The organism is Nitrosomonas sp. JL21 (genome assembly GCF_009833095.1).
In the GTDB taxonomy this organism is placed as follows: domain Bacteria; phylum Pseudomonadota; class Gammaproteobacteria; order Burkholderiales; family Nitrosomonadaceae; genus Nitrosomonas.
This window is the reverse complement of record NZ_QRCB01000028.1, coordinates 56,985-99,239: the sequence shown is the minus strand read 5'-3', so window position 1 is coordinate 99,239 and position 42,255 is coordinate 56,985. Positions and strand designations below refer to the sequence as shown.

The window sequence follows — 42,255 nt, the reverse complement described above, 5'->3', positions numbered from 1 at the left end:
ACTGATGGGAACGGATATCATTTTGTAGCATAGAAATTCAAATAATAGAGAGCAAGGATACGTAAGTTAGTTACTCACTCACGTATCCTTAAGAAAATCTAGAAAATACTATGCTTGATCATGCGTAATTCTTCAACCAGCTTCACTCTGCTTGCACGTCGCTCGCAATCATTTTCGAAGCTTCTTTAACTCGAGAAATTTTCCTGCCTTCTTTCTATCTCTTCAACCATAACCTTAGTCTCTGGCTGTTTTGTGAAATAGGAATTCGACTAGATCAGCAGCTCAAATCCATGTCAGGTGTTCTTAGAGTAAGGCCCAGCGATATTTCAGCTAAATCTTTGGATAGCTTAACCGTATATGTTACTGATCGAAACACATGAGTAATTCATTTGTTATCGCTCGCAATTCTCGCAGTGTTAATTACTGATATATAAGACTTATATGCTAAATAAAGAATTACAAGCTGCTGTCTCAACTCAATCTATTCGCCTCGTATTGGTTGATTCGCATCCGATCGCATTGCTGGGATTGAATACTTTACTGACAAGTAATCACGAATTCGAAATAGTCGCCAGTTTGAACACAGAAAATCAGATCGTAGAGACAATAAAATTGACCCAACCCGATATTATATTGATGGATTTTCATTTACCCGGCATTGAGGGTGTTCAACTCGTCCAGGATGTTCAGATAGCGGGAGGAAATACTGCCAAAATCGTCATCTACACAGCTGCTTTAAGTAAAACAGAAACTTGCGATCTCATCAGAGCAGGTGTAAAAGGCATTTTACTCAAAGAAATGCCCATTTCACTCATTCGCCAGTGCTTGCGGCAAGTACATGCGGGCGGCGAATGGCTGGAACGCCGCGCCATGCGATCGGCGTTTGAACAAATTCTGCGGCGTGAATCTGAACTTCAAGCAATCTCTGCACAATTGTCTCCTCGCGAAATTAATCTCGCCACGTTAATCGCAACCGGACACAACAATAAGTCAGCAGCGCGTGAGCTGCGAATTTCAGAAGGCTCAGCACGAGTTTATCTTAATCGCATTTATAGTAAATTGCATATCTCCAATCGCCTGCAACTGGCACTTCTTTTCAAAGATAAAGGACTGGTTTAGCTGTTTTCAATTTCTCGTTGTTCAAAAAATAATTTTTGAATGAATTGATCGCTTGAGTTTCATTCCCCTCAGCAGAAATGATCCGTATGATTCGGGCACATCGATTGAGACAAACAAGTTTTTCGATACTGCGTTATCTAAGGAAAACATTTACAGCTAATGCGTTTGGTCATGCCGCGTTTGAAATCAGTCCGCATCCCTGATGAAGCTCGCGAACTGCATTTTTTGTTGAACCCGATCCACCTTGATCGGCTGATACTTACTCGCTTCTCAGCGCTTCTTTAGCTTCTTTATTTTCCTTGATCAAACAAATACACTCGATTTTGCGCGACCCAATTGCAATGCAATTAACTCAAAAACGAAGAGAATATTGAATGCCAATTCCTGTAAAAGGCTGATTTGTTCTACCCCCTTGAATATTGCTATAAAAACCTCCCACGCTCAGCATATCGGGGCCCAAGATTGGAATTCCTATCGATACCCGTCCGTTATAACCCAGAGCATCGGCAGGCCATACCCAGCCAGACCACGCATCCACCAAGAAGAAAGGACGCTTCAGTATTCCCTGTTCAGAGGGTCCATAACGAAACACCATTCCAGCGCCCATCGTGCCAAAGTTTTTTGGCACCAAAGTCAACACTTCTTCTCTCGAAGCTCCCAGCCGGCCCCTTAATTCAGAAGGAAGAGATGAAGCCAGATCGTTACTTTCCCATGCTCCTTGCAGCCTGACTTGCCAATTCAAGGTACCGGTATTGAGCAAAGATGCCCCCAGAATCGATTGTAACTTATAACCTTTCCCAAGATTACTTCCTTCTCGGGTGGAATAACGATGGCCATCAGCTTCCACAGTGAACGTCATTTGTTGCGTTAATTGCGTCGATAAGCCCAGCAGGATGGTGTCTTTCGCGCCTAAGGCTCGAAATGCGCCAGTCTCATGGCTCATCTCATTCATTCCAAAACGGAAATTAGCTTTGATTCTTTTGGTAACATCCTGATTGATCCTGAATGTACCATAAGGTAGAGATTCATCTTGCCTAAGATTTCCACCCATATTTGCCTGAAACGTTCCTTCCCGTAAGGGATGCCTGTACTCGGCCATGATGTCGACTTCATTCTGCACAGGTAGAATCAGATCAGATCGGGTGGAACCCAACACAGTATCCTTGAATTCTGCAGCAAGCGTACCGCCCAAGTATGGTGAGCTGATTCTTGCGCGGCTTTCGGCGAAAGTAACATCCCCCAAGCTTCTGTAATCAAAACCTGCGGATGCCTGTTTACTGGTTTTTACTACCAAATCATCCCTTGATTGAAAAAGATAGGCTTGCAATGCTGAGGGTTCTCGATGTAAATCAAGCAGCTTATAGGTTAGCGCCAAAGCTTCATCATTTCGATTAAGACGCTTCAATATTTCCATTTTATTCAGGTCGGTCAGCTTATCACTCTCGTTGCTGAGTATATGGTCGGCAGTAGCAAGATCATTTTCCGCCAATGCAAGGCTGAGTCTCTGCCAAGTCGGGGTATTTTGCCTTTCGAGATGATTTTCCAACAACCAATAACGTGCTGAAGAAATATTCTTCTGAGATAGATAAGCCGCGATGAGTAATTCTTGAACAGCAGGATCCTCATATCCCTTCGCCAGAAAATTTTTCAATGTGGAAATCTCATGCTTTGACCCTTCCAACTCTCGGATCAAGCTTAAATATTCCGGTCGTAATAAATCCTTCACGCCCCTATCTGATTTACTCTCGAGCTGATTGAAACGAGACCTCAACTGGAACAAGGCATATTTACGCTGCTGTAATGCTTTATCGACATACCCGGCCCGATTCAGAACATCGGCATACGTAAGTAACCAGAGGTAATCGTCGGGCTTGTTCCGCAACTTACGTTCAAACCAAACCAAGGCTTCTTTATTCTGACCGATTTGTGTCAACGCGATAGCATATACAGCCCATAATGAAGTATTCTGCAAGGCTTCCTGATGCCACATTTTGAGGTAGGATTCCAGTGCAGGCTTGTCATTTTGTCCAATCAGATTCCACAAAATCCCTTCCTTGGCGATTGCGGATTGGGGGTTGATTGATAATGCTTTCTGATAATGACTCGTGGCGACTCTCGGGTTCTTTTTGTGAATTTCAAGTTGGGCGCGCATCAACCAATACATTTCCACATTCTGAAATTGCTGTTCATTGATGGCCGCTTTATTCATTAGACGCTTCAGATCAGGTATCCTACCGGTTTGATTGGCAACATCCATTGCGAGCAATAACCAGCGCGCGTCACCTAGACGCTGATAAGCTTCTTCGCCAACCGCTATCGCTTCCTCGGCTTTGCCCGCCATATTTCTCGTCAGATGAATCAGACGCTCTGGTACCAATGCATTGGTGCTGTCTGATTTCCAAAGAATTCGATAGGCAGTAAGCGAATGCTCGGTCTGTTCCAATTCCCAAGCCAGATCTCCGAAAATTTCCCAGAAGCTCTGATCCTTGGCGGTTGCATTGCCTTGATGAGATTGCAATATTGATAACGCTTTCTCTGGCTGACCATTTTTTCGGAGTATCAGAGCTTGATTCCCTACGGCTTCGGTCATGCGATTAAAATGCTTTCCGATGTATTGCCACGTCGCGATGGCCTGCGGGATTTGCTGAGCATTCTCCTGAGTTCTCGCCAATGCTTCCCAGGCTTGAATATTTTCTGGATAACGTTTGACATAAGATTGCAGAAAATCAATCTGACGAGCTCTGATTTTTTCCTGGCCAAAGTTGTCAGGAACCTGGTCTATCGCATTTTCTGAAGCATGCAGAGTAGTCGAAATTCCAAGCCCTACCATGATCTGCAGGGTGGTAGCAAAGCGAGCAAAAGTTCGGAATTGAATAAGGTTCATCGTTTGGACGATAAATTATGCATATTATCATATGCATATAATAAATTATTCATTTCCTCTTTAGATAACTCTCGAATATTTGACAACCGCTCGAACATTTCTATTGTAATGTTATGAAGATTGAGTTGTGTCGAGAGTCGAAGAGTATTCAAAATAGCAGGTGTGTCTTTTCTCTTTCTAGCCAGCCATAACCATTCTTTTACCGCAAGCTTGGGCTGTTGAGACCATTCAGCAATTTGTGCCAGCCTCTCATGGCTGCTATCGTCATTCGGAACGATCTCAATCAAGCGTTGAGTTAGAGCCAAAGCCTGCTGGGTTTTCCCAATCGCTAGCGCACGGTCATACTGTTTTCTGAGCTGCTCCGGATTTTCCGGGTCAAGCGCCAAGCGTAACGAACCAAATTCATATGCTTGTTCAGGAGCGTTATTTCTCAAAGAAATATTAATTGCTTCTTCTAATAATTCTGCGTCTTCTGGAAATCTTTGCTGATATATTCGGAAATACTCCACAGCAAGCTTGCTATCACCCGCTGATTGCAGTGTCTGAAGGGTAAGCAGTGCAAATTGTCGTGCAAGAGCAGCGTCTTCTGTCAGCTCATAGCTTTCATGGTAGATTCCCGCTGCTTTGTCGGGCAAACCGGCAGCGATATACCACTGCGCAGCTTCTTTCAATTTCTCAAACTTACCGTTGATCTTTGGCTCAGAACCTGCCCATTGATAATAGAGATCCGCCGCGGTTGAAGGCTGATTAAGCTCCAGACTTAATTTTATAATTTTTGGAAATAGTGCAACTGGAATGGAAATCTTACTTATTTCTGTGATACCGGCCTGTAATTTTTCAAGCTCAATTTCTCGCCGAACATCATGATTAGATAGCAGAAAATAATCGCTTAAATCGATTTCTAATAACAACAACCGAGCGTCAATGGCGGTATGTCCATTTTGCAATATTAGAAAATTCAGTTCATCGCGGGCATTCTCATATTGCCCTAAATTGATGTATTGATTAGCAAGCTCAATCCGTAAATTTTCATCCTCAGGGCTAATATTCAACAGCAACCTCAGGTACAGTACTGAAATATGATCCGGTTTAGCTAATTGAAATAATTCTTTTAATTGCTCTTCCTTATGAAACATGAGAGCAAAAATAAGAATCAATCCACTACCAAATAAAATTAGCTTTCTATAGTTACTCAAATCAAAAACTCCTTTTATCTGGCTTGATCAAATAGAGTCTTTCGAATATCTATTTAAACTCTAAACCTTGCTCAAACGGTTCTTTCAATTTTCTTGTGAGCTACCTATTCAATACCATCATGCACAATACAAAAATGCGCTATTTGAGCATCGGCAAACAAAGCCTTGCAACGGCACGATTGATCTTTTATTTAGAGAAGCTCTAAAAAACTACTGTGCTCGGTATGCCACACTGAAATCAGGCTCGACATGTATCGTTAATCATTCATATACACTGTCTCACCCAATTTCATCCTGACATGATGGCTGCTCGCTTTTTTTAGTGCTTTCTCAGCGGTCAATGAGCGTCTTCGTTAAATGAAATATTTAGTCAGCTCTTTATTCCACTGTTACGGATTTAGCTAAATTCCTTGGCTTATCGACATCATTTCCTTTTCTCAGAGCCACATGGTAAGCCAGTAACTGGAGAGGAATCGAATGAAGCAACGGGCTGAAAACGCCTGCATGTTCTGCAAGCCGGATCACATGCATTCCCTCACTTTCTTGAATACTAGAATCAGCATCTGAAATCACATACAACTCCCCCCCCCTGGCACGGACTTCTTGCAGATTGGATTTGAGTTTCTCTAGCAACGTATCGTTGGGCGCAATGGCAATGATGGGCATTTCCTTGTCTACCAACGCGAGAGGACCGTGTTTCAGTTCACCGGCGGCATAGGCTTCGGCATGAATATATGAAATTTCCTTGAGTTTGAGAGCACCTTCCATCGCAATGGGATAATGTATGCCTCGGCCAAGAAACAATGCATGTTGCTTTTGAGCAAAATTGTCTGCCCATTTTTCTATTTGTGACTCAATCTGAAGTGTTAATTCTATTGCCGAAGGCAAGTGCCTGAAGCCAGTAAGCATTTTCTGCTCGAGCTCTTTTGAAAGCCTATTGCGCTGCTTCGCAAGAACAGCCGTCAATAAAGTCAATACTGCAAGTTGGGTAGTGAAGGCTTTGGTTGAGGCCACACCTATTTCTGGACCTGCACGAGTAAGAAAGCGCAAGTCAGCTTGTCTTATCAATGCGCTTTCTGGTACGTTGCAAATTGCCAGACTATGTCGATGCCCACGCGATTTAGCATACGCCATGGCTGCCAATGTATCAGCAGTTTCGCCTGATTGGGATATTGCCACTACCAAGGTATTAGGATCCGACACGGGTTCGCGATAGCGGTACTCACTGGCAATTTCGACGTTGCAAGGTAACCCTGATACTGATTCCAACCAATATTTTGCAACTAACCCAGCGTGATAACTCGTACCGCAAGACAAAATCAGAATACCTGTAGTGTCCCGAAAAATTGCTTCTGCTTCAGTGCCAAATAAGCGAGGGGAAATTGACTGGGCATTAAAAACCATTTCCAAGGTATCCGATACTGCAAACGGCTGTTCAAATATTTCTTTCTGCATGAAGTACTTGTAATTGCCCAGCTCAATGGTTTCGGAGGTTAAATTACTTTCCCGAATGGGTCGAGTTACAATCTTACCGAGAATGTCTTTAACGCAATTCAGGATACGGTAATTATCGCTTGATAGTTCTGCCACATCCCCTTCTTCTAAATAAATCATGCGCCGGGTCACTTGCAACAAGGCTGATGCGTCTGAAGCAGCATAATTGCCATTCTCACTAAGCCCGAGCAGTAATGGCGCCCCTTTACGTGCTGCAATGATACGATCGGGACGCTTTTCTTCAACCACTACAATCGCGTAAGCGCCTTGCAGTTTTGATACAGCCAAGCAGACGGCTTCTAATAAATCGTCAGTCTGTTCCAAATATTCTGAAATGAGATGAGCAATAACTTCTGTATCGGTATCGGATAAAAATTCAAATCCCTTTTTCTGTAACCGTTGCCGGATGACTTCATTGTTTTCGATAATACCGTTATGTACCACAGCAATTTTTCTCTCTTTTCCAGAAAAATGCGGGTGAGCGTTTCGCTCACAAGGAACTCCATGAGTCGCCCATCGTGTATGGGCAATCCCGACAGATCCCGCTGTGCCTTCGATATTGGCCAGCTTCATCAATTCTGAAACACGGTTGGTCGTGCGTAATCTTTGTAATCCATTCGCATCTGCCACTGCCATACCCGCAGAATCGTATCCTCGATACTCTAATTTCAATAATCCCTCTAGTAGAACAGGAACCACGTTATTTCTCGCTATTGCACCGACTATTCCACACATAGAAATATCCTTTATAATTCATCAGCCATCCATGCGTTATCACTTCTGGCTTATTATTAATGAGCACTTAAGCTATATCGTGAATAGCTTAACAACATCAATTGATAGCTCCGGTAGATGACTCGCTCCAATCTTCGATCAGCACATACCTCAGTCACTTCATTGGAGATTTCGTCTATGAGAGCTAACTGGATGAAATACTAAAGCTTTTCAATAATTAAATGAATTGGCTAATGGCTTATAAATGAATTGGCTAAATGCTTATTTTTATCTAAGAAACTACTTAGTAATTTGCTGGGATCTTTGATAGCCGATAGATCGAAGCTTCGGCGTGAGTTTTGGTAAGCATTGCAATCGATATCAGCCACAAATGATAGGACTATCATACTTTACCGGCTGAGGCAGAAACTCGGCAGCAAGAAATGAAATCAAGTGATTCTTATGAAGATAAGATAAATAATAAAATAAGTTCTAAACTACTTGGAGGTTAAAATTGTTCAGATTCTGAATTATTTCATCTCCCCAGCTATGGATCGATGAAAATCAGCCATATCCAAATTGGCCTTCAAAGCTTGTTCGTATGCCTCGATCAAGCTTCGGCATTGGGTTTGAAGCATTGAAACTTCATCTTCAGGGCGAGCAGTTAACGATTCATACGATTTGAGAATTTTTCGATGTTCCTTGACTTTCAACCGCATCTCTTTAGCTGCATCGTCATAATACTTAGCCAGAGCTTCATGATCACAGCGGGTTATGGCTCTTTTAATGGCTTCGGGCGCATCCGTAGGAATGCGGCCCGTCTGTGTACATGAAGCGAGCACACCCAATGAGCCCAACGTAATTAAGATCAAAGCAATCATTCTCACTTCTTGCTCCTCAGAGTATAAAATTTAGAGTTATTTTATTGAAAAATTTGAACCATTGTCGATTCCATTCACCCAATCCAACAGTGATTCATTATATTCGTTCTCATTCACAGAAAAAATGAAAGAAGAAATCAAGGAAAGGTTACAAAGAAATGAAACCTGGCAGCGCGGTCTGTACATGTTATTTTTCATAATTATCTACGGGGTGTCCAAATTCGTCATCATTGCCATCATCATTTTCCAATTCATCACTATTATTTTGTCTGGCAATACAAATGAGCAGTTGTTGAAATTTGGCCAGAATCTGAGCACCTATCTTTATCAGATTACTCAGTTCTTAACATTCAACAGCGAAGAGCATCCCTTTCCCTTTAATAAATGGCCGAATGGCGCTCCCGATCAGAAGAATCAGTATATTGAAAAATAAATCAGCAAAATGAGTAAATTAATCCTCAAGTCTTCACAAACGATACCGTAATAATTTTTGCACGATAAGTGCAAGCAAAACATGTTCTTCAAAAAGCCGGAAGGATTACTCTCCCCTTAATAATTCTTCCGGCTCCTCAAGCAAACATCATCCTCGCTCCTACTATCCCAGTTTTGCCTTATTACGTCCTCTTATCAACATTTTTCGAACCATATACTTTTTCCACGGAATACTTAGTGCTCATATCGTTGGAGAATTTTTTGCCTCACTACTGAAAATCAATTTGTATTACAAGATGAATCGAAGTTCTATAAAAATTTCCGCTCGTTTGCCGATAGATTCATTTCAGCGTATGAAGCATCGTCAACTATGAATATTATTGCAATTTTTATAAAAACATTAACCTCGTTCAGACTCCGCAGAAAAACCGCGCGATTCAAATATGAGTCTCTGGAAGAAATATTGTCGAGCACCGAACAATCTTTTTTTCTGGTACTCAAAGAATCGTTATCCAAAGAATATGAAATATTTGCAAAAGTACGCATCACAGACGTACTCACCCCTAATGAAATTTTCAATCTGCAGAGCTGCAACGCAGCAATCTATACCAGCCTACCCAAGCATTTTGACTACATACTCTGTGAAAAACAGACACTTTCAATCATTGCAGTCATTGAATTGGATGAAAGAGATCACATACAGCGAGAAGCACGCGCAAGAAGCAGGTTCGTGGAAAAAGCTTGCCGGACTGCCGGATTCAAGCTCTTACGCTTTCCCTCCCGATTAGAATATCGCAGTCAGGCAGTACGCGAAATAGTCATCAGTTCTATCACCCCGCCTGCCTGATCTTATTCGACATCATAATTTAGATGCCGCATATAATTGCGAGCTTTCTCTTCAATTTCTTAAGTCAGGCACTTCCGCCGAATTAGAAACGTTGGAAAATAGGGTTTCCCGATGTCATCCTAAATGTATAATAAAAAAACAGAGGCATTTCGAAGAGATTCTGAAAAACTACGACGCTTGATCTTGCAAAATTTGAGTCAGGATATTCATTGTCATTCAAAAACTGCGCTTATGATCCTAATTCCGCATGGCTTGAATGCCGCTCGCAACCGTTTTCAGAGCTTCCAAAACCTAAGATAGTTTTTGCATCATTTTTGCAGTGGAGTTCATTATGAAATTTAATACACCTCTCCGTTATTCAGGTGGAAGAGATAAATTGACGGGCTTCATGAAAATGATTTTTGAACAGAACGATCTGCTAGGAGGTGAGTACGTCGAACCCTACGCAGGGAGCGCAGCGATAGCACTCAACCTACTCACGCATGGATATGCATCGCGCATCCATTTAAATGAAGCGAATCCCCTGATTTACGCATTCTGGCACAGCGTTATCAATGAACCGGAAGGGTTATGCAAGTCAATTCACGATGCAAAAATAACCCTCGAAGAATGGCATCGGCAACAAGCCATTTTCAATTCACCGGGCGATTACAGCCCCTTGGAGCTCGGTTTCTCAGTCTTTTTCCTGAATCGAGTAAATCGCTCAGGCATTCGATGGGAATCTGCAAATGAGCACGGCCACGAAGGACCGTGGAAATGCGACGCGCGCTTCGACAAGGTTGATTTGGTCCGTCGAATCGAATGGATTTCATTGCATCGCTCACTGATCCGGCTTTATCAGCTTGATGTTGCTGATCTCATTCAAACCGTATTACCCACACTTCCAAGCAAGACGCTGGTGTATTTGGAAACTCCCTGGAATTCCCTTGAATCTTGGCTTCGGGAAAAACAAACTCAACCTTTGAATATGGCTCGTCAAGATATCGTTCATCTGATCAAGACCCAGATTGCACAGCTTTGGATTGCTTCATATGCAAATACTGCTGACATTCGCGGGTCGTATCAAGATTACTCGTCCTTGACATACCACAGTACACACGATCGCTGCGAACAGACCAGAATCATGTTTTTTTCCCGAAATCTTATCGTGCCCAACATGCACAATTCTTCGGATCTCAAAACAGCTTAAGACTGCTTTGAAAATAATGAACAACGGTTACTCAGTTGAAACTCGAGTTTTCCTATTCTGTTCAACCGGTACATGGAAGGATTACTTATGGCCTATATGCTCCTGATCTTAATTTTGCTTGTTTCGAGCAATTCCAGTTGGGCTGCAGGTTGGCCTGAACCCAATGTCATTCAAGTCATCAATGGCCTGGAGAATCCGGTGCACATTACCCATGCGAACGATGGTCGTGGTCGGCTTTTCATAACCGAACAACCTGGGCGTATACGTATACTCAGCAATGGCGTACTTCAACCGGCACCCTTTCTTGATATCAGTGACCGGATCAGTTGTTGCGGCGAGCGTGGCTTGCTCAGTATCGCCTTTCCTCCGAATTTCTCGACCAAAGGCTATTTTTACGTCAACTATACCAATGGCGTGGGAAATACGGTGGTATCGCGCTTTTCGGTAAGCAGTGCCGGCGATATTGCCGATCCTGCGAGTGAAAGCGTCATTTTGACCATGGATCAACCATTTGCTAACCATAATGGCGGTCAAATCGCTTTTGGAGCCGATGGCATGCTGTACATCGGTATGGGTGATGGTGGAGGTGGGGGCGATCCACTTGGATCCGGTCAGGATCTTTCGTCTTTGCTCGGGAAATTGCTGAGAATTGATGTTGAATCCGGTGTTTCACCCTACGCGATCCCTGCGAATAATCCCTTTGCCAGCGTCGATAACGTACGACCGGAAATTTGGGCCAGCGGTTTACGCAATCCTTGGCGTTTCTCGTTCGATCGCGATACCGGTGATCTCTATATTGCCGATGTCGGCCAGAACCAGTATGAAGAAATCAATTTTCAACCCGCCGCTAGCCCCGGGGGAGAAAATTATGGCTGGAATATTCTGGAAGGCAATCATTGCTATCAGCAAGCCTCCTGCAATACCAGCGGACTGATTCTACCGATTCTTGAGTATGACCATAGTTCGGGAGACCGTTCGATCACCGGTGGTCATGTGTATCGAGGTGGAGTCTTTCCACGCATGCGCGGTATTTATCTTTTTGCTGATTTTGCTTCGGGCCGATTAGCCGGACTCAGACCCTCAGCTACCGGATTTGACGCTGCTCTGTTGGCGGACACCGATTTTACCATCAGTAGTTTTGGCGAAGATGAGCACGGAGAAATGTATCTGGCAGATTATAACGGAGCGATATACCGCATTGAAGATGCCGTTCGCTCCAGTGAATTAAGTTTTAACGGTATCCTTGCCAGTTATCGACCTGGTAATCCTCTGCAGGTTACGGTAGTGGAAACCTCGTCAACCCGCACGGTCACGTATGATTTATGGGTGGGTATTGGCATGCCTGATGGCCAATTATTCTATCTAACCGGCTCAGCTAATGAGCCATTGAGCGCCGTACCGCAACCCTTCAAGCGAAGAATCAGTCCGAACGATAAAACCCACAACGTTTTGAACCTTACTCTTCCTGAAACCCTGCCTACAGGAAATTATCGTATATATGCGCTTTATCATGAGGCAGACTCAAGTGCGCTGGAGTTGACTTCATCACTGCGGTCAAATATCGCGGAATCAGTGATTATGGTTGGGAATTAAGGCAATGCAATCGAAACGAATACGCCGGCATGATCGGATACGCTCGGCTGGCTTGGATCGACAACAGTATTGAAAACAACCCGGCTTTCGCGGATGGTTTTGGGTTGATTCATAAAAATATAATCGACGCGCCGGGCCGATCCTCCTGCATCTAATGTGGAAACTTCCACTGTGCAATGGGCATCGGGTTGTTTTGGATGGGCACATAAACTGTCCAATGGTTTATTCTGCGCATAGGCATCGATGAAACCCGCATTGATGATCCTGTCGTAAAAAGGCCGCTCTGGAAAAGGATCGATGCGGAATCGGTCGATATTGAAATCTCCTCCCAAAACCGCAAGGTTGCCGGGAGGGAAAGAGGCTTCCACTTTACCGATGAAGGGCAGTAATTCCTCCACCTGAGCACCGAATTCATCCACGGTACATGCCGAACAAAGGTGAGTATTGTAAACGTTCAGTAACTTATAATTAGGAATGTTGATACGCGTCATCATAACATTGCGCGGTAATTTAATGTCATGCCCTCGAAAATTCAATTCGGTAGCGTGGGGCAATCGCTTGGTCACGCGATAATCGATTTCGCAACGGCTCAATATGGCATTCGCAACACCTAGCACCCCGGGCAATCCAATTTCAAAAGCCGTGTATAAATCATAATCGCGCTTGCGAGCACGCAGCTTTTTCTGCAGATCCTCTGCACTATTGTCAGTTTGAACCAGCGCACCACCAGCCACTTCCTGCAGCAAAATAATATCAACCGGAGTTTTTTCAGCAAATTCAGCGATCGCCTCGAGGCGCTGATCACGAGTATCTGTCTCTTTGAACAGCACATTGATCGACAGGACATTCAAATGACCGCGACTGGCCACATCATTACACTGAACCAATGGTTCGCTGCCGCCGCCACCTTTTTTGGCGCAACCGGATAATACCGATATGCTGAACAACGCTATCAGGAAAATTTTTCGCATATGAACCTCCTCATGATGCATGGGTTACGCCGAACTCTGATAAAGATCAATCTCAGAAAAGCCGGAAAAAATGCCCCTCTCGAATTTGCCAAGCCGTTCACAATTAGGTTCTACTGTTCATTGAACATTCTTGAACTACGCGTTTGAACCCAATTACGGCTTTCTGTTCGCTCGCTACTTTTCAGTAGCTACTTTACATCGAATACTTCAATTAGTTGCCAAAGCCGCAGAGGAAGCCCCTCTAATACGCACGGGCATATCTTTCGTTTCCAACAAAAATGCCAGACGCAAACTCACCCACTTACGCGCGGGCATTTCTAATGAACGATAGCTCCAGATCGAGATCGGAATGACCAAAATTGCTAAGCAGATGACAAAAATGATCGACCCAATCACACTACTTTGCACCGGCAGCCCAGTATAGGCTTCCCAATCCTCCTGAGCAATGAATTTGAGAAGGTAATGCCACATATAAATGGAATACGAATATATCCCGATCGTATGAAGATACCGATTAGCCAACCAACGGCATACCCAACCGCGGTCTTCCCAGGTCAACAGAACAATTAAAGCCATCAAAGCGATGGAGAGAACGTCCGCCATACCGTAATGCAATGATGATAGAAGCGCAGCTATGGCCGAGAACTGAAGGCATGTAAGCCATTTTCCAGACAAATCAGAAACTATGTGACGCCCCAGGAATAGCAGGATACCGATCGAAAAAGCGGATGCAGCCCGAACGACCGAAAGACGGAAATTGTCATCGATATCGATACCGGTAGCCAGAGAGAATCCATAATATAACAATACGATACACGCTAATGCGAGTAGCGCCAGCTTGCGGACTGGCCCCTCCATTGCCAATAGTGCTGCAAATATCAAATAACAAAAAAATTCGGTGCTCAACGACCATGACGGCAAGTTCCAAGTCACCCAATCAAACATCCCCCAGGCATGAATCAGAAAAAGATTAGCAATCAAGGACTCGACATCTCGGAACGACCCATCGAACAAGCAACAGAAGACGTCATTTTTATTCCAGCTCACCAATGAAATCATTGTAAAAAATAAGAATACCACTAGCAACGATATGAAGTGCAAAGGATAGATTCGCGCGAAGCGTGCAATGAGATAACGAGTAATATCGCTCACCGGCCGGCGCTCGGGATGTTCAATACCATAGATATAGGACAGTATGAAGCCGCTGAGAATAAAGAAAAAATCAACCCAGAGATAGCCTTTCAACAGAAAAAAAGTCACCTCATCAGGATCTATTGATGCATGAAAAAAAGATCGAAAATGGACAAGGACGACAATTAACGCTGCCACACCGCGAAGCGAGGTATGCGAGCGAATCTCGTTGATGTGTGATAGTGACGTCATAAATAAAACCTCTTCTGTGATAAAGGACCTTCGCTCTTCAAGCCAGGTCAATTGATCTGCTTTGAAAAAAATATCAGCTACAAATTGATTTGACAGCTATCGAAGTGAATCGAGTACTATCGGAGTGGGCCTAACTTCAATTTTGCTGTGAAATTAGAATGCTGATGAACATATTCAGGAATACCGGCAATAAAATCGCTTCCAGGATAACCGCTTAATGATTAGCAATGGTAATTACATACCATGCTCCCGACGTTAGAGAGTGGAGATATGGCAAAGAGTTCTCACAGCCATTTTGAATTGAATACGACTTTCCGACTTACCAAGACTTCCATCCAGAATGATGAATATCACCCTCGTGTTCAGCCTTACTGACTTACCACTTTACTACTACTCTCCTTAACCAGTTGAGATATTAACTCAACATTGCCGCCAATAACAACCCACCTCCTACTTTCTTCACCATATTTCCGTATTCATGGGCTGCCTGATAGCTAGCTGGTGAAATCTCCTACTGCCGGTAGGAGTAATGATTGGGGTAGAAATTTTAGCGTTGCATGAAACACAGCAGGTTACAAAATGAAATCACCGGCATCGAGCGTAATCAAGCCCGTCAACCGGATTGTCATATCGGCAACTTGATTGCCGTCGATATCAAACAATATATTGGTTGTATTGGCTGGAGCATTTTTCAACCATCGCACTTCGGCACCGGTACCGGTAAATGCCGAATTTCCTCGAAAACTGAAGGCGGCGTTACCTGCTGCGGCGCCATTCGCATCAATCGCAGCCACATCGATATCATCCACGCCATGGACGAAATCCTTGATCACGTCGAATTGGCTGTTGCTCTGATTTATCGCAGTATAGACAAAGTCATCCGCGCCACTGCCGCCGATCAGAGTATCTCCTCCCATTCCACCGATTATTCTGTCTGCGCCGCCCATTCCGTTGAGCACGTCATTGCCGCCATTCCCGGTGAGTACATTGGCTGTCCAATTCCCTATAATGGTATCAACACCGCTACCTCCGCTCGCATTCTCAATCAAGGCGCCATTGGCAATCGTAAATCCTCCGCTGATGCCCTCCGTCATCGACAGGAAGCCCCCGCCGCCCACCGCATGCTGGAGTGTCGCGGGGCGTAAGTCGATGATGGAAGATTTCACCGATGTGTTGCGGATCGTATCCACTCCTCCCGTATCCCACAGACACGAAAAAAATGTCCCGGCCGCGTTCCCTGAAGGAAGCGTATATACATCATTACCACTCCGATAGCCGGTATTGGCACCATACAAAAACTGTAATGCAGCAATATCGAAAGCCATCGGTGTACCTTCATACCCATACTTCCAGATAACCGTTGGATCAAGCGGACCGGTTGGCGCCGTCTGCCAGCCGTCGTTGTAGCTCATCATCGTATAAACGCCCTGATTGAGATTGAAATCCCCATAATCTCCAAACGGATCAATCACACCTTGAAAGTTAGGCCGACCGCCGCCTCCGGCATCATGCGGATGTTTTAGTCCTACGGCATGACCAAGCTCATGAATAAACGTAGTAAAATCATAACCACCCTGGCGAAGACTGGAATAATCACTTGAAGAATACACATCAAAATTGATGATCGCGGCTCCTTGCTGGTTTACCGCAGGCCCGACATCCTCGCCGGGAGGAATGGAATTGCCCAGCGCCCCGCCTACTGCAGCATTATTGGCTGCCCCAACGATGATGTCGGCATCGGCCTGATTCACTGCGGTCATGAATGTGATATTACAAACATTCGAGATCAATTGCATGGCCTGCTGGAATGCGGCAATTTCATTCGGAGCAGTATGCGCCGTAACAGCAGTGCCCCCGAAATCGAATATTTCATTACCACCCTTGCCGGCGATATATACCTTTAAACGCGTCCCGGCAGCAGGATCATTCCAATGATTACCCCAGAGCAGGCCATTGACATAAGAATTGCCAGAAAATGGACTGGCCACCGGATTGGAAAATGGCATACATCGAGTTCCTTTTATTGTTATTACTGATTGTTTATTGCTCAGCTATCAATTCATTGTAGCTCACAAGCTACGCAACAAGTGTTCACTAACCCACAGAACCTTCAAAAATCATGCTTTGATCATGAAACTGTCTCTTAACTGATTACTTTAAGCGTTTGCGAATGTTAACGAGAAATAACAAGATCACCGTAAGAAATTGCATCAATAAGTCCAGGGCTGATTTATTGCCTTACCATGACAAATATGCTATACGTGCTTGTGGCAAGAAATTAAACGGTAACAGTTATTGTTATGGTTAAACCGTACAAAGGAGACTTTTATGATTCAAGGAAAACAATTAACAGTAGCAATTGCGGTATGTGCAGCTTTTCTTTCAGGCAATGCGCTTGCATTTGATAAGGATTTTCATCCCAATCACAAAATTATCGATAGAGAAAGTATTGGACCGAATTTCAAATCTGATTTGATTATCGATAAAGAGAAGGCTGCCAAGGAAAAAACGGCTGAAGAAGGCATGAGATTGCCATCGGGAGTGAACCCTCAAAATCCTTCTGGATCAAATCCAAATAGCAGAATCGGATCTGATCGCAAATGAAATTGTAGAGATGTCGATGTGAATCGAACATAGCATTTTCGCAATCAAAGGCCAGATACTTTATCTGGCTTTTTTGTTTTGGATTTACCAGGAACAACTTCTAGTAAACTTATGAAAGATAATACCGCAACGAAACATTCGGAAGCGAATACGCAATCAGTCAACCCCAATGTGGGTTGGCATTTTGATCACAGTTACGAACGCTTACCCGATTACTTCTATGCACGCCTGACTCCGGTACCCGTTCAAGCACCTCAGGTGGTGGTACTCAATCATGCGCTGGCTGCATCGCTCGGATTGAACCTTCGTGTGCTGTCTGAGCAGGAAACCGCAGCGTTATTCTCAGGGAATGTCTTGCCTGATCCTGCGCATCCAATTGCCCAAGCCTATGCGGGGCATCAGTTCGGACATTTCACGATGCTCGGCGACGGGCGTGCGATATTGTTGGGCGAACACTTGACTCCAACTGGAAAGCGGTTTGATATTCAATTCAAGGGCTCTGGTCAAACACCCTTTTCCCGGCGTGGAGACGGTCGTGCTGCGCTTGCCCCAATGTTGCGCGAATATATCGTCAGTGAAGCCATGCACGCATTAAATATCCCCACCACCCGAAGCCTTGCGGTAGTCAAGACAGGGGAATGGGTGATGCGAGAAAAACCATTGCCCGGTGCCATTCTTACACGTGTAGCGGCAAGCCATATTCGTGTCGGCACTTTTCAATATGCAGCAGGACAAGGAAACGACACAGCCATCAAAATATTGGCCGATTATGTCATTCAACGACACTATTCTGATCTGAAGGATGCTGAGAATCCGTACTTGTCCCTCTTGAATCACGTCATTGAACGACAAGCCTCGTTGGTCGCGCAATGGATGCTGGTTGGTTTCATTCACGGTGTGATGAATACCGATAATATGAGTATCAGTGGCGAGACCATCGATTATGGTCCTTGCGCATTCATCGACAGCTACGACCCCACTACTGTGTTCAGCTCGATTGATCAGCACGGTCGCTATCGCTATAGCAATCAACCGCTGATGGCGCAATGGAATCTTGCGCGTTTTGCGGAAACTTTGCTGCCATTGCTCGATTCCTCGCAGGATAAAGCAGTAGCATTAGCGGAAGAAGCCATTCATGCATTCCCACAACACTACCAGAACCAATGGATATCAGGTATGCGGAGAAAATTAGGATTATTGAATGAAGAAGCTGGAGATGCAGAGCTCATCGCCACTCTATTGAATTGGATGACCCAGCAAAAAACTGATTATACGAATCTTTTTCGTGCATTAAGTGCTGATGGGCCAGCGGAGGAAATTGCACCTCATAATGCAGAATTCTTGACCTGGCATGCTAAATGGAAATCAAGATTATTACGCCAGCCCGGCTCAATGGATAACGTCCATCACATCATGCAGCAAAGCAACCCTGCGATCATACCCCGTAATCATCGGGTTGAAGAGGCCTTATCAGCAGCTTCGGACCACGGCGATCTTTCTCCAATGAAACGGTTGCTGGCAGCAGTAGCCGATCCATTTGCCGATCTACCCGAATTTAATGATCTACGCACTCCCCCTGCGCCTTCAGAGCGCATCTATCAAACATTTTGCGGAACCTAGGAACTAATATTGGGATGGAGAATATCGATGGCCATTACGCTGAATCACACGATTGTGCCCTGCATCAATAAAATTGACTCTGCTAAATTCTATAGCCGGATATTTGGATTCGAATATATCGGTGCATTTTCGCATTTCATCGTAGTGCGTGTGAATGATACGTTGAGCCTGGATTTTGACGACCGCGAAACCTTTCAATCCTTACATTATGCGTTTAAAGTCTCTGAGCATGAGTTTGATGAAATTTTTTCACGTATTCAAGCCGAAAAAATCACCTATGGCAGCGGTCCTGCTCATGATGATGATGGTTCGATCAATCACAATTATGGCGGCCGTGGCGTTTATTTTCGCGATCCGAATGGCCATTTACTGGAAATGCTGACGGAAGATTACGTCATTCCTGAACAATGAAGCTATTAGAGATATGCATTATTTACTCTCTTCTTGTGACACCTCTTTCTGTTTCTTCCACTTGTCGTAACATTCAAGACCGCAATAATACACAATATAATCGGTAGCTTTCACACTGGTAGCTTCAGATATCGGTATTTCTTTCAAACACACTTCGCACGCTACTTTTTCCGGCTCAATTATTTTCTTTTGATCAATCATTTCAGACTCTCCCAAACACTATAACAGCACCATTCACTTCAAAAACTGATCAGAACTCACCTCTTAACGAGGAGGAGGTGGCGGCGGATTCCCAGATGGCGGTGGCGGTGGCGTAAAATTTGCCGGAGGGTTCGAAATTCTCGGACTCACAGGTCTATTGACAGGCTGATCACTGGTAATTTTACCCGACACCGGAACCCGATGGCCTTTTGCATACATGCATTGTATGTAGCTGATATCATAGCGTTGCTGATTCACATAACCGGATGAGGAAGCAGTGCCTGAACCGACGACACTGCCGGCTAAAAGACCTGTTCCGGCGCCAATGGCGGCACCTGATCCTCCTGCAATGGCAGCGCCGGCAGCCGCGCCAAGTCCGGTTCCGATCGCAGCACTTTCGAGACCACTTGCTTGAGAAGCTTGTCGGGAAGTGACTCCGCCTATTTGCTGATAAGCATAAGCTTTACATTCATAGTCATCAGCCCGAAACTGATCAAAGCTTTTACCCGCGCCAGGCAAGGTCATCACACTAGGTCCGGTCGGGATATGAACACAAGCTCCTACCAGTCCAGTCATTAATAAAAACGATAGCGCTCTTGGTGTATACATTTTTTAATGGCCTCTTTGTACTTATTGTCCTGGTGGTTGAGGAGAAACCGGCAACCACCCACCTGGGCAATCTTTGACATAAGGATAATAACCATCCGGATTCCGGCAATAATACCAATAGTTGGTTGGCTGGGGCGTTCGCTGAGTTTCTTGTTGAATGTAAACAGGAGGCGTCGAAGGAACAATCACAGTCGGTGGGTAGGAGTACATGGGAGGATAATAATAGGGGTAACCATAACCCCCAAACCCATACCGGTTAAATCCATAACCTCCATAACCTCCATAACCATACCCGCCATAAAACCCGGGACCGTAATAACCCAAACCGAGACTGAAGCGACTGTGGCCATGCGCTTCTAGTCCTCCACTCCCTAGCACCAGACATAACGCAGTAATTGCAAAAATCCATTGACTACTTTTCATCGTCGCTCCACCCAAATGATAGATATATCGTTTAGACTAAGACACTCTCATACAATTCCATATCCACGGCATATTGATGAAACCACTCATCGACGAAGACATTCAGAAAACGATGGTGAGGAGCAAGTTAAATCAAATCCCAACATAGCATGATCAAATACAGAAGTTTTTCAGTGCTTCCCTGAAATTCAAATTGATTTATTCAGTTGCAACCTCGATACTTCAATTCCATGAACGATACTACAAATCCACCCAAAACCGCATCTGAACCCAAAAAAACAAAACCCCGCCCGAAGCGTAAACACCTCTCTCGATCACGCAGTCATCCTGATGAAAGTACATTGAAAACAAGAATCAGGAAAAAGCGATCCCTTGGATTTCAGCATAAACTACTGTTGAGCAGTATTGAAATCTTCAGCTTGGGAATCACAGCGGTTTGCGTCATCATCATGCTGGTGGGCTATTTTGCAGAGCGGTTTTCAGGCACCACCTTTCTTGCTCATGTATTGCCATTTGCGAGTGGCATTTTGCTACTAATCACAATTATCAGTTTATTACTGATCGGCTGGTGGAAATTGAGAAAATGGTCGCAACCCCATGCAGAGCTTTTGGCACCGACCCTATCGATAATCGTCGTTTTATCGACACTCTGGCTCATCAATCACGATCAATTCACACAGGCATATGGGCATTTTCGTACGTTGGTCGGCGGCAAGGCAGAAGCAGGTCGTATTACCGTCGCTCACCAAGTGTATGCTGCCTATCGACGACATGATTCAACCCAATTGCAGACAATGATCAATCGCTCATCGGAATTTCGATCCGCTATAAATGATGCGGCGCAGGCATTTAAAATCGATGTACATTTATTACTCGGTATCGCAGCCACCGAGTCCTCTTTTATACCCAGAAGCAGTCACGACGGAGGTCGTGGGTTGTTTCAGATTACTCGCATCCCCGAAATTGTTTTATCGCAGGCCCGCAAATATCTTGGCAATGAAAAAATTTCGCTCGAAAACCATCGACATAACGCCTTTGTGGCAGCAGCAACGTTTAAACATTATCTGGCAGAAATGAAAAATGATCTTTTTCTGGGATTGCTCGCTTATAACATCGGCCCCGCCAATGGAGGACTGCGCTTCATCATGCAGCAATATGACGCTACCGATTTCGCAACCATTCAGCCTTACCTGCAAACATTGCCTCGCGATTACCCAATCCGCGTACTTTCTTATGCACTGGCTTTTCGACTCTGGCACAAGGAAGGAAAATTATTAGCTTATGAAGAAGGGAACAACGCAGCACGTATCCAACGGATAGGAATACCGGGATTATTCACAGGATTTTAATTCCAATATAATCAATTAATTATAACTCACATAGTATGTCATGAATGGGACATCATCTGACTCGAAAGTTGAAGAATGTAGCCAAATAACAACATCCAATGTGAGAAGCACGATTTTATGACCTGCGCTATCAAATTACCGCTCATTCCGATGAATTGACAGATAAACTACCCGTTTTTACTACCAAGCCCAACTCGAGGCAAAACATATCCGATTCCTTACCTGATAACATCCTACTTTTCCGATAAAAATGTAGGATATTTTCCATTTGAAATGAGTATGTTTGACCCATGACAATTGTTGAACCAGAGCCTATAGTTAAAATTTTAAGTAAGTGTTATTTATCACTGTATAAAACGCTCTCAAAGGATATTTTATGAGCTTAATAAAAAAACAATTTTTTTGCCTAACAGCAGAGCTGAATCAAATTTTCACGATGTTTGAATGCCATACGGAGAATTAATGATTCTCGGGTTAATTTCAATTTCAGGAGCTTTAATGATGTTCAATGATTTTCTTTTAGGACAAAGGAACCGGTGCTTAAATTTTTTTATGTCTACGGTTTTAACATTTTTCCTATTCACTACTCATTTTTCTGCTGCAATCGCCTCAGATGCGCATTTAAAAGGCGTATTTGGACCTCTTCATAATTGGCCTATCATTCCTATCGCGATGATGCTCATGCCGGATGGACGCGTTTTTGCTTATGGAACAACTCCTGCAGGGGTGCAAAACGGCCTCATGCATTACGCCATTTGGAGCCCAACAGCAGGTACCGGTTCTAACGCTTTTCAGACATTACCGAACATAACTCAGACAGATATCTTCTGTGCTGCGCAAGCGCATATTCCCGATACGGGAGAGGCTCTGCTTGTTGGAGGGGATGCACGAGTCAACACCCTGCGAAACTATGCCAACAGCGATGTCAATATTTTTGATCCAGCCACGGATTCTTTGATACGTCAAAGCCAACAAATGGCATACAAACGCTGGTATGCAACCCTGGTGACACTACCCACCGGCGATCATGCAGTACTTGGAGGTCGGAATGATCGGCTCTTTGCAGGCTCCCCAACCATTCCGGCTACTGTTGCCACCTATTCGCCTACCCCTGAGGTACGTTCTAAAAACGGACAATGGCGAACGCTCAGCACTGCAACCAGTGATATTGCCTATGGGAAACTCGGTGGAGAGTCATGGAACTATCCACGAGCATGGGTAAAACCTCAAGGAGAAATATTCGTTTTGACAGGCTCGGGGTTCATGTTCAAGTTGAATACCGCTGGAACAGGCACACTTACGAAATACACAGCATCGATTCCTGCAGGGCAAGCATTCTTGCCCACCATCATGTTTTCTCCAGGACGCGTGCTCTCTGTTCGTAAGAACCGCTTATCCTTTGTGGTGGATATCAATGGAGCAGGTCAGCCGGTTGCAACTGCATCCGGAAATCTGGCTTATGATCGTCAATACGGCAATCTTACTGTATTACCCGATGGTCGGGTATGGGCCAACGGAGGTTCATCCACTGGCAACGATCTAGGGGGGATGGTGCTCGAATCTGAACTCTGGAATCCCGCTACTAATACCTGGATGCCTGCAGCAATTGCAGCGACAGCAAGGCTTTACCATTCAACGTCACTCTTACTAATGGATGGAACAGTCGTTACCGGAGGGGGGGGGGCTCCCGGCCCGTTAAAACAACTCAACGGTGAAATTTATTATCCTCCTTACTTGTTCAAAACCGATGGCAGTGGAGAGTTCGCTCCTCGGATGGAAATTACCGATGCGCCAACTTCATCAATTGGTTGGAACCAGAATTTTTCCGTCGAAGCTACAGGCAACATCACCCGCGTCACCTTAGTCCGCGCAGGTGCCGTTACTCATACATTGAACAATGAAGCACGCTTCTTCGATTTGTCAGTCCCCCAAGCTGGTAACACGGTAACGGTTCGTACTCCTTTGAATGCGAATATCGCACCGCCGGGATTTTATATGCTCTTTGTTTGGGATGCAGCAGGAGTGCCTTCCATTGCTCGAATGATACAGATTGGTTAAGGAAACATAAATAATTGCCTTCTTGTGTGGACTACACAACACCCAGACAAGAAGGTATTCTTCCATTCAGACACTGCAAAAATTCAAAAAAGCTCAGGTTTACTTTTTCAACTACATTATCGTAAAGAAAATTCGAAATTGAGATTGACCTAATCAGCTTAAGTCCATGAATTGGATAAAAAACATATTAAAGATGAACAGATCATTAGCTAAAATTCAAGATTGAAGCTGCTATTTTGGTGCAGCATCATTTTCACGACATTCAGATGGCTGTTAATTTAGCATATTCAAGTAATAACCATTTCGTTCCTACTTGATCAAAATTGACTTGGACACGCGCATCGCTGCCGCTACCTTCACAATGGGTAATCACCCCCGCCCCAAATTTGGCATGTACTACGTTTTGCCCTATTCTCCAACCATGACTGGAAAATTTCGGCGAATCCCATGAAGGAGTTGACTGATTGGCTCGCGCATCATGAGAACTGAAATTCATCCGCGGCAAAGATTGCAACCATTTCACACAGCTGGCAGGTATTTCATCGAGAAACCGCGATGCGACGTGATAGCGGAGCTGACCATGCAACATTCGACTTTGTGCAAAACTTAAATATAACCGGCGGCGAGCACGAGTCATCGCTACATACATCAACCGCCTTTCCTCGGCGATGCCATTGATTTCATTAAGACTGTTCTCATGAGGAAACAGCCCTTCTTCTAATCCGCTCAAGAATACACTGTGGAACTCCAGTCCCTTGGCCGAATGAACGGTCATTAGCTGTAATGCGTCTTGGCCGCTCCCTGCCTGATGCTCGCCCGCTTCCAACGACGCATGCGCCAGGAACTCCGCCAGACTATCCATCTCGGCTTCGTGTACGAAACTAGTGGCTGCATTGATCAATTCGTTCAAATTTTCCAATCGTTCAGCACTTTCGCGTTCCTTGGAATAATGTGCCAATAACTCACTATGTTCCAGTATGTATTCGACGATCTGCGGCAATGGCAATGCATCACAATTCTGCCGCATCAGCAGGATCAAATGAACAAACTTGGCAATTCCCTTAGCGGATTCAAACGAAGCGCGTAGTACAGCTTCTTCGCCGCCACATTTTTTCACTGCCGCCTCCCACAAGCTGATACCGTGCGTTTTAGCATCATCCAGCAACTGTTCGAGACTACGCGCACCAATGCCGCGAGCTGGAAAATTGATCACGCGCAATAACGCACTATCATCATTCGGGTTAGCGATCAGACGCAGATAAGCCAACGCATGCTTGATTTCCTGGCGATCGAAGAAACGCATTCCGCCATATACCCGGTAAGGTATTGCGGCATTGAACAAGCTATGTTCGAGCACCCGCGATTGCGCATTCGAACGATAGAGTAACGCCATGTCGGATAAGGCCACACCTTCTGCATGCAGAGACTTGACTTCATCAACAATGAACGCAGCTTCATCGAAATCGTTCGGGGCATTATAGATCCGCAAAGGCTCGCCCTTTCCCTCGGCAGTCCAGAGGTTCTTACCCAATCGGTCGCTGTTATTCTCGATCAGGGCATTGGCCGCATCGAGAATATTGCCATGCGAGCGATAATTCTGTTCCAGCCTGATAATGTTGCTAATACCAAAATCACGCTCAAAATCTCTCATGTTACCGCTATAGGCACCACGGAAGGCATAAATGCTTTGATCATCATCCCCGACCACACACACCGCCGCAGCATGACCAGTGCCTGCGCCGGCTAATAATTTTAACCATGCATATTGCAAGGTGTTGGTATCTTGGAATTCGTCCACTAGAATATACCGGAAGCGTTCCTGATAATGATGACAGAGGGTCTCGTTTCGGCTCAGCAATTCATAACTCCGCAGCAATAACTCAGCAAAATCTACAGCGCCTTCTTTCTGACATTGCTGCTCATACAGTTGATAAAACTCGAGCATGCGGCGTGAAAACGCATCGTCGACAGTCACATAGGCAGCACGTAACCCTGCTTCCTTGGCATCATTGATGAACCATTGCACTTGGCGAGGTGAAAATCTTTTTTCATCTATCGACAACTCTTTCAGAATACGCTTGATCATTGCTAACTGGTCAGCAGAATCAAGAATCTGGAACGTCGCTGGCAACCCAGCCTCTTGATGATGCGCGCGCAACATGCGGTGACACAAACCATGAAATGTTCCGATCCACATGCCCCGAGGGTTGATCGGCAGCATGGCAGAAATTCGCGTCAACATCTCCTTTGCGGCCTTATTGGTAAAAGTAACCGCCAGGATGCTGTGCGGGCTTGCCAAGCCTGATTGAATCAGATAAGCGATCCGGGTGGTGAGTACGCGCGTTTTACCACTGCCGGCACCGGCCAGTATCAATATTGATTGGTGCGGTACCGTGATCGCTTCCAGCTGAGGTTGATTGAGACCAGAAAGCAGTGAAGTCATATCATCACCGGGAAACGAAGGGGTTAACCATGACGAAATACCGTCAAGGGTAAAAACTTATTGTTGATTAATTCAGAATCCGATACATCCGTAGGTACCGACTATCGCGATTCATGAATTAACCGAGCTTTGGAAGCTGTTATGACTTACTTTTGGCAACAATATCAAGAATCAACGGTGTCAGAATGAGTTCAATCGCCATCCCCATTTTTCCGCCTGGAACGACAATAGAATTCGGGCGAGACATGAAAGAATCATGAATCATATTCAACAGAAAAGGAAAGTCCGCCATTTCAGGATTTCTAAAACGGATGACCACGAAGCTTTCATCCAGTGTCGGGATTTCGCGCGCAATAAACGGATTGGACGTATCGACCGTCGGTACGCGCTGAAAATTGATATGCGTGCGAGAAAACTGCGGCGTAATGTAATGAACATAATCATGCATGCGCCGCAAAATGGTATGAGTCACGGCCTCGGCAGAATACCCTCGTGCATTCGTATCGCGGAATATTTTCTGAATCCATTCCAGATTCACGATTGGCACCACGCCAACCAGCAAATCGACATACCGTGCGAGATCTGCGGTGTCACTTTTTGCTCCGCCATGCAGGCCTTCATAAAATAACAAATCAGAGCCAGATGGAATCGGCGACCATGGTGTGAATGTCCCGGCTTTTTGTTGCCAGGGCTTCGCTTCTTCATCATTATGCAAGTACAGACGCGTTTGACCGCCGCCACTCTCGCCATATTCTTTGAACAGAGCTTCCAGCTTCTCGAATTCATTCGCTTCCGGGCCGAAATGACTGATCGGGCGGCCTCCATCTTTTTCGGATTCTGCTACCGCTTGTTTCATGGATTCACGATCATAGCGATGGAAGCTATCACCTTCCACAATGGCGGCTTTCAGCTTCTTCCGGCGAAAAATATGCTCAAAGCTGGATTTTACCGTTGAAGTGCCTGCGCCTGAAGATCCGGTAACGGCGATAACCGGGTGTTTTTGCGACATTCTTATTTTCTCCTAATGATTAATAATAGTTATTGAATTTTGAACCCATATGATACCTGCTTTCTACTCATCTTTGGCAGAGGTAATTGGCCCTTTCTCATCCAGATTCACTCAACCTCATTAACCACCTTATCAAATGGGAAATAACTCAGTATCATATGGGCAAAACGTTATCATTGAAATCTCATCGTGGATTAGCCTCTAGTTATCAATCTTCAGGAAACTCTGCAAAAGACAAGAGCGCCGACTCAAAGAAGGCGAAATCGAGTAAAAAATGCAATCAGCATGGAATGAAAGAGCATTTTGAAAAGGATTTCAACGCAGAATGATCGAGTGCAGTCATTTTTTAGAGTCCCATAAAAAAACTGCCCGGTGATTTCTCAGTACTAACTGCGATTCGACTTTAAAAAATATAGGAGAAAAACTGTGCATCCGATTGTACCGATTATTATGACCATAGGCGCGATTCTATTTTTTGTTGGAATAGCTGTTCAAGCCAGGCTGGGCGTGCAACGAATCGATATCGTCAAATTACGTGGCAAGGAATACAAATTGTGGAAATTCGTGGCGGCAATGGTGGGCTCTGGCGTGGCGCTGATCATGATATCTGTATTGATTCCCAGATATATTTCTTATCAACCCGAACCCGATTCCCAAGCGCATCAAGCGATACTGTCCAGTAATCAGAAATATGAATTGGAGTCGACCCTTTCCCGCTTGAATCTTAATAACGAAGCCATGAAGACTGCCATCAACCGGTTTCAAGTAGAGTATCAGGAAGCAGCTCAGCGCGGTGATAATAATACGATGGATTTACTGATCCTAGAATTTGCTTACAGAATCAGAAACGAGCTGCAGACCAGAAATTATCCAGAAAATCAAATTGAACGTGAGGCGGAAAGAATGACCAGTATCCTGAAACAGACCATCAATCAGAAAGAATAGCAATATCAGGGAAGCTCTGAAAAACTCCTGAGAGTTGGGTAAAATCATCTTCTCCCATTAATCATTGAGGATTTACCATGAAAAAAACCCTTCAAGCACTGCTTGTTCTGTTCCTAATGGCGCTGATAATTCCGAGTACCGCAATGGCTAGCCAGTATCCTGACAAAGTCGTCGAAAAACTGGGTAATGGTCTTGCCAACGCCGTGACCGGCGTCGGAGAATTACCAAAAACAATCATGATCATTAGTAGAAGAGATGGTGCTGTGCAGGGTATGACCATCGGCTTTCTGACGGGTATCGTTAATACCATCGGCCGTTCCCTGAGTGGCGCGTTCGATATCGCAACTTTTTTCATTCCGACGACCCCGTTTGTCAAACCTGCGTTCATCTGGGATGACTTCAACCGTGAAACAACATTTGTTGAAGCGCACATGCGGTAGTTATCCGATGATTCTAAGGCATTGATTTATAGAACCCATTCATTCAGTTTTCAAGCTTAGGATATACTTCAATGATATAAAGCAGACCGCCAAACGGCGTTCTGCTTTTTATTGAGCCCCTCTCTCATCACGATCACAACGCCTCAGATGGGAAGAAATTCCGTAGTAGATTTTCCAATTACGCCAGTATTCTTCTTATTGGCAGGCTTTGCATCGTTAAAATCCGCAGATTTCAAGCACAGCTTTATAGCTTGCACGAAAGCAACATTCCTCCACTCACGCTGCCGTGTGATTTGGAATTTCCGGTATCGTTTTATCACTTTAGGACAATGATTATTAAGAATAAAAAAATATTTGAATAAAATAACCGAAAATACCGGGAAAATTCATCGTATCTCTCAAAATGAATGTCGCGACGGTATGCTACCTTCTCTCCCATCATCTGCCATCAATGCTTAATCATTACATTCCTGGGAGTCAGTACGATGCTCGTTATTGTCGGTTACATTATCATTATCGTTTCAGTTTTTGGTGGTTTTGCATTAGCCGGGGGGCATATCGCTTCATTATGGCAGCCTGTTGAGCTTATCATGATTGGAGGCGCCGCAATCGGCGCATTCATCGTGGGTAATTCAAGCAAAGCGCTTAAAGCGACTCTGAAAGCCCTGCCGACAGTTTTCAAAGCTTCCAAATATACCAAGGCACTGTACATGAACGTCATGACACTGCTTTATGAGGTGTTGGGAAAAATTCGCAAGGAAGGGCTGATGTCCATTGAAGCCGATGTAGATGATCCTACGAATAGCGCCATTTTTTCCAAGTATCCGGATATCTTGGCCGATCACCATATTACAGAATTCATTACCGACTATTTGCGATTAATGGTGGGCGGCAATCTCAATTCGCTGGAAATTGAAAGCCTCATGGATAGCGAACTGGAAACCCATCATCAAGAAGGCGAAGTGCCTATCCATGTGGTCGCGAAATTGGGCGATGGATTGCCTGCTTTCGGTATTGTGGCTGCAGTCATGGGGGTGGTGCATACCATGGAGTCTGTTCACTTGCCTCCCGCCGAACTCGGTATTCTGATTGCAGCAGCCTTGGTCGGTACTTTCCTGGGAATTTTGCTGGCGTATGGATTTGTCGGGCCGCTTGCCGGCAAACTGGAACATAATCTGCACGAATCCAGCAAATTGTATGAATGCATCAAAATCACCCTGCTGGCCAATTTGAACGGTTATTCACCCGTTCTTGCTGTCGAATTTGGTCGCAAAGTACTGTTTTCCACTGAAAGACCTTCATTCATGGAATTGGAGGAACACGTCAAGCAAAGTAAATCAAAATAATCAATTAAAACAACCGTTCAATTTAATGTGTGAGGTTAGTCATGGCTGATGATCTTTCTCAGCGCCCTATAGTCATCAAGCGGATCAAGAAAGTGGCCGGCGGCCACCATGGCGGCGCATGGAAAATCGCCTACGCCGATTTCGTGACCGCCATGATGGCTTTCTTCCTGCTCATGTGGCTGCTCGGATCGACAACCAAGGCGCAATTGAAGGGAATCTCCGACTATTTCAAAACCCCATTGAAAGTAGCCATGTCCGGCGGCTCGGGGAGCGGAGACGCTACCAGCATTATCAAAGGTGGTGGTACCGATATTACCCGCCAGGACGGTCAGGAAAAAAAGGCCATCGAGGAATATAAAATCGATGATAAAACCAGGGAAATCTTGAGAGAACGCGCTGAACGAATGAAATTGGAAGGACTGAAGAAGAGGATCGAGCAAGCCATTGAAGCGAATCCCGCCCTAAAAAAATTTGAAAACCAATTGTTATTGGATATCACGACCGAAGGATTGAGAATCCAAATCGTCGATGAACAGAATCGACCAATGTTCGCCTTGGGCAAAGCCGAACTGCAGCCTTATACCAAAACCATCTTGCGTGAGATCGGTAAAATGCTCAATGACGTAAGCAATAAAATAAGCCTTTCAGGACATACCGATGCCAAGCCGTTTCCTGCGGGAGATAAAGGATTCAGCAACTGGGAACTCTCCGCCGACCGTGCCAATGCCTCGCGCCGTGAACTCGTTGCAGGCGGCATGGATACAGAGAAAGTTCTTAAAGTGGTCGGTTTATCCTCGGCCGTATTATTCGACAAAATCGATCCGCTGAATCCGGTCAACCGCCGAATCAGTATCGTCGTTCTGAACGAAAAAGCCGAAAAAGCAGTGACCATGGACAACCCATCCGTCGATATCGATGTGCAGGATGAGCCTGATAAAGAGTTATTGCAAACACCCTAAAATATTTTCCCTTGAATGATCGTCCTGAGTGATTGAGATGCTGCGATTCAAAAATTCATCGTTGATGGCATTGTCGATTCAAATCGCTTCAACGCTCGTCGTGCTCGCGTTCATGATCTTCCAGTCATTTTTGACATTCAGCTTATTCGAATGGGCAACTCTGCAAGGCCTTCTGGCAAGCCTAGTTAGTTTTTTGGCGCGCATGCCTTTGTGGTGGATACCCATACACTTGCTGTTCTTACCCCTTTCCATTGCAACGCTCGCACTCGATATTTCACCGCTCTGGTTTTTAGTCCTTTTTATGGGTATGTGGTTAGTGTATGGAAAAACGTATAAAACGCAGGTACCGCTTTATCTTTCCAGTAAGCATGTGCCGGACGCACTTGAATCATTACTTCCTCAGAACAAGAATTTTTCCTTCATCGATGTGGGAAGCGGTTGTGGCGGCTTGTTGAAAAATTTAGCAGGAATACACAAGAACGGCCGTTTCTACGGCATCGAAGCGGCTCCGATCCCATTCCTGATCAGCAGACTGCGCAATATGTTGTCGGTTTCAGGTTGTCAGATCGTGTGGGGAGATTTCTGGCAACACGATTTCTCGCAATATGATGTGGTCTACGCGTATTTATCGCCGGTACCGATGGAATCATTATGGCAAAAAGCGCGTCGGGAAATGCGTCCGGGCAGTTTGCTCATCAGCAATACGTTCACTATTCCAGGAATTGAGCCTTATAAGAGCATTCCCCTGAATGATTTCTCGAACTCTACGCTGTATTTATGGAAGATTTGACATGAAACGGATTACTGCCGCCGCCATGCGGTTCCTTGAGGGCCATCTTCCAGAATAATTCCTTGCTCGAGAAAATTCTTGCGAATCACATCAGCATCGGCATAGCGACCTTCTTTGCGGGCAGAGATTCGTTGCTGAATCAACCGCTCGATTTCATCATTGGTCCACATCGTCGATTCACTGACGACGGCTTGGCTTTGCAAATAACTCAGCGGATCCTGCTGAAGTAAACCCAGTAACCCTCCGAGTGCTCTTAATAAGTTTGCATTTTCCATTGAGCCTGACTTATTCACATCGCTGGCAAGCTCAAACAGCACGGCAATGGCTTCAGGTGTATTGAAGTCATCGTTCATGGCGGTCTGGAATTTTTGCGCATGGACATTATTCCAGTTGATAGGCGCATTGCCATTTAACGCATTGGCGTCTTTAAGCGCAATATACAAACGATCGAGCGCGAGCTTGGTATCCTTGAGATGCTGATCCGAATAATTTAACGGACTGCGATAATGGGCCCGCAAAATAAAAAAACGTACCACCTCTGCTTGATAATGCTTGAGAATTTCGCGAACGGTAAAGAAATTGCCGAGTGACTTTGACATCTTCTCATTATCGACGCGCACAAACCCATTATGCATCCAATAATTGACAAATGGATGGTCGTGCGCGCCCTCACTTTGCGCGATTTCATTTTCGTGATGAGGAAACTGCAAATCTTGTCCACCGCCATGAATATCAAAATGAATACCGAGTAATTGCTCGCTCATGGCTGAGCATTCGATGTGCCAGCCCGGACGCCCTTTCCCCCACGGCGAATCCCACGCTGGCTCCCCTGGCTTAGCCGCTTTCCAGAGCACGAAATCAAGTGGATCCTTTTTATTGACATCGATGTCAACCCGCTCGCCGGCGCGCAAATCTTCGAGCGATTTGCCAGAAAGTTTTCCGTAGCTGGGAAAATCCCGGACAGAGTAATACACATCGCCATTTCTGGCCGGATAGGCCAGTTTCTTTTCAACCAACGTGCTGATCATACTGATCATATCAATGACATACGCAGTCGCGCGGGGTTCATGGGTAGGCTGTATCACACCCAATGCCGCAGAATCCTGATTCATCGCATCAATAAAGCGATTCGTCAAGTCCTCGATGGACTGATTATTCTCTTGCGCACGCTTGATGATTTTGTCATCGATATCGGTAATATTGCGCACATAGCGCACTGCATAACCCTGTGCTTTAAACCACCGAACAACCGTATCAAAAACTACCAGAACTCTCGCATGCCCTAAATGACAATAATCATAAACCGTCATGCCACAGACATATATTTTCACTTCTCCGGGTACTAATGGAGCAAAATCTTGTTTTTCTCGAACAATTGAGTTATAAATTTTAAGCATAACCAAGGATATGATCAGATAACATTGTAGAACTACTTAACTTCTTGATAGAATCCGGAAGTTTCCAGAGATTAGGGTTAGATTTACAGCGCATAGTGTGGAGGGAGTATACCATACCGCCGCTATGAAACCCTTCTGCCTTTATCACGTTACATCACCAACAGGGCTCAATAATCACATGCAATTTTGCCGATTTTTAACTTTTTTAATGTTATTTTTGTTCGCTTTGAATGCAGCCGCAACAAGCATCAAAGTCGAAATGAAAACAAATATGGGAAATATGGTTCTGGAGCTTTATCCTGATAAAGCCCCCAAGACTGTTGAAAATTTTATGCGCTATGTAGAAGATAGATTTTATAACAATACGATTTTTCATCGCGTCATCCCTAACTTCATGATTCAGGGCGGTGGTTTCGACACGGCATTGAAACAGAAACCCACCCGTTCGCCCATCCAGAATGAAGCTGCGAATGGTCTAAAAAATGAAATGGGTTCCCTTGCGATGGCGCGAACATCCGATCCCCATTCCGCAACAGCACAGTTCTTCATTAATGTTGCCAATAACGAGTTCCTGAACCATAAAGCGCCTACTCAAAGCGGTTATGGTTATACCGTATTTGGCAAAGTCATCAGTGGAATCGATGTCGTTCAGAAAATTGCTTCTCTACCCACAGGGTCGGCGGGTCCTTTCGCAACTGATGTCCCCAAAAGCACGGTAATTATTGAAACGATGACCAAGCTGGCGGATCATCCATAAGCTTCTAAAAATTCTAAATCATCAAAGGACAGATATGGTTAGATTACAAACCAATTATGGTGTCATCACACTTGAGCTCGATAGTGGCAAAGCACCAGAAACCGTTAATAACTTCCTCAATTACGTGAGCAGCGGATTTTACGATAACACGCTATTTCATCGCGTCATTGATGACTTCATGATTCAAGGGGGCGGGTTCGAGCCGGGAATGAAACAGAAAAAAACCCAAGTGCCGATCCAGAATGAAGCAGCCAACGGATTGAAGAATGACGCCTATACCATCGCAATGGCCCGTACTGCCGATGTACATTCGGCAACAGCTCAATTCTTCATTAATGTAACCAACAATGGATTCTTGAATTACAAATCCTCGACGCCTCAGGGCTACGGTTACTGTGTTTTCGGAAAAGTCATCGAAGGTCAGGATATCGTTGACAAAATCAAGAAGGTAAAAACCGGAGATCACGCCGGACATCAAAATGTTCCAATTGAAGACGTGATTATCGAGAAGGCGGAGGTGGTTTAACCAGTTTCTCGTTGTTCACACGACTTCTTACAGTCCGCGGGCCAAATCGTCCTGCAGATCCTGTACCGCCTCCAACCCAACCGCGATTCGCAGCAATCCATCGGATATCCCGGCAGCATCACGAGCCTCCTGACTGATGCGCGCATGGGTTGTGGTAGCTGGGTGCGTCAATGTGCTTTTTGCATCGCCCAGATTTGCAGTGATCGAGATCAGCCGCGTCGAATCAATGACATGCCAGGCCGCATCCTTGCCTCCCTTCACTTCGAACGTCACAATCCCTCCGCCAGATCGCTGTTGGCGCTTCGCCAAGTCATGCTGAGGGTGTGACATCAAGCCGGGATAGAACACGCGCGTGACATTGGACTGCGATTCGAGCCACTGAGCCATTTGCAAAGCGTTCCGCGCATGGGTTTCCATACGAACGGTGAGCGTTTCCAACCCTTTCAGAATCACCCAGGCATTGAATGCGCTCAATGTGGGTCCGGCAGTGCGCAAGAAACCATAAATACCGCCATCCATCAATAAATCCCGTTGACCCAGCACGGCACCGCCCAGCACTCTACCCTGACCGTCCAGATATTTGGTTGCGGAATGAATCACGATATCCGCGCCAAGCTCGAGCGGTTTCTGCAAAATGGGAGTACAAAAGCAATTATCAACCACCAGCCAGCTATTGGCTTTTTTGGCTATCCGTGCCAATTCGGCGATATCTGAAATTTCCGTCAGCGGATTGGACGGAGTCTCCAAGAAGAACAGCTTGGTATTCGGCCGAACAGCATTCTCCCATGCACTCGCATCCGTTGCTGATACAAAGGTAGTCTCGATATTGAATTTCTTCAATATATTGTTGAACAGATTTACTGTTGCACCAAAAAGGCTGCGTGACGCCACGATATGATCACCCGCCGATAACAAACCCATCACACACGCCAAGATTGCCGACATGCCCGAAGACGTGGCAATACAAGTCTCGGCGTTTTCCAGTACCGCCAAACGTTCTTCAAAGGCAGTTACTGTAGGGTTTGTAAAGCGCGAATAAATATTTCCGGCCTCATTCCCGGCAAAACGCGCAGCAGCCTGAGCAGCGCTATCGAAAACAAAACTGGATGTCAAATACATCGCTTCAGAGTGCTCATTGAATTGACTGCGATGAATTCCGGTATGAAGCGCGAGTGTTTCTGGTCGCAATTGATCGGACATGGCTATAGAACCTCTGGAAGTATGAATAGAGAAATCGCTCTGATTGAGAAAGATATTGATTTACAGGCGTTATTTCCGCCATTCTGGAACAAGCGCGTGCTCATAGATGGTAAAGCTCAGACCACCAGACTTAAATCGAGTTGAGTGTTGGATCGAGCGCGCGACAACGGAGAATTAGTGGTTCGTTGTTGCTCGATCGTACGCAAATATTCAGAAGTGACATCTCCGGTAATGTACACGCCATCAAAGCAGGAGGTTTCAAATTTTTTGACACTCGGCGATAACTTGGAAACTGCCAGCTTGAGAGCCTCCAAGTCCTGGAAAATAAGATCATCAGCGCCAATTTCGCGGCAAATCTCTTCATTGTCGCGGTCAGTGGCAATCAGTTCTTGGCGGGTGGGCATATCAATGCCATACACATTAGGATACCGAACGGGCGGAGCTGCCGACGCAAAAAAGATTTTATTGGCTCCCGCTTCGCGGGCCATCTGAACAATTTCACGGCTCGTCGTACCGCGTACGATTGAGTCATCGACAAGCATCACATTCTTGCCACGAAATTCGATACTCATGGCATTCAATTTTTGCCGCACCGATTTACGGCGCTGTTGCTGACCCGGCATGATGAACGTTCGACCCACGTAGCGATTCTTGACGAATCCTTCGCGGAAATTCACACCCAGCTGATTGGCAAGCTGCAAGGCACTCGGACGGCTTGAGTCCGGTATCGGGATAACCACATCAATATCAAGATGATGCATCGACGCCTTGATTTTCTCTGCCAGAGATTCGCCCATGTTCAATCGTGTCTCATAGACTGAAATGCCATCAATGACCGAGTCAGGACGCGCCAAGTAGACATACTCAAAAATGCACGGATTCAAGGAATGACTGGGGGCGCACTGCTTATTGTATAAGTTTCCGGCCTCATCAATAAAAATCGCTTCCCCAGGCTTAACATCACGGATCAGCTTGAAGCCCAGCGTATCCAAAGCAACACTTTCTGACGCCACTAAGTATTCATTGCCCAGCTCATTCTCAATGACGCCAAAGACCAGAGGTCGTATGCCATGTGGATCACGAAAAGCCAGCAGGCCATAACCGGCAATCATCGCAACCGCGGCATAGGCACCTTTACACCGTTTGTGAACTCCGGACACTGCAGCAAAAATCGCATCAGGATCCAGTTGATAATTTTGTGTACTCGCCTGCAATTCATGCGCCAGCACATTCAATAACACTTCCGAGTCAGAGTTGGTATTGACATGCCTCAAATCCGCTTTAAACAACTCCTCGCTCAATTGTGAAGCGTTCGTTAAATTACCATTGTGACCCAGGACGATGCCAAAAGGAGAATTCACATAAAAAGGCTGTGCTTCGGCGGGCGAGCTCGCAGATCCTGCAGTGGGATAACGGACGTGACCTATGCCCATGTTTCCGGTAAGCGCCCGCATATCTCGGGTGCGAAATACATCGCGCACCAGGCCACAACCCTTGTGCATATGGAACGTATTACCTTGCGCCGTTACAATACCACTCGCATCCTGTCCACGGTGCTGCAACATTAAGAGCCCATCGTAGAGTAATTGATTGGCCGGTGATTGTGCGACAATGCCGAGAATTCCACACATAGAAAAACTCCGTAAATTTTGCTCTTTTTAGTTAAGCGATATCACTATCAGACAAGACAATTTTAAGGCTACTCCCCGCTTTTGGGAATCAGGGATAAGAAGCGCCTTCTTTTCTTTCATAACTAATCCGTTTTGATAAATCGTCAGGTAGCCAAGGCAACACCTGTATCGCGATCGCCTCCAGCGGGCGGCTCAATGCAGCCTGGCGCCAAAAAATCTGATTAGGAATCGTAGTCAATCCGGCAATCAAGACGATCAGCGTAACAATGATCAATGCTCTCAAAAAACCAAAGACCGAACCCAGCAATCGATCGATAAATCCCAATCCAATTCCTTTTATCAATGTCGTCAGCAGCATCGTGAGGAGTGCCGTCATCAATAACACCGAAAGAAATGCCAGGACGAAAGCGATCGATACTCTCAACGTCTCTCCTGATATTTCAGCGGGAATGAAGGGTTCGAAATTTGCTGCATAAGCTCCCGCGATGATGAATGCTACGACCCAGCCCGCTATGGATAGGGTCTCTCGAACCAACCCTCTAAGGATGCTCAAGGCAATGGAAACTAGAAAAATTCCACAAACGATGTAATCAAAAACAGTCATTGATAGATGGCTATGGCCTTTTTCTCAGTGAAAAAATTACTCATCATTCTGCCAGAACAAAGCCATTGGCTAATTTTTACAGTATCTGTATCTACTTGGAAGCGACCACACCGTCAAATCCAAGTTTCTTCAATTTCTTCAATTCATTCTCGGCTTCAGCACGGTTTGCAAATGAGCCAATTCTTACGCGCGTAACCTCGGTGCCACCTGTTTTAAGTGTTTCCGTATAAGCCTTGAATCCGTTTGTAATGAGATTTTCAACTTGCTGCCTGGCTTTTGATTGATCAGAAAATGCGCCAAGCTGGATTACGAATCCTTTCGAAGTCTCACCGGCAACTGAGGGAATATGAGCTGCACTCGCTGTCGTGGACTGTGCTACAGGCGCTTTCGTTTCAGTGATCTGCTTAGGTTCAATTTTGGGTTTAACGCCCGGAATGGGAATTCGTTTGCGGCCATTCAGCCATTCAGCAATTTCATCGCCATCCTGTTGATCAGTCTTGGATGGATCATCCTGATCCGTGAACGGAGCCGTTCTACCTGAAAGATCGGACCCGGTTTGATCTTCCACGGTCGCTGCTGGCGATGCATCATTGTCTTTCCCGGACGGGGGTAAATTGATGGCTATTTCGTGCGGTTCATGACCGATTTTGGGATCATCAAAAATCAGAGGCAGGACAATGATGGAGAAAATGACGAGAACAATTGCCCCAACCAAACGCCTTCTTGCACGTTTTCTCAGTAAAAGCTCTTCTTCGCTGATATTTTTAGTCATTTGAAATATCCGATTGTCACGTAGGTTAATGAGTATTCAGATACCGCAACACGTCACTCACCGTATAGAAAGATCCAAAAACGCAAATTCTATCATTTTTGCTGGCACGTTCACAGGCAAAAACAAATGCCGCTACACAATCCGCAAACTGACGAACTGCTTCATTCTCTGAAGAAATACCGGCTTTCCGAATCTCTTCCACCAGCGTCTCCGCCGACGCTGCGCGAGATATGGATAACGTTGATACCAGCCAATAGTCGATATCGTTTTTGAGCAGGCTGACTACCCCGCCAATATCTTTATCGTGCAGCATCGAAAAAACAGCGTATGTCTTCCCGCTGGGCTTGGTTGCCGTTAGATTTTCGGATAATACCGCCGCAGCCCCGGTATTATGTGCGACGTCCAGAATAATCAACGGTTGCGTTGAAATTACCTGAAACCTGCCGGGTATTACCGCTTCGGTTAATCCCTGACGTATCGCATTCATGCTGACCGGCAACATTTCGTTCAACGTATCCAGAGCCGCCAGACACGCACTGGCATTGTGCAATTGCCGGTCGCCCCGCAATGCCGGCAATGGCAAAGAACGGCGTGAGCCTCTCGGCCCCCAGAAATCCCATTGCTGGTTCTTTTTGAAAAAACCGAAATCCTTCGAAAACTGAAAAAAATTTGCTCCAATCGCCGCTACCTGACGGCTGACAGATTTGGGAACATCGGTTTCGGCATAAATTGCAGGGGTAAGGTTTCTGAAAATCGCAGCTTTTTCAAATCCTATTTCTTCACGCGTATCACCGAGGTATTCTTGATGATCAAGATCAACATTCGTCAGTATAGAACAATCCGGTTCAAAAATATTGACGGCGTCCAGGCGTCCGCCGAGACCCACTTCCAGAATTGCCACATCTACACCGGCGTCGATGAATAACGACACGGCGGCCAATGTGCCGAATTCGAAGAATGTCAGTGAAACCTGACATTGAGTCCTGGCCGCCTCGATTTTTTCAAATACATGGCAAAAACCGGCATCATCGACTTCTGTTTTGTTGATCCTGACACGCTCGTTATAACGCAGCAAATGCGGCGAGGTATAGCATCCAACTTTGTAACCGGCACGCCAGAGAATCGATTCGAGCATCGTACATACCGAGCCTTTGCCATTGGTGCCGCCGACTATGATGATCGGAAACTGAGGCGTTAAATCGAGCGCCCGCCGGACTTGATCGATGCGCTCCAAACCCATGTCGATGATTTTGGGGTGGAGCGATTCAAGATAAATTAACCAGTCTGCTAGGGAATCGTCTGCAGTCTTGGGTGCATGCATATCCAAGTATCAAGAACAACAATATTTACGAAGTTGGAACATGAACACGCATCAGTTGCGTACATAGATTGACGATCTTGTCGCGCATGTGCCGCCGATCCACAATCATATCAATCGCACCATGTTGCAGCAAGAACTCAGCACGTTGAAAGCCATCGGGAAGTGTTTGCCGTACGGTTTGCTCGATCACCCGCGGACCCGCAAAACCGATCAATGCGCCAGGTTCGGCAATGACCACATCGCCCAGAAAAGCGAAACTTGCCGATACGCCCCCCATCGTTGGGTCGGTTAAGACAGAAATGAACGGTAACTTATGATGACTCAATCGCGTCAGCGCAGCGGTTGTTTTCGCCATTTGCATCAAAGAAAATAATCCCTCCTGCATCCGCGCACCGCCACTTGCGCTGAAGCAAATGAATGGCAAATGCTGGTCGAGACACATTTCGACTCCCCGAACGAAACGTTCTCCAACCACAGAACCCATGGAGCCCCCCATAAAACCGAATTCGAACACTGCAACAACCGCCGGCATCTGTTTCAGGGTTCCTTTCATCACCACCAAGGAATCATCTTCTTCCGTGCTTTCCTTGGCTTGCATCAAACGATCGACATATCGTTTGCTATCCTTGAACTTGAGCATATCAGTCGCAATCACTTCGGCGCCGATCTCCTGCCGACCGTCGGCATCCAGCATCAAGTCGAGGCGGGCTCTTGCAGAAATTCGATTATGATAACCGCACTTGGGACATACATTCAGATTCCTGGCCAAATCGGTGTAGTACAGAACAGCTTCGCATGTGCTGCATTTACTCCACAAACCTTCAGGAACCATTTTCTTTTCCCCAGTTTCTTTACGTTTGATTTTTGGTGGAATGATATTCTGAAACCAACTCATGAGTGCGACTTCCCTAATCCGTATTAATGGTTACTTATTGTTCATCGATTGCTGTTCGCAATGTCATCAACAAATTTCCAACATTGTTCAACACCTCTGCTTCAGATGATTTCTCAATTTCCTCGATGATCCGGCTGCCGACCACTACGGCATCGGCCAGCTCTGCCACCGCCCGGGCTGTTTCGCCATCACGTATCCCGAATCCGACGCCGATTGGAAGTAAAATGGTTCGCCGTAATTGCGCCAGCATGTCACTGACATTCTGGAGATTAAGATGAGAAGCACCCGTGACCCCTTTGAGCGAAACATAGTAGACGTAGCCCTTGGCCATTTTTGCCACCTGCTCAATCCGTGCTTGAGGGGTGGTCGGAGACAATAGGAAGATCGCGTCGATTCCATGTTGCTCGAGACAGGCTACCCATTCTGCTGATTCTTCTGGTGGATAATCAACAATTAATACGCCATCCACACCACATGCTTTCGCTTTAGCCGCAAATGCCGCATACCCCAATGCTTCAACCGGATTCGCATAGCCCATCAGCACCACCGGCGTGCTGTTATTGGTCGTTCTGAATTCAGCCACCATATCCAGCACATTCTCCAGGCTGACATGATGTTTCAAGGCCCGCTCGGACGATCTCTGGATCGTTGGGCCATCCGCCATCGGATCGGAAAACGGCACGCCCAGCTCAATGATATCAGCACCGGATTTAACCAGTTGATCCATCAACCGAACCGTCGTGCCAGGATCGGGGTCACCGGCCGTGATAAACGGAATGAGCGCTTTTCGATGTTGTTTTTTTAAAGCATCAAAGGTTGTAGCGATACGGTGGATATTTTGAACATTACCGTCTCCTCCAAAAATATTCCTCAAATAATCAAAAAGACTCATGTATACAATCCGTTTTTAATTTTATTCAGAAAAGAGATCAATACTGACGGTGATCGAAACCGCTAAAGATCGATTCCGGACATTTGGGCGACTGTCGCCATATCCTTGTCACCGCGGCCCGATAAATTAACCAGCAACAACTCATCCTTCGGCAAGGTAGGTGCAAATTTGGCCGCATACGCCAATGCATGGCTCGACTCCAGTGCTGGCATGATGCCTTCATACCGGCACAGCGTATGAAACGCTTCCAATGCTTCGTCATCAGTGATCGAGACATATTCAGCGCGTCCGGAATCTTTCAGCCATGCGTGTTCCGGACCTACGCCAGGATAATCAAGCCCGGCTGAAAT

General features: G+C 45.5%; 39 protein-coding genes (1 of these 39 cut by a window edge). 18 read left to right on the top strand and 21 right to left on the bottom strand.

Features of this window, described 5'->3' with window-relative positions:
- Positions 1 to 441: 441 nt before the first annotated feature.
- Positions 442 to 1,119, top strand: coding sequence for a response regulator transcription factor (locus ABF87_RS10055; RefSeq protein WP_160828992.1), 678 nt, complete (start codon positions 442 to 444; stop codon positions 1,117 to 1,119).
- A 352-nt stretch (positions 1,120 to 1,471) separates the two neighbouring features.
- On the opposite strand, the gene ABF87_RS10050 is transcribed toward ABF87_RS10055, so the two are convergent.
- The 4 genes from ABF87_RS10050 to ABF87_RS10035 form a co-directional block, all read right to left on the bottom strand.
- On the bottom strand, positions 1,472 to 3,949 hold the full coding sequence (locus tag ABF87_RS10050; RefSeq protein WP_160828991.1) for a tetratricopeptide repeat protein: 2,478 nt from the start codon (positions 3,947 to 3,949) through the stop codon (positions 1,472 to 1,474).
- A gap of 50 nt (positions 3,950 to 3,999) precedes the next feature.
- On the bottom strand, positions 4,000 to 5,199 hold the full coding sequence (locus tag ABF87_RS10045; protein WP_160828990.1) for a hypothetical protein: 1,200 nt from the start codon (positions 5,197 to 5,199) through the stop codon (positions 4,000 to 4,002).
- A 378-nt stretch (positions 5,200 to 5,577) separates the two neighbouring features.
- Entirely contained in the window at positions 5,578 to 7,428 is a 1,851-nt protein-coding gene (gene glmS, locus ABF87_RS10040; RefSeq protein WP_160828989.1) for a glutamine--fructose-6-phosphate transaminase (isomerizing), read from the bottom strand.
- 509 nt (positions 7,429 to 7,937) lie between these two features.
- Positions 7,938 to 8,288: a hypothetical protein gene (locus tag ABF87_RS10035; protein ID WP_160828988.1), complete on the bottom strand. Its 351-nt coding sequence runs from the start codon at positions 8,286 to 8,288 to the stop codon at positions 7,938 to 7,940.
- 124 nt (positions 8,289 to 8,412) lie between these two features.
- On the opposite strand from ABF87_RS10035, the gene ABF87_RS10030 reads away from it, so the two are divergent.
- The 4 genes from ABF87_RS10030 (at position 8,413) to ABF87_RS10015 (ending at position 12,349) form a co-directional block, all read left to right on the top strand.
- A complete protein-coding gene (locus ABF87_RS10030) occupies positions 8,413 to 8,721 on the top strand; it encodes a DUF4389 domain-containing protein (RefSeq protein ID WP_160828987.1) in 309 nt (102 codons plus the stop codon).
- 369 nt (positions 8,722 to 9,090) lie between these two features.
- Positions 9,091 to 9,567 carry a DUF2726 domain-containing protein gene (locus ABF87_RS10025; RefSeq protein WP_160828986.1) on the top strand — a complete coding sequence of 159 codons (477 nt, stop codon included), beginning with the start codon at positions 9,091 to 9,093 and terminating at the stop codon, positions 9,565 to 9,567.
- Positions 9,568 to 9,898: 331 nt separating this feature from the next.
- Positions 9,899 to 10,756 carry a DNA adenine methylase gene (locus tag ABF87_RS10020; RefSeq protein WP_160828985.1) on the top strand — a complete coding sequence of 286 codons (858 nt, stop codon included), beginning with the start codon at positions 9,899 to 9,901 and terminating at the stop codon, positions 10,754 to 10,756.
- Between the two features lie 87 nt (positions 10,757 to 10,843).
- Positions 10,844 to 12,349: a PQQ-dependent sugar dehydrogenase gene (locus ABF87_RS10015; RefSeq protein ID WP_160828984.1), complete on the top strand. Its 1,506-nt coding sequence runs from the start codon at positions 10,844 to 10,846 to the stop codon at positions 12,347 to 12,349.
- Here the strand turns inward: ABF87_RS10015 and ABF87_RS10010 are convergent.
- The 3 genes from ABF87_RS10010 to ABF87_RS15300 form a co-directional block, all read right to left on the bottom strand.
- Positions 12,346 to 13,320 (bottom strand): endonuclease/exonuclease/phosphatase family protein, encoded by a 975-nt coding sequence (locus tag ABF87_RS10010; RefSeq protein ID WP_160828983.1) that lies wholly within the window; start codon positions 13,318 to 13,320, stop codon positions 12,346 to 12,348. The two genes, ABF87_RS10015 and ABF87_RS10010, sit on opposite strands and share 4 nt — an antisense overlap.
- A gap of 207 nt (positions 13,321 to 13,527) precedes the next feature.
- Positions 13,528 to 14,703 (bottom strand): acyltransferase, encoded by a 1,176-nt coding sequence (locus tag ABF87_RS10005; protein ID WP_160828982.1) that lies wholly within the window; start codon positions 14,701 to 14,703, stop codon positions 13,528 to 13,530.
- A 572-nt stretch (positions 14,704 to 15,275) separates the two neighbouring features.
- Positions 15,276 to 16,709 (bottom strand): M10 family metallopeptidase, encoded by a 1,434-nt coding sequence (locus ABF87_RS15300; RefSeq protein ID WP_160828981.1) that lies wholly within the window; start codon positions 16,707 to 16,709, stop codon positions 15,276 to 15,278.
- 322 nt (positions 16,710 to 17,031) lie between these two features.
- Between ABF87_RS15300 and ABF87_RS09995 the strand changes: the two genes are divergently transcribed.
- The 3 genes from ABF87_RS09995 (at position 17,032) to ABF87_RS09985 (ending at position 19,338) form a co-directional block, all read left to right on the top strand.
- Positions 17,032 to 17,307, top strand: coding sequence for a hypothetical protein (locus ABF87_RS09995; RefSeq protein WP_160828980.1), 276 nt, complete (start codon positions 17,032 to 17,034; stop codon positions 17,305 to 17,307).
- A 111-nt stretch (positions 17,308 to 17,418) separates the two neighbouring features.
- Entirely contained in the window at positions 17,419 to 18,927 is a 1,509-nt protein-coding gene (locus tag ABF87_RS09990; protein WP_160828979.1) for a protein adenylyltransferase SelO, read from the top strand.
- Between the two features lie 27 nt (positions 18,928 to 18,954).
- Complete coding sequence (locus ABF87_RS09985) at positions 18,955 to 19,338, top strand: VOC family protein (RefSeq protein WP_160828978.1); 384 nt, start codon at positions 18,955 to 18,957, stop codon at positions 19,336 to 19,338.
- An 18-nt stretch (positions 19,339 to 19,356) separates the two neighbouring features.
- Here the strand turns inward: ABF87_RS09985 and ABF87_RS09980 are convergent, their stop codons facing one another.
- From ABF87_RS09980 to ABF87_RS09970, 3 genes are all read right to left on the bottom strand, one after another.
- Positions 19,357 to 19,539: a DUF3330 domain-containing protein gene (locus ABF87_RS09980; protein ID WP_160828977.1), complete on the bottom strand. Its 183-nt coding sequence runs from the start codon at positions 19,537 to 19,539 to the stop codon at positions 19,357 to 19,359.
- A gap of 63 nt (positions 19,540 to 19,602) precedes the next feature.
- Positions 19,603 to 20,148: a glycine zipper family protein gene (locus ABF87_RS09975; protein WP_160828976.1), complete on the bottom strand. Its 546-nt coding sequence runs from the start codon at positions 20,146 to 20,148 to the stop codon at positions 19,603 to 19,605.
- A gap of 21 nt (positions 20,149 to 20,169) precedes the next feature.
- On the bottom strand, positions 20,170 to 20,571 hold the full coding sequence (locus ABF87_RS09970; protein ID WP_160828975.1) for a hypothetical protein: 402 nt from the start codon (positions 20,569 to 20,571) through the stop codon (positions 20,170 to 20,172).
- Between the two features lie 395 nt (positions 20,572 to 20,966).
- On the opposite strand from ABF87_RS09970, the gene ABF87_RS09965 reads away from it, so the two are divergent.
- Both ABF87_RS09965 and ABF87_RS09960 read left to right on the top strand, forming a co-directional pair.
- Positions 20,967 to 21,920: a transglycosylase SLT domain-containing protein gene (locus ABF87_RS09965; RefSeq protein WP_240143623.1), complete on the top strand. Its 954-nt coding sequence runs from the start codon at positions 20,967 to 20,969 to the stop codon at positions 21,918 to 21,920.
- Between the two features lie 552 nt (positions 21,921 to 22,472).
- Positions 22,473 to 23,978 (top strand): galactose oxidase early set domain-containing protein, encoded by a 1,506-nt coding sequence (locus ABF87_RS09960; protein WP_240143622.1) that lies wholly within the window; start codon positions 22,473 to 22,475, stop codon positions 23,976 to 23,978.
- A 262-nt stretch (positions 23,979 to 24,240) separates the two neighbouring features.
- On the opposite strand, the gene uvrD is transcribed toward ABF87_RS09960, so the two are convergent.
- Positions 24,241 to 26,421 carry a DNA helicase II gene (gene uvrD / locus ABF87_RS09955; protein WP_160828973.1) on the bottom strand — a complete coding sequence of 727 codons (2,181 nt, stop codon included), beginning with the start codon at positions 26,419 to 26,421 and terminating at the stop codon, positions 24,241 to 24,243.
- A gap of 139 nt (positions 26,422 to 26,560) precedes the next feature.
- A complete protein-coding gene (locus ABF87_RS09950) occupies positions 26,561 to 27,430 on the bottom strand; it encodes a phosphoribulokinase (protein WP_160828972.1) in 870 nt (289 codons plus the stop codon).
- A gap of 86 nt (positions 27,431 to 27,516) precedes the next feature.
- Here ABF87_RS09950 and ABF87_RS09945 point away from each other — a divergent pair, with 86 nt between their 5' ends.
- From ABF87_RS09945 to ABF87_RS09920, 6 genes are all read left to right on the top strand, one after another.
- Positions 27,517 to 27,759 (top strand): hypothetical protein, encoded by a 243-nt coding sequence (locus ABF87_RS09945; protein WP_160828971.1) that lies wholly within the window; start codon positions 27,517 to 27,519, stop codon positions 27,757 to 27,759.
- A gap of 97 nt (positions 27,760 to 27,856) precedes the next feature.
- Positions 27,857 to 28,375, top strand: coding sequence for a hypothetical protein (locus ABF87_RS09940; RefSeq protein WP_160828970.1), 519 nt, complete (start codon positions 27,857 to 27,859; stop codon positions 28,373 to 28,375).
- 77 nt (positions 28,376 to 28,452) lie between these two features.
- Positions 28,453 to 28,815: an exosortase system-associated protein, TIGR04073 family gene (locus tag ABF87_RS09935; RefSeq protein WP_160828969.1), complete on the top strand. Its 363-nt coding sequence runs from the start codon at positions 28,453 to 28,455 to the stop codon at positions 28,813 to 28,815.
- Positions 28,816 to 29,300: 485 nt separating this feature from the next.
- The gene (gene motA / locus ABF87_RS09930) at positions 29,301 to 30,161 is read left to right on the top strand and encodes a flagellar motor stator protein MotA (RefSeq protein ID WP_160828968.1); all 861 of its coding nucleotides are present in this window, start codon (positions 29,301 to 29,303) and stop codon (positions 30,159 to 30,161) included.
- Positions 30,162 to 30,202: 41 nt separating this feature from the next.
- Positions 30,203 to 31,120: a flagellar motor protein MotB gene (gene motB / locus ABF87_RS09925; protein WP_160828967.1), complete on the top strand. Its 918-nt coding sequence runs from the start codon at positions 30,203 to 30,205 to the stop codon at positions 31,118 to 31,120.
- A 37-nt stretch (positions 31,121 to 31,157) separates the two neighbouring features.
- Complete coding sequence (locus ABF87_RS09920; protein ID WP_160828966.1) at positions 31,158 to 31,910, top strand: class I SAM-dependent methyltransferase; 753 nt, start codon at positions 31,158 to 31,160, stop codon at positions 31,908 to 31,910.
- 11 nt (positions 31,911 to 31,921) lie between these two features.
- On the opposite strand, the gene cysS is transcribed toward ABF87_RS09920, so the two are convergent.
- On the bottom strand, positions 31,922 to 33,307 hold the full coding sequence (cysS, locus tag ABF87_RS09915; RefSeq protein WP_160828965.1) for a cysteine--tRNA ligase: 1,386 nt from the start codon (positions 33,305 to 33,307) through the stop codon (positions 31,922 to 31,924).
- Positions 33,308 to 33,566: 259 nt separating this feature from the next.
- On the opposite strand from cysS, the gene ABF87_RS09910 reads away from it, so the two are divergent.
- A complete protein-coding gene (locus tag ABF87_RS09910; RefSeq protein ID WP_345789900.1) occupies positions 33,567 to 34,064 on the top strand; it encodes a peptidylprolyl isomerase in 498 nt (165 codons plus the stop codon).
- A 34-nt stretch (positions 34,065 to 34,098) separates the two neighbouring features.
- A complete protein-coding gene (locus tag ABF87_RS09905; RefSeq protein ID WP_160828963.1) occupies positions 34,099 to 34,590 on the top strand; it encodes a peptidylprolyl isomerase in 492 nt (163 codons plus the stop codon).
- Positions 34,591 to 34,617: 27 nt separating this feature from the next.
- On the opposite strand, the gene ABF87_RS09900 is transcribed toward ABF87_RS09905, so the two are convergent.
- From ABF87_RS09900 to trpB, 8 genes are all read right to left on the bottom strand, one after another.
- The gene (locus ABF87_RS09900) at positions 34,618 to 35,790 is read right to left on the bottom strand and encodes an O-succinylhomoserine sulfhydrylase (RefSeq protein ID WP_160828962.1); all 1,173 of its coding nucleotides are present in this window, start codon (positions 35,788 to 35,790) and stop codon (positions 34,618 to 34,620) included.
- A 116-nt stretch (positions 35,791 to 35,906) separates the two neighbouring features.
- Positions 35,907 to 37,421 carry an amidophosphoribosyltransferase gene (purF, locus tag ABF87_RS09895; RefSeq protein WP_160828961.1) on the bottom strand — a complete coding sequence of 505 codons (1,515 nt, stop codon included), beginning with the start codon at positions 37,419 to 37,421 and terminating at the stop codon, positions 35,907 to 35,909.
- 88 nt (positions 37,422 to 37,509) lie between these two features.
- Complete coding sequence (locus ABF87_RS09890) at positions 37,510 to 38,025, bottom strand: CvpA family protein (RefSeq protein ID WP_160828960.1); 516 nt, start codon at positions 38,023 to 38,025, stop codon at positions 37,510 to 37,512.
- A gap of 91 nt (positions 38,026 to 38,116) precedes the next feature.
- Positions 38,117 to 38,797: an SPOR domain-containing protein gene (locus ABF87_RS09885; protein WP_160828959.1), complete on the bottom strand. Its 681-nt coding sequence runs from the start codon at positions 38,795 to 38,797 to the stop codon at positions 38,117 to 38,119.
- 25 nt (positions 38,798 to 38,822) lie between these two features.
- Positions 38,823 to 40,118 (bottom strand): bifunctional tetrahydrofolate synthase/dihydrofolate synthase, encoded by a 1,296-nt coding sequence (gene folC, locus ABF87_RS09880; protein WP_160828958.1) that lies wholly within the window; start codon positions 40,116 to 40,118, stop codon positions 38,823 to 38,825.
- A 25-nt stretch (positions 40,119 to 40,143) separates the two neighbouring features.
- Positions 40,144 to 41,013: an acetyl-CoA carboxylase, carboxyltransferase subunit beta gene (gene accD, locus ABF87_RS09875; protein ID WP_160828957.1), complete on the bottom strand. Its 870-nt coding sequence runs from the start codon at positions 41,011 to 41,013 to the stop codon at positions 40,144 to 40,146.
- A gap of 34 nt (positions 41,014 to 41,047) precedes the next feature.
- Complete coding sequence (gene trpA, locus ABF87_RS09870) at positions 41,048 to 41,848, bottom strand: tryptophan synthase subunit alpha (RefSeq protein ID WP_160828998.1); 801 nt, start codon at positions 41,846 to 41,848, stop codon at positions 41,048 to 41,050.
- Between the two features lie 119 nt (positions 41,849 to 41,967).
- Positions 41,968 to 42,255: the final stretch of a tryptophan synthase subunit beta gene (trpB, locus tag ABF87_RS09865; RefSeq protein WP_160828956.1), read on the bottom strand. It continues 912 nt past the right edge of the window; the window shows 288 of its 1,200 coding nt (coding positions 913-1,200); its start codon lies off the right edge, out of view; it ends in the stop codon at positions 41,968 to 41,970.

What these genes read in the sequence shown, in the direction of transcription:
- ABF87_RS10055 (WP_160828992.1), top strand. Translation starts at nt 442, where the DNA reads ATGCTAAATAAAGAATTACAAGCTGCTGTCTCAACTCAATCTATTCGC.
- ABF87_RS10050 (WP_160828991.1), bottom strand. Translation starts at nt 3,949, where the DNA reads ATGGTAGGGCTTGGAATTTCGACTACTCTGCATGCTTCAGAAAATGCG.
- glmS (WP_160828989.1), bottom strand. Translation starts at nt 7,428, where the DNA reads ATGTGTGGAATAGTCGGTGCAATAGCGAGAAATAACGTGGTTCCTGTT.
- ABF87_RS10035 (WP_160828988.1), bottom strand. Translation starts at nt 8,288, where the DNA reads ATGATTGCTTTGATCTTAATTACGTTGGGCTCATTGGGTGTGCTCGCT.
- ABF87_RS10030 (WP_160828987.1), top strand. Translation starts at nt 8,413, where the DNA reads ATGAAAGAAGAAATCAAGGAAAGGTTACAAAGAAATGAAACCTGGCAG.
- ABF87_RS10025 (WP_160828986.1), top strand. Translation starts at nt 9,091, where the DNA reads ATGAATATTATTGCAATTTTTATAAAAACATTAACCTCGTTCAGACTC.
- ABF87_RS10020 (WP_160828985.1), top strand. Translation starts at nt 9,899, where the DNA reads ATGAAATTTAATACACCTCTCCGTTATTCAGGTGGAAGAGATAAATTG.
- ABF87_RS10015 (WP_160828984.1), top strand. Translation starts at nt 10,844, where the DNA reads ATGGCCTATATGCTCCTGATCTTAATTTTGCTTGTTTCGAGCAATTCC.
- ABF87_RS10010 (WP_160828983.1), bottom strand. Translation starts at nt 13,320, where the DNA reads ATGCGAAAAATTTTCCTGATAGCGTTGTTCAGCATATCGGTATTATCC.
- ABF87_RS10005 (WP_160828982.1), bottom strand. Translation starts at nt 14,703, where the DNA reads ATGACGTCACTATCACACATCAACGAGATTCGCTCGCATACCTCGCTT.
- ABF87_RS15300 (WP_160828981.1), bottom strand. Translation starts at nt 16,709, where the DNA reads ATGCCATTTTCCAATCCGGTGGCCAGTCCATTTTCTGGCAATTCTTAT.
- ABF87_RS09995 (WP_160828980.1), top strand. Translation starts at nt 17,032, where the DNA reads ATGATTCAAGGAAAACAATTAACAGTAGCAATTGCGGTATGTGCAGCT.
- ABF87_RS09990 (WP_160828979.1), top strand. Translation starts at nt 17,419, where the DNA reads ATGAAAGATAATACCGCAACGAAACATTCGGAAGCGAATACGCAATCA.
- ABF87_RS09985 (WP_160828978.1), top strand. Translation starts at nt 18,955, where the DNA reads ATGGCCATTACGCTGAATCACACGATTGTGCCCTGCATCAATAAAATT.
- ABF87_RS09980 (WP_160828977.1), bottom strand. Translation starts at nt 19,539, where the DNA reads ATGATTGATCAAAAGAAAATAATTGAGCCGGAAAAAGTAGCGTGCGAA.
- ABF87_RS09975 (WP_160828976.1), bottom strand. Translation starts at nt 20,148, where the DNA reads ATGTATACACCAAGAGCGCTATCGTTTTTATTAATGACTGGACTGGTA.
- ABF87_RS09970 (WP_160828975.1), bottom strand. Translation starts at nt 20,571, where the DNA reads ATGAAAAGTAGTCAATGGATTTTTGCAATTACTGCGTTATGTCTGGTG.
- ABF87_RS09960 (WP_240143622.1), top strand. Translation starts at nt 22,473, where the DNA reads ATGTCTACGGTTTTAACATTTTTCCTATTCACTACTCATTTTTCTGCT.
- uvrD (WP_160828973.1), bottom strand. Translation starts at nt 26,421, where the DNA reads ATGACTTCACTGCTTTCTGGTCTCAATCAACCTCAGCTGGAAGCGATC.
- ABF87_RS09950 (WP_160828972.1), bottom strand. Translation starts at nt 27,430, where the DNA reads ATGTCGCAAAAACACCCGGTTATCGCCGTTACCGGATCTTCAGGCGCA.
- ABF87_RS09935 (WP_160828969.1), top strand. Translation starts at nt 28,453, where the DNA reads ATGAAAAAAACCCTTCAAGCACTGCTTGTTCTGTTCCTAATGGCGCTG.
- motA (WP_160828968.1), top strand. Translation starts at nt 29,301, where the DNA reads ATGCTCGTTATTGTCGGTTACATTATCATTATCGTTTCAGTTTTTGGT.
- motB (WP_160828967.1), top strand. Translation starts at nt 30,203, where the DNA reads ATGGCTGATGATCTTTCTCAGCGCCCTATAGTCATCAAGCGGATCAAG.
- ABF87_RS09920 (WP_160828966.1), top strand. Translation starts at nt 31,158, where the DNA reads ATGCTGCGATTCAAAAATTCATCGTTGATGGCATTGTCGATTCAAATC.
- cysS (WP_160828965.1), bottom strand. Translation starts at nt 33,307, where the DNA reads ATGCTTAAAATTTATAACTCAATTGTTCGAGAAAAACAAGATTTTGCT.
- ABF87_RS09910 (WP_345789900.1), top strand. Translation starts at nt 33,567, where the DNA reads ATGAAAACAAATATGGGAAATATGGTTCTGGAGCTTTATCCTGATAAA.
- ABF87_RS09905 (WP_160828963.1), top strand. Translation starts at nt 34,099, where the DNA reads ATGGTTAGATTACAAACCAATTATGGTGTCATCACACTTGAGCTCGAT.
- ABF87_RS09900 (WP_160828962.1), bottom strand. Translation starts at nt 35,790, where the DNA reads ATGTCCGATCAATTGCGACCAGAAACACTCGCGCTTCATACCGGAATT.
- purF (WP_160828961.1), bottom strand. Translation starts at nt 37,421, where the DNA reads ATGTGTGGAATTCTCGGCATTGTCGCACAATCACCGGCCAATCAATTA.
- ABF87_RS09890 (WP_160828960.1), bottom strand. Translation starts at nt 38,025, where the DNA reads ATGACTGTTTTTGATTACATCGTTTGTGGAATTTTTCTAGTTTCCATT.
- ABF87_RS09885 (WP_160828959.1), bottom strand. Translation starts at nt 38,797, where the DNA reads ATGACTAAAAATATCAGCGAAGAAGAGCTTTTACTGAGAAAACGTGCA.
- folC (WP_160828958.1), bottom strand. Translation starts at nt 40,118, where the DNA reads ATGCATGCACCCAAGACTGCAGACGATTCCCTAGCAGACTGGTTAATT.
- accD (WP_160828957.1), bottom strand. Translation starts at nt 41,013, where the DNA reads ATGAGTTGGTTTCAGAATATCATTCCACCAAAAATCAAACGTAAAGAA.